58 protein-coding genes, 1 tRNA gene and 1 other RNA gene (1 of these 60 only partly in view) are annotated in these 54787 nt (G+C 66.0%); 39 read left to right on the forward strand and 21 right to left on the reverse strand.

The window, feature by feature from the left end:
- The 7 genes from C4S71_RS02945 to C4S71_RS02975 all read right to left on the reverse strand — a co-directional run.
- Positions 1 to 1228, reverse strand: partial view of an RNA polymerase factor sigma-54 gene (locus C4S71_RS02945; RefSeq protein ID WP_086509852.1) — the 5' portion only. It extends 194 nt beyond the left edge of the window; 1228 of the gene's 1422 nt are visible here — the first part of the coding sequence; it begins with the start codon at positions 1226 to 1228; its stop codon lies beyond the left edge, outside the window.
- 177 nt (positions 1229 to 1405) lie between these two features.
- A complete protein-coding gene (lptB, locus tag C4S71_RS02950; protein ID WP_086509913.1) occupies positions 1406 to 2131 on the reverse strand; it encodes an LPS export ABC transporter ATP-binding protein in 726 nt (241 codons plus the stop codon).
- 7 nt (positions 2132 to 2138) lie between these two features.
- Positions 2139 to 2666 (reverse strand): lipopolysaccharide transport periplasmic protein LptA, encoded by a 528-nt coding sequence (gene lptA, locus C4S71_RS02955; RefSeq protein WP_086509851.1) that lies wholly within the window; start codon positions 2664 to 2666, stop codon positions 2139 to 2141.
- Positions 2663 to 3283, reverse strand: coding sequence for an LPS export ABC transporter periplasmic protein LptC (gene lptC, locus C4S71_RS02960; RefSeq protein WP_103968159.1), 621 nt, complete (start codon positions 3281 to 3283; stop codon positions 2663 to 2665). The genes lptA and lptC overlap by 4 nt, the downstream gene beginning before the upstream one ends.
- Positions 3284 to 3296: 13 nt before the next feature.
- Positions 3297 to 3854 carry a KdsC family phosphatase gene (locus C4S71_RS02965; RefSeq protein ID WP_103968160.1) on the reverse strand — a complete coding sequence of 186 codons (558 nt, stop codon included), beginning with the start codon at positions 3852 to 3854 and terminating at the stop codon, positions 3297 to 3299.
- Between the two features lie 23 nt (positions 3855 to 3877).
- On the reverse strand, positions 3878 to 4834 hold the full coding sequence (locus C4S71_RS02970; RefSeq protein WP_176342838.1) for a KpsF/GutQ family sugar-phosphate isomerase: 957 nt from the start codon (positions 4832 to 4834) through the stop codon (positions 3878 to 3880).
- A gap of 91 nt (positions 4835 to 4925) precedes the next feature.
- Positions 4926 to 5873 carry a calcium/sodium antiporter gene (locus tag C4S71_RS02975; protein ID WP_103968161.1) on the reverse strand — a complete coding sequence of 316 codons (948 nt, stop codon included), beginning with the start codon at positions 5871 to 5873 and terminating at the stop codon, positions 4926 to 4928.
- A gap of 141 nt (positions 5874 to 6014) precedes the next feature.
- Between C4S71_RS02975 and C4S71_RS02980 the strand changes: the two genes are divergently transcribed.
- The 9 genes from C4S71_RS02980 to hisD all read left to right on the forward strand — a co-directional run bounded on the left by C4S71_RS02980 (position 6015) and on the right by hisD (position 12874).
- Positions 6015 to 6827 (forward strand): ABC transporter ATP-binding protein, encoded by an 813-nt coding sequence (locus C4S71_RS02980; protein ID WP_086509846.1) that lies wholly within the window; start codon positions 6015 to 6017, stop codon positions 6825 to 6827.
- The gene (gene mlaE / locus C4S71_RS02985; protein WP_103968162.1) at positions 6824 to 7606 is read left to right on the forward strand and encodes a lipid asymmetry maintenance ABC transporter permease subunit MlaE; all 783 of its coding nucleotides are present in this window, start codon (positions 6824 to 6826) and stop codon (positions 7604 to 7606) included. Before C4S71_RS02980 ends, mlaE begins: the two co-directional genes overlap by 4 nt.
- 37 nt (positions 7607 to 7643) lie before the next feature.
- Entirely contained in the window at positions 7644 to 8108 is a 465-nt protein-coding gene (mlaD, locus tag C4S71_RS02990; protein ID WP_086509845.1) for an outer membrane lipid asymmetry maintenance protein MlaD, read from the forward strand.
- A gap of 22 nt (positions 8109 to 8130) precedes the next feature.
- Complete coding sequence (locus C4S71_RS02995; protein WP_103968163.1) at positions 8131 to 8793, forward strand: MlaC/ttg2D family ABC transporter substrate-binding protein; 663 nt, start codon at positions 8131 to 8133, stop codon at positions 8791 to 8793.
- Positions 8790 to 9122: an STAS domain-containing protein gene (locus C4S71_RS03000; protein ID WP_086509843.1), complete on the forward strand. Its 333-nt coding sequence runs from the start codon at positions 8790 to 8792 to the stop codon at positions 9120 to 9122. Before C4S71_RS02995 ends, C4S71_RS03000 begins: the two co-directional genes overlap by 4 nt.
- Before the next feature lie 134 nt (positions 9123 to 9256).
- Positions 9257 to 9526, forward strand: a complete 270-nt coding sequence (locus C4S71_RS03005; RefSeq protein ID WP_086509842.1) for a BolA family protein — start codon at positions 9257 to 9259, stop codon at positions 9524 to 9526.
- Between the two features lie 12 nt (positions 9527 to 9538).
- The gene (gene murA / locus C4S71_RS03010) at positions 9539 to 10801 is read left to right on the forward strand and encodes a UDP-N-acetylglucosamine 1-carboxyvinyltransferase (protein ID WP_103968164.1); all 1263 of its coding nucleotides are present in this window, start codon (positions 9539 to 9541) and stop codon (positions 10799 to 10801) included.
- 41 nt (positions 10802 to 10842) lie between these two features.
- On the forward strand, positions 10843 to 11505 hold the full coding sequence (gene hisG, locus C4S71_RS03015) for an ATP phosphoribosyltransferase (RefSeq protein ID WP_010629168.1): 663 nt from the start codon (positions 10843 to 10845) through the stop codon (positions 11503 to 11505).
- Between the two features lie 43 nt (positions 11506 to 11548).
- On the forward strand, positions 11549 to 12874 hold the full coding sequence (gene hisD / locus C4S71_RS03020; RefSeq protein WP_086509840.1) for a histidinol dehydrogenase: 1326 nt from the start codon (positions 11549 to 11551) through the stop codon (positions 12872 to 12874).
- A gap of 102 nt (positions 12875 to 12976) precedes the next feature.
- On the opposite strand, the gene C4S71_RS03025 is transcribed toward hisD, so the two are convergent.
- A complete protein-coding gene (locus tag C4S71_RS03025) occupies positions 12977 to 14185 on the reverse strand; it encodes a Do family serine endopeptidase (protein WP_086509839.1) in 1209 nt (402 codons plus the stop codon).
- 98 nt (positions 14186 to 14283) lie between these two features.
- Between C4S71_RS03025 and C4S71_RS03030 the strand changes: the two genes are divergently transcribed.
- A complete protein-coding gene (locus C4S71_RS03030) occupies positions 14284 to 15045 on the forward strand; it encodes a Nif3-like dinuclear metal center hexameric protein (protein ID WP_103968165.1) in 762 nt (253 codons plus the stop codon).
- A 29-nt stretch (positions 15046 to 15074) separates the two neighbouring features.
- Here the strand turns inward: C4S71_RS03030 and C4S71_RS03035 are convergent, their stop codons facing one another.
- Positions 15075 to 15527 (reverse strand): Z-ring associated ZapG family protein, encoded by a 453-nt coding sequence (locus tag C4S71_RS03035; protein ID WP_086509837.1) that lies wholly within the window; start codon positions 15525 to 15527, stop codon positions 15075 to 15077.
- Positions 15528 to 15741: 214 nt separating this feature from the next.
- On the opposite strand from C4S71_RS03035, the gene zapE reads away from it, so the two are divergent.
- The 8 genes from zapE (at position 15742) to C4S71_RS03075 (ending at position 22111) form a co-directional block, all read left to right on the forward strand.
- Positions 15742 to 16926, forward strand: coding sequence for a cell division protein ZapE (gene zapE / locus C4S71_RS03040; protein WP_103968166.1), 1185 nt, complete (start codon positions 15742 to 15744; stop codon positions 16924 to 16926).
- 215 nt (positions 16927 to 17141) lie between these two features.
- A complete protein-coding gene (gene rplM, locus C4S71_RS03045; protein WP_103968167.1) occupies positions 17142 to 17570 on the forward strand; it encodes a 50S ribosomal protein L13 in 429 nt (142 codons plus the stop codon).
- 13 nt (positions 17571 to 17583) lie between these two features.
- Entirely contained in the window at positions 17584 to 17973 is a 390-nt protein-coding gene (gene rpsI, locus C4S71_RS03050) for a 30S ribosomal protein S9 (RefSeq protein ID WP_086509835.1), read from the forward strand.
- Between the two features lie 217 nt (positions 17974 to 18190).
- Positions 18191 to 18784: a ubiquinol-cytochrome c reductase iron-sulfur subunit gene (gene petA, locus C4S71_RS03055; protein WP_103968168.1), complete on the forward strand. Its 594-nt coding sequence runs from the start codon at positions 18191 to 18193 to the stop codon at positions 18782 to 18784.
- Positions 18784 to 20043: a cytochrome b gene (locus C4S71_RS03060; protein WP_086509833.1), complete on the forward strand. Its 1260-nt coding sequence runs from the start codon at positions 18784 to 18786 to the stop codon at positions 20041 to 20043. Before petA ends, C4S71_RS03060 begins: the two co-directional genes overlap by 1 nt.
- Positions 20043 to 20810: a cytochrome c1 gene (locus C4S71_RS03065; protein ID WP_086509832.1), complete on the forward strand. Its 768-nt coding sequence runs from the start codon at positions 20043 to 20045 to the stop codon at positions 20808 to 20810. The genes C4S71_RS03060 and C4S71_RS03065 overlap by 1 nt, the downstream gene beginning before the upstream one ends.
- A gap of 153 nt (positions 20811 to 20963) precedes the next feature.
- Positions 20964 to 21590: a stringent starvation protein SspA gene (gene sspA / locus C4S71_RS03070; protein ID WP_010629157.1), complete on the forward strand. Its 627-nt coding sequence runs from the start codon at positions 20964 to 20966 to the stop codon at positions 21588 to 21590.
- A 50-nt stretch (positions 21591 to 21640) separates the two neighbouring features.
- A complete protein-coding gene (locus C4S71_RS03075; protein WP_086509831.1) occupies positions 21641 to 22111 on the forward strand; it encodes a ClpXP protease specificity-enhancing factor in 471 nt (156 codons plus the stop codon).
- A 100-nt stretch (positions 22112 to 22211) separates the two neighbouring features.
- On the opposite strand, the gene C4S71_RS03080 is transcribed toward C4S71_RS03075, so the two are convergent.
- The 4 genes from C4S71_RS03080 to C4S71_RS03095 are packed head-to-tail and all read right to left on the reverse strand — an operon-like array spanning position 22212 to position 25553.
- Positions 22212 to 22790 carry a BON domain-containing protein gene (locus C4S71_RS03080; protein WP_103968169.1) on the reverse strand — a complete coding sequence of 193 codons (579 nt, stop codon included), beginning with the start codon at positions 22788 to 22790 and terminating at the stop codon, positions 22212 to 22214.
- A gap of 5 nt (positions 22791 to 22795) precedes the next feature.
- Positions 22796 to 23389: a phosphoheptose isomerase gene (locus C4S71_RS03085; protein ID WP_010629154.1), complete on the reverse strand. Its 594-nt coding sequence runs from the start codon at positions 23387 to 23389 to the stop codon at positions 22796 to 22798.
- Between the two features lie 42 nt (positions 23390 to 23431).
- On the reverse strand, positions 23432 to 23800 hold the full coding sequence (locus tag C4S71_RS03090) for a YraN family protein (protein WP_103968170.1): 369 nt from the start codon (positions 23798 to 23800) through the stop codon (positions 23432 to 23434).
- Positions 23784 to 25553 (reverse strand): penicillin-binding protein activator, encoded by a 1770-nt coding sequence (locus tag C4S71_RS03095; RefSeq protein WP_103968171.1) that lies wholly within the window; start codon positions 25551 to 25553, stop codon positions 23784 to 23786. Before C4S71_RS03095 ends, C4S71_RS03090 begins: the two co-directional genes overlap by 17 nt.
- A 102-nt stretch (positions 25554 to 25655) precedes the next feature.
- Between C4S71_RS03095 and rsmI the strand changes: the two genes are divergently transcribed.
- From rsmI to lpxC, 17 genes are all read left to right on the forward strand, one after another.
- On the forward strand, positions 25656 to 26513 hold the full coding sequence (gene rsmI, locus C4S71_RS03100) for a 16S rRNA (cytidine(1402)-2'-O)-methyltransferase (RefSeq protein ID WP_103968172.1): 858 nt from the start codon (positions 25656 to 25658) through the stop codon (positions 26511 to 26513).
- A gap of 53 nt (positions 26514 to 26566) precedes the next feature.
- An RNA gene (gene rnpB, locus C4S71_RS03105) (RNase P RNA component class A) lies at positions 26567 to 26929 on the forward strand.
- A gap of 65 nt (positions 26930 to 26994) precedes the next feature.
- The gene (gene rsmH / locus C4S71_RS03110) at positions 26995 to 27951 is read left to right on the forward strand and encodes a 16S rRNA (cytosine(1402)-N(4))-methyltransferase RsmH (RefSeq protein WP_103968173.1); all 957 of its coding nucleotides are present in this window, start codon (positions 26995 to 26997) and stop codon (positions 27949 to 27951) included.
- A gap of 11 nt (positions 27952 to 27962) precedes the next feature.
- A complete protein-coding gene (gene ftsL, locus C4S71_RS03115; protein ID WP_103968271.1) occupies positions 27963 to 28289 on the forward strand; it encodes a cell division protein FtsL in 327 nt (108 codons plus the stop codon).
- A complete protein-coding gene (locus C4S71_RS03120) occupies positions 28286 to 29995 on the forward strand; it encodes a peptidoglycan D,D-transpeptidase FtsI family protein (protein WP_103968174.1) in 1710 nt (569 codons plus the stop codon). Before ftsL ends, C4S71_RS03120 begins: the two co-directional genes overlap by 4 nt.
- A 31-nt stretch (positions 29996 to 30026) precedes the next feature.
- Entirely contained in the window at positions 30027 to 31535 is a 1509-nt protein-coding gene (locus C4S71_RS03125; RefSeq protein ID WP_103968175.1) for a UDP-N-acetylmuramoyl-L-alanyl-D-glutamate--2,6-diaminopimelate ligase, read from the forward strand.
- Positions 31532 to 32899: a UDP-N-acetylmuramoyl-tripeptide--D-alanyl-D-alanine ligase gene (locus tag C4S71_RS03130; RefSeq protein WP_103968176.1), complete on the forward strand. Its 1368-nt coding sequence runs from the start codon at positions 31532 to 31534 to the stop codon at positions 32897 to 32899. The genes C4S71_RS03125 and C4S71_RS03130 overlap by 4 nt, the downstream gene beginning before the upstream one ends.
- A gap of 9 nt (positions 32900 to 32908) precedes the next feature.
- A complete protein-coding gene (gene mraY / locus C4S71_RS03135) occupies positions 32909 to 33991 on the forward strand; it encodes a phospho-N-acetylmuramoyl-pentapeptide-transferase (RefSeq protein ID WP_010629145.1) in 1083 nt (360 codons plus the stop codon).
- Between the two features lie 37 nt (positions 33992 to 34028).
- Positions 34029 to 35408 (forward strand): UDP-N-acetylmuramoyl-L-alanine--D-glutamate ligase, encoded by a 1380-nt coding sequence (gene murD / locus C4S71_RS03140; RefSeq protein ID WP_103968177.1) that lies wholly within the window; start codon positions 34029 to 34031, stop codon positions 35406 to 35408.
- Entirely contained in the window at positions 35398 to 36657 is a 1260-nt protein-coding gene (ftsW, locus tag C4S71_RS03145) for a putative lipid II flippase FtsW (protein ID WP_103968178.1), read from the forward strand. The genes murD and ftsW overlap by 11 nt, the downstream gene beginning before the upstream one ends.
- The gene (gene murG, locus C4S71_RS03150; RefSeq protein ID WP_103968179.1) at positions 36654 to 37742 is read left to right on the forward strand and encodes an undecaprenyldiphospho-muramoylpentapeptide beta-N-acetylglucosaminyltransferase; all 1089 of its coding nucleotides are present in this window, start codon (positions 36654 to 36656) and stop codon (positions 37740 to 37742) included. Before ftsW ends, murG begins: the two co-directional genes overlap by 4 nt.
- Before the next feature lie 58 nt (positions 37743 to 37800).
- Positions 37801 to 39213 (forward strand): UDP-N-acetylmuramate--L-alanine ligase, encoded by a 1413-nt coding sequence (gene murC, locus C4S71_RS03155; RefSeq protein ID WP_103968272.1) that lies wholly within the window; start codon positions 37801 to 37803, stop codon positions 39211 to 39213.
- A complete protein-coding gene (locus C4S71_RS03160; protein WP_086509817.1) occupies positions 39210 to 40139 on the forward strand; it encodes a D-alanine--D-alanine ligase in 930 nt (309 codons plus the stop codon). Before murC ends, C4S71_RS03160 begins: the two co-directional genes overlap by 4 nt.
- Positions 40136 to 40858 carry a cell division protein FtsQ/DivIB gene (locus tag C4S71_RS03165; protein WP_086509816.1) on the forward strand — a complete coding sequence of 241 codons (723 nt, stop codon included), beginning with the start codon at positions 40136 to 40138 and terminating at the stop codon, positions 40856 to 40858. The genes C4S71_RS03160 and C4S71_RS03165 overlap by 4 nt, the downstream gene beginning before the upstream one ends.
- Positions 40859 to 41053: 195 nt before the next feature.
- On the forward strand, positions 41054 to 42337 hold the full coding sequence (ftsA, locus tag C4S71_RS03170; RefSeq protein WP_086509815.1) for a cell division protein FtsA: 1284 nt from the start codon (positions 41054 to 41056) through the stop codon (positions 42335 to 42337).
- A gap of 33 nt (positions 42338 to 42370) precedes the next feature.
- A complete protein-coding gene (ftsZ, locus tag C4S71_RS03175; protein ID WP_086509814.1) occupies positions 42371 to 43534 on the forward strand; it encodes a cell division protein FtsZ in 1164 nt (387 codons plus the stop codon).
- Between the two features lie 112 nt (positions 43535 to 43646).
- The gene (gene lpxC, locus C4S71_RS03180) at positions 43647 to 44558 is read left to right on the forward strand and encodes a UDP-3-O-acyl-N-acetylglucosamine deacetylase (protein WP_086509813.1); all 912 of its coding nucleotides are present in this window, start codon (positions 43647 to 43649) and stop codon (positions 44556 to 44558) included.
- Between the two features lie 86 nt (positions 44559 to 44644).
- On the opposite strand, the gene bioA is transcribed toward lpxC, so the two are convergent.
- From bioA to bioB, 7 genes are all read right to left on the reverse strand, one after another.
- Positions 44645 to 45913, reverse strand: coding sequence for an adenosylmethionine--8-amino-7-oxononanoate transaminase (gene bioA, locus C4S71_RS03185; protein ID WP_103968180.1), 1269 nt, complete (start codon positions 45911 to 45913; stop codon positions 44645 to 44647).
- A 207-nt stretch (positions 45914 to 46120) separates the two neighbouring features.
- Positions 46121 to 46205: transfer RNA gene (locus C4S71_RS03190), tRNA-Leu, on the reverse strand.
- A gap of 44 nt (positions 46206 to 46249) precedes the next feature.
- On the reverse strand, positions 46250 to 46951 hold the full coding sequence (gene bioD / locus C4S71_RS03195) for a dethiobiotin synthase (protein ID WP_103968181.1): 702 nt from the start codon (positions 46949 to 46951) through the stop codon (positions 46250 to 46252).
- Positions 46933 to 47763 (reverse strand): methyltransferase domain-containing protein, encoded by an 831-nt coding sequence (locus tag C4S71_RS03200; RefSeq protein WP_103968182.1) that lies wholly within the window; start codon positions 47761 to 47763, stop codon positions 46933 to 46935. Before C4S71_RS03200 ends, bioD begins: the two co-directional genes overlap by 19 nt.
- The gene (locus tag C4S71_RS03205; RefSeq protein WP_103968183.1) at positions 47760 to 48491 is read right to left on the reverse strand and encodes an alpha/beta fold hydrolase; all 732 of its coding nucleotides are present in this window, start codon (positions 48489 to 48491) and stop codon (positions 47760 to 47762) included. Before C4S71_RS03205 ends, C4S71_RS03200 begins: the two co-directional genes overlap by 4 nt.
- Positions 48488 to 49642, reverse strand: a complete 1155-nt coding sequence (bioF, locus tag C4S71_RS03210) for an 8-amino-7-oxononanoate synthase (protein WP_103968184.1) — start codon at positions 49640 to 49642, stop codon at positions 48488 to 48490. Before bioF ends, C4S71_RS03205 begins: the two co-directional genes overlap by 4 nt.
- A 4-nt stretch (positions 49643 to 49646) precedes the next feature.
- The gene (gene bioB / locus C4S71_RS03215) at positions 49647 to 50756 is read right to left on the reverse strand and encodes a biotin synthase BioB (protein WP_103968185.1); all 1110 of its coding nucleotides are present in this window, start codon (positions 50754 to 50756) and stop codon (positions 49647 to 49649) included.
- Positions 50757 to 51051: 295 nt separating this feature from the next.
- On the opposite strand from bioB, the gene C4S71_RS03220 reads away from it, so the two are divergent.
- Both C4S71_RS03220 and C4S71_RS03225 read left to right on the forward strand, forming a co-directional pair.
- Positions 51052 to 51789, forward strand: coding sequence for a ComF family protein (locus C4S71_RS03220; RefSeq protein WP_103968186.1), 738 nt, complete (start codon positions 51052 to 51054; stop codon positions 51787 to 51789).
- Positions 51790 to 51858: 69 nt separating this feature from the next.
- Positions 51859 to 52845: a serine/threonine protein kinase gene (locus C4S71_RS03225; RefSeq protein WP_103968187.1), complete on the forward strand. Its 987-nt coding sequence runs from the start codon at positions 51859 to 51861 to the stop codon at positions 52843 to 52845.
- Between the two features lie 81 nt (positions 52846 to 52926).
- On the opposite strand, the gene C4S71_RS03230 is transcribed toward C4S71_RS03225, so the two are convergent.
- Positions 52927 to 53490, reverse strand: a complete 564-nt coding sequence (locus C4S71_RS03230; RefSeq protein WP_103968188.1) for a hypothetical protein — start codon at positions 53488 to 53490, stop codon at positions 52927 to 52929.
- Positions 53491 to 53762: 272 nt separating this feature from the next.
- Between C4S71_RS03230 and folE the strand changes: the two genes are divergently transcribed.
- Positions 53763 to 54320, forward strand: coding sequence for a GTP cyclohydrolase I FolE (gene folE / locus C4S71_RS03235; RefSeq protein WP_086509803.1), 558 nt, complete (start codon positions 53763 to 53765; stop codon positions 54318 to 54320).
- Positions 54321 to 54365: 45 nt separating this feature from the next.
- The gene (gene folX / locus C4S71_RS03240; protein WP_103968189.1) at positions 54366 to 54776 is read left to right on the forward strand and encodes a dihydroneopterin triphosphate 2'-epimerase; all 411 of its coding nucleotides are present in this window, start codon (positions 54366 to 54368) and stop codon (positions 54774 to 54776) included.
- Positions 54777 to 54787: the final 11 nt, after the last annotated feature.

The following is a 54787-nucleotide window of genomic DNA, read 5'->3' on the forward strand; positions in this document are numbered from 1 at the left end:
CATCCCCCTCGCCGTTGCCGCCAACGTGGCTGGAGAAGAAATACTTCAGCTCGAACACGCCGCGCGGCGTGTGGATGAACTTCTGCGTCGTGACCCGCGAGATGGTCGATTCGTGCATCTCCACGGCCTGGGCGATGTCGGCCAGTACCAGCGGCTTCATCGCCTCCTCGCCCTGCTCCAGGAAGTCGATCTGGCGGGCCATGATCTCGCGCCCCACTCGCAGCAGGGTGTCGTTACGGCTGGCCAGGCTCTTCATCAACCAGCGGGCTTCCTGCAGGTGATCCTTGAGGAACTGGTTGTCCTGACTCTTGTCGGCGCGGCGCACCAGGGCGACGTAGTCGGGCTGGATGCGCAGGCGTGGCAGCGCTTCGGCATTGAGCTCCACGCGCCAGCCGGACTCGTCGTGATAGGCGACCAGGTCGGGGGTGATGTAGTTGCTGCCGACCTCGGCATAGGCGCTGCCAGGGCGCGGGTTCAGCGAGCGCACCAGGGCAATGGCGTCGTCGAGGGCCTCGTCGTCCAGGCTCAGGCGCCGCTTGAGCAGGCGACGGTCGTCGGCGGCCAGGGCTTCGAGGAACTGGCGCACCAGGCGGCGTGCCTGGGGCAGCAGGGGCGTATCGTCGGGCAGGGTGGCGAGCTGCAGCATCAGGCATTCGCGCAGGTCCCTGGCGAACACGCCGGTGGGTTCGAACTGCTGCAGGCGCAGCAGCACCTGCTCGACCTCACGGGTAGGCAGCCCCTCGAGGCCCTGGCGACGCAGGCCGTCGCGGATCTCTTCCAGCGGCTGGGTCAGGTAGCCGGTGCCGTCGACGGCATCGATCAGGCTTTCGGCGATCTGCCGCTGACGCTCGTTCACATCGATCATCGCCAGTTGCCACATCAGGTGGCCGGCCAGCGTCTGTCCCGCGGCCTGGCGTTCGAAATCGGGGCCTTCGCCGGTGGCGCCGCCGGCGCCGCTGCCATGATCCGGATAGGTATCCGTCCAGTCGCTGTCGGTGGAGAGCTCGCCGGGAATTTCGCTGGCCCAGTCGTCGCTCTGGGGCTCGCTGACGGCTTGTTCGCCGAAGCCGTCGTCGAGCTCGAGCATGGGATTGGACTCGAGGGCCTGCTGGATCTCCTGGCGCAGGTCCAGGGTGGAGAGCTGCAGCAGCGCGATGGCCTGCTGCAGCTGTGGGGTCATGGTCAGCTGAGTGCCGACTCGCAGTTGCAAGGATGCTTTCATGGCCATGAGAATAATGGGCTCATCTGCCGGAAAGACTCTACCCTAGACTGGCCGACGATCACTTGCAAGAGCGCAGAGCTGCAATAAGCATGCCATCGGCAATATTCATGCCCGTTAGGGAATTTTAATGTAAGATCATGCTCTTGTTTGTTGGGTCGGAATGCGCTATGGGCAGGGGCGCTGCTATAGACGGAAGTCTTCGCCGAGATAGACTTCCCTTACCCGACGGTTGGCCAGAATGGCCTCGGCATCGCCTTCCGCGATGATCTGACCGTCGCCGACGATATAGGCCGAATCGCAGATATCCAGCGTCTCGCGGACGTTGTGATCGGTGATCAGCACGCCGATGTCGCGGGCCTTGAGTTGGCGGATGATGCCTTTGATCTCGCCCACCGAGATCGGATCGACGCCGGCAAAGGGCTCGTCCAGCAGAATGAAGGCCGGCTCGGTGGCCAGCGCGCGGGCGATCTCCACGCGCCGCCGCTCACCGCCCGACAGGCTCATGCCGAGGTTGTCGCGGATGTGCGTGACGTGAAAGTCCTGCAGCAGCTGCTCCAGGCGCTGATGACGCCCTTGTCGATCCAGATCCTTGCGGGTCTCCAGGATGGCCATGATGTTGTCGGCCACCGAGAGCTTGCGGAAGATCGAAGCCTCCTGCGGCAGGTAGCCGATGCCCGCCTTGGCCCGCTCGTGCATGGCGCTCTTCGAGAGGTCGAGGTCGTCGATGCAGACGTTGCCGGCATCGGCCTTGACCAGGCCCACGATCATGTAGAACGAGGTGGTCTTGCCGGCTCCGTTGGGGCCGAGCAGCCCCACCACGCAGCCCTGCTCGATGGAGAGGCTGATGTCGTGCACCACGCGCCGGCGTTTGTAGCTCTTCGCCAGGTGGCGGGCGTGCAGGGTCTTCATCGCCATCTCAGCGCTCCGGTTGCAGGGTCATGCGGATACGCTGGCGTCCTTCGACGCCTTCGCTCTCGGCGCGGGCCTGGACCACGCGACGGTCGAGGAAGTACTCGAGATAGCCGCCATCGAAGGTATCTCCGCCCTGGTGCAGCTCGGCACGGTCGATCAGCTCGACGCGGCGTTCGGCGGCGTGATAGATGACGGTGCGTCCCCAGCCGCGTACCACGGGTTGGTCGGGATCGGGCTGCTGCTCGAGGTAGGCGCGCTCGCCGCGGGCCGTGGCGCGGGAAAGCTCACCGGCCGCATTGCGCCGGAGTTCGACGCGGTCGCCGGTGATGCGCATGGTGCCCTGGCGAATGTCCACGTCGCCGGTGTAGACCGCCGTGCCGGCAACGTCGTCGAGATCGAGCCGGTCGGCTTCGATATGAATGGGCTGATCGGCGTCGCGCTGCTGGGCCATGCTCGCGGCAGGGCTCCATGCCAGGCCGATCAATGCCAGGGTGAGCAGCGTGCGAGGCGTCGACGGCTTGCATCGCTTCATGGCGTGAGTTCCTCCAGGGTGACGGGGTCGGCCTGTCCCGGCTGAGCGCCTTCCGGGGGGTGATAGCCGCGCACATTGTCGGTCAATCGTGCCCGGTTGTCATGGATCCAGGCGTCGAAACGTTCGCCGCGCATGTGCTGCGGCGGCTGCTGCAGCAGCGCCGGCGTATCGCTCCAGGCGTGTCCGACGTTGGCGTCGTAGTGCAGCACCTCGGTGTCGAGCTGCCAGCGCTCCTCGGGGGCGAAGAGACGGGCGTCGCCGGTAAGCGTCAGCGGGTTGCCACCCGGGCCGAGCCGCCCCTCCTGGCCGCTGGCCACCCACAGCCGGCCCTCGCGGTCGATCAGGTGCGCCAGCGGCGTGACGGCGCGTGTCACGTCGTCGTGGGGAGTGTGTACCAGGCGCGGGCTCTCCAGCCGCTGGTGAGCGCGGCCTTCGATATCGAAGCGCGTCAGGCGGGCCTGCTCAAGGAAGTAGTCGGGCTCGCCGGCTTCGTCGGTGGGTACCGGGCCGGGGGGTGGGGGCTGCCATGGGTCCAGCCAGGTGATCAGGCCGCCCAGCGCCAGCAGCAGCAGAAACAGCCAGAGACGGAACGAGGGGCGCGGCAGACGACGCAGCATCGGCGGGGCGACCTCAGCGCTTGCCGTGCAGGTAAGTGTCGATCAGGGCGTCGCGATGCCCCTGCGCCTCGAGCAGCAGATCGCAGATCTCGCGCACTGCGCCATGGCCGCCGCTGCGCTCGGTCACGTGATCGGCCAGGGCACGGATGTAGGGCGGGGCGCCGGGCACGGTGATGCCGACACCGGTGCGTTGAATGGGCGCCAGATCGGGCAGGTCGTCACCGCAGAAGGCGACCTGCTCGAGTTCGAAGCCCTTGCGATTGCACAGCTCGCGCAGCGTGGCGAGCTTGTCCTCGCAGCCCTGAAAGACGTGGTCGACGCCCAGGGCGGCAGCGCGATGGCTGACCATGGGCGACTCCCTGCCGGTGATGAAGGCAACCTGCAGTCCGGCGCGGCGCAATAGCTTGATGCCCAGGCCGTCCTGGGTATGGAACGCCTTGATCTCGACGCCGTCGGCCTGGAAGTAAAGCCGCCCGTCGGTGAGCACGCCATCCACGTCCAGGGCGAGCAGGCGAATCTTGCGCAAGCGGTCGAGCAGACGCGGGTCGAGGGTCGAGGTGGCGAGCGCCATGGGCTCTCCTTGTCAGAGTGAAGTCAGATCACGCCGCTTCGCAGCAGGTCGTGCATGTGCAGGGCACCGATCGGGTGGCCTTCGTCATCGACCACGGCCAGCGCCGTGATCAGGTTGTCTTCCATCACGCGCACCGCTTCGGCGGCCAGCACGTCGGCGCTGATGCGCTTGCCGGGACGGGTCATGACGTCGTCTACCGTCAGCCGGCTCAGATCCTGGTGCTGATCGAGCGTGCGACGCAGATCGCCGTCGGTATAGACACCGATCAATTGATTCTGCTCATCGACGACGCAGGTGAAGCCGAGGCCCTGGCGGGTAATCTCGAGCAGGGCGTCGCGCAGGGGGCTGCCCAGCGGTACGCGGGGCAGCCGGTCGCCCTGGTGCATCAGGTCGCCGACGCGCAGCAGCAGGCGCTTGCCCAGGCTGCCGCCCGGGTGCGACATGGCGAAGTCCTCGGCGGTGAAGCCGCGTGCCTCGAGCAGTGCCACCGCCAGCGCATCGCCCAGCGCCAGGGCAGCGGTGGTGGAGGCCGTCGGCGCCAGATCGAGCGGGCAGGCCTCGCGTTCGACGCCGGCATCGAGATGGGCATCGGCGTGACGAGCCAGGGTCGAGTCGGGGCGTCCCGTCATGCTCACCAGCGGCGTGCCGATGCGCTTGAGCAGCGGCAGCAGGGCGGTGACTTCTGCCGTCTCGCCGGAGTTCGACAGGGCCAGTACCACGTCGCCGGGGGTGATCATGCCCAGGTCGCCGTGGCTGGCCTCGCCTGGATGCACGAAGAAGGCAGGGGTGCCGGTGCTGGCCAGGGTAGCGGCGATCTTGCCGGCGACATGGCCCGACTTGCCCATGCCGGTCACCACCACCCGCCCCTGGCAGGCGAGTATCAGCTCGCAGGCACGGTCGAAGTGGCTGTCGAGGCGTCCGGCCAGCGCGGCGACGGCCTGCTCCTCGATGTGCAGGGTGCGGCGGGCGCTGGCCCGCATGGGCGAGTCCTCTGCCGCTGGGGCGTTCTGATCTGTCGGCGTTGCAGTGTCGTTGGTCATGCGCTGATTGTTGTCCTTTGCGAGGAATCGCTCAAGTGGCACCGCCGGCGGCCGCGGCCAGCCAGGTCAGATAGACCAGGTAGATGCCCAGGAAGAGCGCGCCGGGCAGGCGCCCGAGCCGGCCGTGGCGGAACCACAGCAGGAGCATGCCCATGCCGAGAGTCAGCAGCAGCATGATCGGAAAGTCGCGGCTGGCGGCGGCGGGGTCGATCGGGCCGGGCGCCAGCAGGCCGGGAATCGGCAGCACGGCCAGTAGGTTGAACAGGTTCGAGCCGATCACGTTGCCGATGGCCAGGTCGTGGTGGCGCTTGATGGCGCTGGCAATGCAGGCGGCGAGCTCGGGCAGGCTGGTGCCCACTGCCACGATGGTGAGGCCGATGATCAGTTCGCTGACCCCCAGGCCGCGGGCCAGCTCGCTGGCGCCCCATACCAGCGTGCGCGAGCTGAGCGCCAGCAGGACGAGCGTGAAGGCCAGCCAGGCGAGAGCCTTCTGGAGCGTCATCGCGGGTATGGCGTCGTCCGCCGGAGCGTCGGGAGTGTCGGCACGCAGCAGCCACCACAGGCTGAAGACCAGTAGCAGGCCCAGGAACAGTGCGTCGAAGCGTCCCAGGATGCCGTTGGCCAAGGCATAGCCGGCCAGGCCGGTGGCGCCCAGCAGCAGGGGCAATTCACGCCGGACCATCGAGAAGCGTATCGGGATCGGGCGAATCAGGGCGGTCATGCCCAGTACCAGGCCGATGTTGGCGATGTTGGAGCCCAGGGCGTTGCCCGTGGCCAGGTCGGGCAGGCCATCGAGAGCGGCAAATACCGCTACCACCATCTCGGGGGCCGAGGTACCCAGCGCCACCACGGTCATGCCGACCAGCATGGCGCTAAGCCCGGTGCGACTCGCCGTGGCGGCAGCGGCATTGACGAAGCGGTCGGCGCTCCACACGAGTACGGCAAGGCCCAGGGCGATCGCGATGGCAGGCAGCAGCATGATGAAGGGTCGCAGCTAGGATACGAGGTGGCACATTAGACGTCTTCGGTGGCTCCGGTGCAAGCGACAGGGCGTGCAGGCTGGCGCCGGGCGGCATGATTAGGATACGATGTTCGATAATTCTTTCTTGGACCTTGCAGCATGATCGAATCCCCCCTCGTGGAGGTGAAGGGCCTGCACTTCTCACGCGGTGAAAAGACCATTTTCAGCGGCGTAGAACTGCAGATCCCTCGTGGCAGGATTACCGCCATCATGGGGCCCAGCGGCACCGGCAAGACGACGCTGCTCAAGCTGATCGGCGGCCAGCTCACTCCCGATGTCGGTCGCGTCCTGATCGACGGCCATGACGTGCATGAGCTGTCGCGCAAGGCGCTGTTCACCCTGCGCCGCCGCATGGGCATGCTGTTCCAGAGCGGGGCGCTGTTCTCCGACCTCAGCGTGTTCGAGAACGTGGCGTTTCCGCTGCGCGTGCACACCGAGCTGCCGGAAGCGATGATCCGCGACCTGGTGCTGATGAAGCTGCAGGCCGTCGGGCTGCGCGGGGCGCGCGAACTGATGCCCGCCGAACTGTCAGGGGGCATGGCGCGTCGTGTCGCCCTGGCCCGCGCCATTGCGCTGGACCCCGACCTGGTACTTTACGACGAGCCCTTCGTCGGGCAGGACCCGATCTCCAAAGGCGTGCTGGTACAGTTGATCAAGACCCTCAACGACGCTCTGGGACTGACCTCGGTGGTGGTGTCCCACGACATCCCCGAGGCACTTTCCATCGCCGACTATGTCTATGTCATCGCCGACGGCCAGGTGATGGCGCAGGGTACTCCCGCCAGCCTGGACGTGGACGAGGACCGACGGGTCAGCCAGTTCGTGCACGGCGAGCCGGACGGCCCCGTGCCCTTCCACTACCCGGCACCCGAGTTCTTCCGCGACATCCTCGACCTGGAGGGGCGGCCGTGATCGCACACATCCTGAATCTGGGGCGCCGCGGCTGCGACGTGCTCGAGGCGCTGGGTCGCTCGGGCCTGTTCCTGGCCCAGTCGGCGGTCGGCGTGCCGTCGCGGGAAGGGTGGTACCTGTGGCTGCGCCAGATGCACTTCGTCGGCGTCCTGTCGATCGCCATCGTGCTGGTTTCCGGCCTGTTCATCGGCATGGTGCTGGCGCTGCAGGGCTACACCATCCTGGTCGACTTCGGTGCCGAGCAGGCACTGGGCCAGATGGTGGCGCTATCGCTGCTGCGCGAGCTGTCGCCGGTGGTGGCGGCACTGCTGTTCGCCGGGCGCGCCGGCTCGGCGCTGACCGCCGAGATCGGCCTAATGAAAGCCACCGAGCAGCTCACCAGCATGGAAATGATCGGCGTCGACCCGCTGCGCCGGGTGGTAGCGCCCCGGCTGTGGGCCGGCTTCGTGGCCCTGCCGCTGCTGACCATCGGCTTCAGCGTGGTCGGCATCTACGGCGGCTATCTGGTCGGTGTCGAGTGGCTGGGCGTGTTCGAGGGCTCCTACTGGGGCGGCATGCAGTCCAGCGTCGCCTTCATCGGCGATGTCGGCAACGGCATGATCAAGAGCATGGTGTTCGCCCTGGTGGTGACCTGGATTGCGGTGTTCCAGGGCTACGACCTGGTGCCGACCGCAGAGGGCATCTCCCGCGCCACCACGCGCACGGTGGTCTACTCGTCCCTGGCCGTACTGGGCCTCGATTTCGTTCTAACGGCGGTGATGTTCGGAGGGTTTTCCTGATGGTTGAGCGGCGCCTATCGCGCGATGGAGAGGCAGGATGAAGCGCAGCAAGACAATGGAGCTGGGGGTCGGCCTGTTCATGCTGGCCGGTATCCTGGGGTTGCTGTTCCTGGGGTTGAGGGTCAGCGGGCTGACCTTCAACATGCCGGGCGACACCTTCCGGCTGGAGGCCAACTTCGCCAACATCGGCAGCCTCAAGCCGCGCGCACGGGTCACCATGTCGGGGGTGACGGTAGGGCGGGTCACCGCCATCGAGCTCGATCGCGACTGGTACGATGCCCGCGTCATTCTCGAGCTCGATGCCGAGCTTGAAGGAAAACTGGCGCGGGATACCACGGCAGCCATCCTGACGGCGGGCCTGCTCGGTGAGCAGTACATCGGTCTCACCGTCGGCGGCGATCCCGAGATGCTCGTCAATGGCGACACCATCCGCGATACGCAATCGGCTCTGGTGCTGGAGGAACTGATTCAGCAGTTTGTGTCCAATATGGTCAGCGATTGATTTTATTTGATGAGGTCCAGCCATGACTCAGATGACATCCCCCATCACTCTGCTTAACCGCGTATTGCTGGGCCTGTGCCTGATGCTCACCAGCCTGGCCGCAGCGGCAGCGCCTGAGCGCAGTCCCGAGCAGGTCATCCGCTACAGCGTCGACGAGCTGATGGGCCAGATCGAAGGGCGCAGGGATTACTATGCCGACAACATGGACGAGCTGAAGGCGCTGGTGAACGAGAATCTCGACGACATCGCCGATTTCCGTTACATCGGCGCCAGCGTGATGGGGCGTTACTTCCAGAATGCCACCCACCAGCAGCGCTCGCGCTTCGCCCAGGTCTTTCGTCAGACCCTGATCGATACCTACAGCAAGGGTCTGGTGACCTTCGACTATCGTGAGCTGCGCGTGCTCGACAGCCAGCGTCCGCCGCGCCACGAGGACCAGGCGTCGGTGGCCATGGAGGTGGTGGCGATGGATGGCAGCGTCTATCCGGTCAGCTACACGCTGCGCCTGACCGACGGCCAGTGGAAAGTGGTCAACGTCATCGTCAACGGCATCAATCTGGGCCTGACCTTCCGCAATCAGTTCGACCAGGCCATGCGCGACCACGGTCGCGATTACGATGCGGTGATCGCCACCTGGTCCCCGGAAATCGCCACCGAGGAGCTGGAGCAGGGTGGTGATGCATGAGTCGCCTGCTCGAGCGCGGTGGCATTGAGCTCGAGGCCGGCCCGGAAGGGCTGGCCGTCAGCGGTGACGTCGATTTCGATATCGCTGCACCGCTGGCAGAAGCCGGTACCGCCTGGATTGCCGGGCAGCCCGCCGGAACCCGCATCGTGCTCGACCTGAGCGGCGTCGAGCGGGTGAGCAGCGCGGCCGTGAGCGTGTTGCTCGAGTGGACGCGGCAGTCTCGCCGGGCCGGCGTCAAGATTCGCGAAGTTCGACTTTCCGCTCCGCTGGCCCGGCTCACCCGGGTGGCGGGGCTCGACGAACTCCTGCCGTTGCCCGCCGGAGGTTGAACCCGGCCTGCTGAGCCAGTACCGGCATCGCCAAGCGCGATGCTTTTCTTTACCATATAGGAATTCTTGTTCCTGGCCGTGGCCCCGCGAGGGGTCGCGTGCCGCTCCATCGTCCCACAGGAGTTCCGTTTTTCATGCAACCCAGTGACATCAAGGCGCTGCTCGAGGCGCGCCTCGAGGATTGCGACTTTTACATCCAGGGCGAAGGCTGCAATTTCCAGGTCATCGCCGTGGGCGAAGTCTTCGGTGGTCTGTCCCCGGTCAAGCGCCAGCAACTGATCTATGGAGCGCTCTCCGAGGAGATCGCCTCCGGTGCCGTACATGCCGTGAGCATCAAGACCTATACGCCGGCGCAGTGGGCTAGCGCGCCTGAGAACGTGGCTTCACCCAGCCAGGGTGCCTGACGGTCGAGATACATGGACAAGCTGATCATTACCGGCAACGGGCCCGTCGACGGCGAGGTCTGGGCCAGCGGTGCCAAGAACGCGGCGCTGCCAATCCTTTGCGCTACCCTGCTGGCCGACGAGCCGGTGACCATCGGCAACCTGCCGCATCTTCAGGACATCACCACCACCCTCGAGCTGCTCGGTCGCATGGGCGTCGAACCGGTGATGGGCGAGAAGATGACCATTCAGCTCGACGGCTCACAGGTGCGCGATTGCCATGCTCCCTATGAGCTGGTCAAGAAGATGCGCGCTTCCATCCTGGTGCTCGGGCCCCTGCTGGCTCACTTCGGTCACGCCGATGTCTCGCTTCCGGGCGGCTGTGCCATCGGCTCGCGCCCGGTGGACCTGCACATCCGCGGTCTCGAGGCGATGGGCGCGGAGATTCGCGTCGAGGGCGGCTACGTGCGCGCCCGCGTCGATGGCCGGCTCAAGGGCGCCACCATCTTCTTCGATACCGTTACCGTTACCGGCACCGAGAACCTGCTGATGGCCGCAACGCTGGCCGAGGGCACCACGGTACTGGAGAACGCGGCACGCGAGCCCGAGGTGGTCGATCTGGCCGAGTGCCTGATCAAGATGGGTGCCAAGATCAGCGGCCACGGCAGCAACAACATCATCATCGAAGGCGTGGAGCGGCTGCATGGCGCCTACCATGATGTCATGCCCGACCGCATCGAGACCGGCACCTTCCTGGTCGCCGCCGCCCTGTCGCGGGGGCGAGTGCGGGTGCGCAACACCCGCGCCGACATACTCGAATCGGTGCTGGCCAAACTGGAAGAGGCCGGGGCGAAGATCGCCCACGGCGACGGCTGGATCGAACTCGACATGGAGGGGCGTCGCCCGCGGCCGGTCAACATTCGCACCGCGCCCTATCCAGGCTTCCCAACCGACATGCAGGCTCAGTTCGTGGCACTCAATGCCGTGGCGGACGGTACCTCGCGAGTGGTCGAAACCATCTTCGAGAACCGCTTCATGCACGTTCAGGAGCTGAACCGCATGGGGGCGAAGATCGCGCTCGAGGGCAATACGGCGATGATCACCGGGGTCGAGCATCTCTCCGGCGCGCCAGTGATGGCGACCGACCTGCGGGCGTCGGCCTCGCTGGTGATCGCGGCGATGATGGCCGAGGGCGAGACCCTGGTCGACCGCATCTACCACATCGATCGCGGCTACGAGTGCATCGAAGAGAAGCTGCAACTGCTGGGCGCCCGGATTCGCCGTATCCCCGGCTGAACGGGGCGGCGATTCGACCAGCGTTGACCATAGGCGAGAGCATGAGCAAGCAACTGATCCTGGCCCTGTCGAAGGGCCGTATTCTCGACGAGACCCTGCCGCTGCTGGCGGATGCCGGCATCGTGCCGGCCGAGGACCTGAGCAAGAGCCGCAAGCTGCTGTTCGACACCAACCTCGACGACGTCAAGCTGGTGATCATCCGCGCCACCGACGTGCCGACCTACGTGCAGATGGGGGCCGCCGACCTCGGTGTGGCGGGCAAGGACGTGCTGCTCGAGCACGGCGCCGAAGGCTTGTACGAACCGCTCGATCTGGAAATCGCCAAGTGCAAGCTGATGACCGCCGGCATCGACGGTGCCAAGCCGGCCCGGGCGCGGCGGCGGGTGGCGACCAAGTTCGTCAACGTGGCGCGTCGCTACTACGCCGAGCAGGGCATTCAGGCGGAGGTCATCAAGCTCTACGGGGCGATGGAGCTGGCGCCGTTGATGAATCTGGCCGACGAGATCGTCGACATCGTCGACACCGGCAATACCCTGCGCGCCAACGGCATGTCGCCACGCGAGCTGATCGCGCCGATCAGCACGCGACTGGTGGTCAACAAGGCCGCCATGACCATGAAGCACGAACGCCTCAAGCCGTTGCTTGCACGCCTCTCCCAAGCGGTGGAGCGGCGCCGTCCGGCGGCAGAGCTTCCCGCTGGCTGAGCCGCGCACAAGACCACATCTCTTCTAGGAGGCGAATGCGAACATGAGCGAAACCCTGGCAGAATCCGTCGACCTGGCCCGCCTTTCCACCGGCGACGGCGATTTCGATGCCCGTCTCGACGCGCTGCTGGCCTGGGAGGGCGTGTCCGATGCCGAGGTTCAGGAGCGGGTGGCAGAGATCATCGCTGCGGTGAAGGTGCGCGGCGATGCGGCGCTGGTGGAGTACACCCAGCGCTTCGACCGCCTGGCGGTGGGCAGCATGGCTGAGCTTACCTTGGGTGCCGACAGGCTGGAGCAGGCCTATCGCGGTCTGCCCGAGCAGCAGCGTGACGCCCTGGCCCAGGCTGCCGAACGCATTCGCCTCTATCACGAACGTCAGAAGCCTGAATCATGGTCATATACCGAGGCCGACGGCAGCGTGCTGGGTCAGCAGGTGACGCCCCTCGACCGGGCCGGCATCTATGTGCCCGGCGGCAAGGCGGCCTATCCCTCTTCGGTATTGATGAACGCCATCCCGGCCCATGTGGCGGGTGTGCGCGAGATCGTCATGGTGGTGCCGACCCCCGATGGCGTGCTCAACGAGCTGGTGCTGGCGGCGGCCCACCTGGCCGGCGTCGATCATGTCTTCACCATCGGCGGCGCCCAGGCGGTGGCGGCGCTGGCCTACGGCACCGAGAGCGTGCCGCGGGTCGACAAGATCGTGGGGCCGGGCAACATCTACGTGGCCACCGCCAAGCGGGCGGTGTTCGGCCAGGTAGGCATCGACATGATTGCCGGGCCCTCGGAGATCCTGGTGGTCTCCGACGGCGGCACCGATCCCGACTGGCTGGCCATGGACCTGTTCTCCCAGGCCGAGCACGACGAGGACGCCCAGGCGCTGCTGGTGAGCTGGGACGAATCCCACCTGGATCGGGTCGAGGCGTCCATTGCACGCCTGCTGCCTACCCTGGAGCGCGAGGCGATCGTGCGCGAGTCGCTGGCCCGCCGCGGGGCCTTGATTCACTGCCGCGACCGCGACGAGGCGGTGCAGCTGATCAATCGCATCGCCCCGGAGCACCTGGAGCTCTCCCTGGCCGAGCCCGAGGCAATGCTGCCACAGGTGCGCCACGCCGGTGCCATCTTCATGGGGCGCTACACGGCCGAGGCGCTGGGCGACTACTGCGCCGGCCCCAATCACGTGCTGCCGACCTCCGGTACGGCACGTTTCTCCTCGCCGCTGGGGGTCTACGATTTCCAGAAGCGCTCTTCGATCATCCACTGCTCGGAGGCGGGGGCGTCGACGCTGGGCCGCGTGGCGTCGGTGCTGGCGCGGGGCGAGTCGCTGACGGCCCACGCCCGCTCCGCCGAGTACCGCATCAAGGGCGACTAGGCTTCGCTCGCCGCCGACTTTTCGGATACAGCCTGACGCGTCTCGGTCCGAGGGCTGTCCCAAGGGCGTCTCGAGAGCGCGGGGGCATCAGGAGCGGCCCCCTCAGCGCTCGGGGCGCCGGCTCGGCGGCAGCGGGCGCTCGCCCACCTCCAGGTCGACGGTGAAGGTCTCGCCGCTGCGCACCAGCGTCAGCGGCAGGGTGGCGCCTGGCTGTATGGCGGCGATGTCGCTCATGGCGGCGCGCGCATCGAGGATGGGGCGCCCATCGACCTCGAGCAGGACGTCGCCCGGCCGCAGGCCGGCCACCGCCGCGGGACCCTCGGGAACGACGCCGGAGATGACCACGCCGCGCGGTGCCTGTAAGCCGAAGGAAGCGGCCAGGTCCTGAGTCATCTCCTGGGCTTCGACGCCGAGCCAGCCGCGAATGACCCGCCCTTGCGTCACCAGATCGTCCAGGATGGTGCTCGCCAGCCGCATGGGAATGGCGAAGCCGACCCCTTGGGAGCCACCCGTGCGCGAGAAGATGGCGGTGTTGATACCGACCAGCGCGCCTTCGGCATTGACCAGCGCACCGCCCGAGTTGCCTGGGTTGATGGCGGCATCGGTCTGGATGAAGTCCTCGTAGGCGCTCAGGCCGAGGTGGCTGCGCCCCGTGGCGCTGATGATGCCCATGGTCACCGTCTGGCCCACCCCGAAGGGGTTGCCGATGGCCATCGCGATATCGCCCACCGCCACGTCGTTGGTATCCGAGATCTCGATCACCGGCAGGTTGTCCAGCTCGATACGCAGCACGGCCAGGTCGCTCTCGGGGTCGGTGCCGATCACCTCCGCCAGGATTTCCCTGCCGTCGCGCAGGGCCACCTGAATCTCGTCGGCGCCGTCGATGACATGATGGTTGGTCAGCACGTAGCCGTCCTCGCTGACGATGACGCCCGAACCGAGGCTCGACAGCAGGCGCTGTTGGGTGGGCAGGTCGTCGCCGAAGAACTGACGGAAGAACGGGTCCGACATCAGCGGATGCTCCTCGCGCGCCACCACCCGCGTAGAGTAGATGTTGACCACCGCCGGGGCCGCCTTCTCCACGGCCTCCGAATAGCTCACCGGGCCCTGCTGGCGCGAGAGTGGGGCGGCCTGCTGCAGTTCGGGGGCAGGGCGTGTCTGGGGTTGCACTACCGCGGGCTGGCTCTGCTGGGCAGGCGTTTGCGGTGCCGAGGGGCCTTGGAGCAGCTGGGGAAAGGTATTCAGCAGCACGATGGCCAGCAGCACACCGATGAGAACGGGTAGGGCGTAGGCAATGAGAGAACGTCGCATGCGGCGTTTCCTGGTCGGCGGCGGTCGATGGTACCCCGCTCAGTCGTTACAATGACGCAATTGTAACATCGACTTCGAAGCGCTGTCCGGGAGGCACGATGATTTTGCGTAATGACCTGGTGCGGGCCTGCGATACCGTGCTCGCTGCGTCCGCCTTCAAGGATTACACCGTCAACGGGCTCCAGGTGGCGGGGCGTGACGAGGTGCGGCGTGTGATGAGTGGCGTCACGGCCTGTCAGGCGCTGCTCGACGAGGCGGTGGCGTGGGGTGCCGATCTGCTGCTCGTGCATCATGGCTATTTCTGGAAAAACGAGCCGGTGCCGATCACCGGTATCAAGCAGCAGCGCATCCGCACGTTGCTGCTCAACGACATCAATCTGCTGGCTTACCACCTGCCGCTCGATGCCCATGCCGAACTGGGTAACAACGCCGAGCTGGGCCGACTGCTCGACTTTCAGGTGGACGGCTGCGCCGACGGTGAGCTGGGGCAGGGACTGGTGTGGCTTGGCGGTTTGCCGCAAGCCGCGACGCCGGCTGCGCTGGCGCGCCAGGTCGGCGAGCGGTTGGGGCGCGAGCCGCTGCTCATCGAGGCGCCCGGGGGGCATGCGATTCGGCGTGTGGCCTGGTGCACCGGCGGAGCGCAGGACATGATCACCCTGGCCTGGGAAGCCGGGGCCGACGCCTTCATCTCCGGCGAGATCTCCGAGCGCACCACGCATCTCGCGCGCGAGCTCGGGATTCACTATCTGGCGGCCGGCCATCACGCCACCGAGCGCTATGGCGTCCAGGCGCTGGGTGCCTGGATCGCACGGGAGTTCGGGGTCGAGCATCGCTTCGTCGACATCGACAACCCCGCCTGACGGGATCTCGACAACCCCGCCAGCGGCAGTCAGTAGCGGGGTGGCTGAGGCAGCTCGTTCTTGTCCTGGTTGGATTTCAGGCCGAAATCTTCCGACAGGGTGCCACCGGAGCCGTCGGCGTAATCGCGGGGTGCCGGTATCTCGTCGCTCTCGGCACCGGTCAGGGCCGGCTGGTCGGCAGCCTTGAGCTGACGGTTCTTTACCGGCTCGCAGTTCAGCGTGCTGGCATCTTCGGTCAGGCGGTGTTCGAGGGTGCGCATCTCGCGCTGGATGTTGCTCACCATCATGCTGACCTGGCTGAAGTGCTCGTCCAGGCCTTCACGCACCACGCCAAGCTCGCGCTCCCGCTCGGCCAGTTGGCGGCGCAGCTCCTGCAGCTGGGTCGATGACGTGCCGAGCATGCGATAGCCAATGGCGCCGATGCCGAGGCCGGCCAGCAGGCTGACGATAGCCACGATCCAGTTCACATTGCCGTAATCCACGAAATTCTCCTGATGGTGATACACGCCGGAGCCAGAGGCCTGACCGGTTCGGCGTACGAGACTTGTCTGGCTGGCCCATTATAGAAGCGTTGCCAGTTGGCGGGTCAACGATCATCGGTCCGCTGTGGGTGGGCGTTTTTGCTTCGCAGGCTGGCGGCGATGCGTATAATGCGTTCCCTGAAACGCCATGAGCAGAGATCACAAGGAAACTTCCATGTGCGCGACCGTGCCCCAAACGGAGACCCGCTCGGCTGCTGCCGGCACGCCGCTGACGCGTTACCGGGCCGATCTCGAGCGCGATGACTTTCACTACGACCCGGCTCAGGAGCAGGCGGTCGAGCACCTGCAGCGTCTCTATGACCAACTGGTGGCATCGCCCAGAACCGAGCCGCTCTCGGTGACCACCGGCCGCGGGTTGAAGTCCAGGATGGCCGGGCTGTTCGGCAAGCGCGACAAGGCGTCTGCCCAGCCGGCGCTGCCGGCCATCCAGGGGCTCTACTTCTGGGGCGGGGTGGGGCGCGGCAAGACCTATCTGGTCGATACGTTTCATGCCTCCCTGCCGTTTCCCGACAAGATGCGCACGCACTTCCACCGCTTCATGCAGCGGGTGCACAACGAACTCGAGCACTACAAGGGAGAGAAGAACCCGCTGACCCTGATCGCCGCCAAGTTCGCTGCGGAAGCCAGGGTGATCTGCTTCGACGAATTCTTCGTCAAGGACATCACCGATGCCATGATCCTGGCCAATCTGCTCGAGGCGCTGTTCGAGCGCGGCGTGGTGCTGGTGGCAACTTCCAACATCGTGCCCGACGAGCTGTACAAGGATGGACTGCAGCGCGCGCGCTTCCTGCCGGCCATCGACCTGATCAAGCGCCATTGTCAGGTGGTCAACGTCGATTCGGGGATCGATTATCGTCTGCGCGCGCTGAAGCGCGCCGAGATTTTCCATGCGCCCCTGGACGAGGCGGCAGAGCGAGAGCTCGCGCGCAGCTTTCGCGAGATCGCGGGGCAGGCCGGCGAGGCCGACGTGCCGATCGAGGTCAACCATCGCATCCTGCGCGCGCGACAGCTGCATGACGATGTGGTCTGGTTCGAGTTCCGCGAGCTGTGCGACGGGCCGCGTAGCCAGAACGACTACATCGAGCTGGCTCGCGAGTTCCATACCGTGCTGGTTTCCAACGTGACGCGCATGGGGGCGGCCACCGACGATCAGGCGCGTCGCTTCATCAACATGGTGGATGAGTTCTACGACCGTGGGGTCAAGCTGCTGATGTCGGCCGAGGTGCCCGCCGAGGCGCTGTACGCCGACGGGCGCCTGGAATTCGAGTTCCAGCGTACCCTGTCGCGGCTGCAGGAGATGCAGTCCCACGAGTACCTGGCCCAGGCGCACAAGCCGTGAGGCTGTCCCGTGAGGCTGTCGAGTCGTAGCCGCCAGGCTGCGAGCTCATGGTGGCGATAGTGCTTTAAACCGGGGGTGCAGTTCATGTAGAATACGCGCTCCTCGACCGTTGTCGCTTCCTGGCGAGGCGACAACCAAGAAAAATAGGGATGATCCTGCCCGCACATCGTTGCGCTGGGTCCAATACACTTGTTTGATTTTGTGGTGATTTCTCCATGAAAACGTTCACTGCTAAGCCGCAGTCCGTGCAGCGCGACTGGTACGTCGTCGACGCGGCGGACAAGACGCTCGGCCGTCTGGCTACCGAAATCGCTCGTCGCCTGCGCGGCAAGCACAAGCCCGAGTTCACCCCTCATGTGGATACCGGCGACTACATCGTCGTCGTCAATGCCGAGAAGGTGAAGGTCACCGGCAACAAGGCCAAGGCCAAGACTTACTACCGTCACACCGGTTATCCGGGTGGCCTGCGCTCCATGAACTTCGAGAAGATGATTGCGCACGCTCCCGAGCGCGTGATCGAGTCTGCTGTCAAGGGCATGCTGCCGAAGGGCCCGCTGGGGCGCGCCATGTACACCAAGCTCAAGGTCTACGCCGGCGCCGAGCACCCGCACGCCGCCCAGCAGCCGCAAGAACTGAACATCTGAGGGGATCATCACCATGGCACAGCAGTATTACGGTACCGGGCGCCGCAAGACTTCCACAGCCCGTGTTTTCCTCAAGCCGGGCACCGGCAAGATCACCGTCAACAACCGTGAGCTGGATCAGTACTTCGGCCGCGTTACCGGCCGTATGGTGGTGCGCCAGCCGCTCGAGCTGACCGAGACCACCGGCCAGTTCGACGTCTTCGTCACCGTCAAGGGTGGCGGCGGTTCCGCTCAGGCGGGCGCCATTCGTCACGGCATCACCCGTGCTCTGATGGAGTACAACGAGGACTTCCGTCCGGCTCTGCGTGCCGCCGGCTACGTCACTCGTGACGCTCGTCAGGTGGAGCGTAAGAAGGTCGGTCTGCGCAAGGCGCGCCGTCGTCCGCAGTTCTCCAAGCGCTGATTTTCACTCAGTCGCTGGCGAAAAAGCCCGGGCCAATGCCCGGGTTTTTTTATTTTTTAATTCAAGAGATTGCAAAAAGAATTCCACCTTGGTCAGGGCCGCTTCGTCTTGTGCGAAGCGGCCCGATTCCTTAATATGTATCGGATTTTTAGTATCCGTGGTAGCGGAATTCCATCCGTGCGGTATCAACGGGTAAGCTGATGGGAGAAACCAGAAGATGGCAGACAACGGCGTGAACAAAGGGCGGCGCCGACTGCTCCTGGGGGCCACCACCGTCGTAGGGGCGGTGGGTGCCGTGGGAGTGGCGGTTCCCTTTGTGGCATCCTGGCAGCCGAGTGCCAGGGCAAGGGCGGCCGGTGCGCCGGTTCAAGCGGACATTTCCAGGCTCGAGCCTGGGCAGCGCATGACCGTGGAGTGGCGTGGACGTCCGGTGTGGATCGTCATGCGCACCCCCGACATGATCGAGCGCACCGAGAACTTCGATCCTGCACGCCTGGCCGACCCCGATTCTCAAGTGCAGCAGCAGCCTGCCTACGTCACGGGTCCGCTGCGCTCCATCAGGCCCGAGATTTCCGTGCTGATCGGCATCTGTACCCATCTGGGTTGCTCGCCGCTGTTCCGCCCCAGTCCGGACGATGTCGACATGACGGCTTGGCCGGGCGGTTACTTCTGCCCCTGCCACGGCTCCTACTTCGACCTCGCGGGCCGGGTATTCCGCAACGTGCCGGCGCCGGCCAATCTCGAGGTGCCGCCATACCGCTTTGAATCCGACGATATCATTATCATCGGCGAAGATCAGGAGACTGCGTGATGGGTAATCCGAATCGGGTCAAGGCGGAAAGCGGCTTCATGCGCTGGGTGGACGATCGCTTTCCCGCCACGCAAATGTGGCAAGACCACCTGAGCCAATATTACGCGCCCAGGAATTTCAATTTCTGGTACTTCTTCGGCTCGCTGGCGCTGCTGGTGCTGGTCAACCAGATTCTCACCGGTGTCTGGCTCACCATGAGCTACAACCCCTCCGGTGAGGGTGCCTTCGCTTCCGTCGAGTACATCATGCGCGACGTGGAGTACGGCTGGCTGATCCGCTACATGCACTCCACCGGGGCTTCGGCCTTCTTCGTGGTGATCTACCTGCACATGTTCCGCGCCCTGCTGTACGGGTCCTACAAGGCGCCGCGCGAGCTGGTGTGGATCTTCGGCATGGCCATCTACCTGCTGCTGATGGCGGAAGCCTTCATGGGCTACCTGCTGCCCTGGGGTCAGATGTCCTACTGGGGTGCTCAGGTTATCATCTCGCTGTTTGCCACCATTCCCTTCGTCGGTCCCGATCTGGCCCAGTGGATCCGTGGCGACTACCTGATCTCCGGCATCACGCTCAACCGCTTCTTCGCCCTGCACGTGGTGGCGCTGCCCATCGTGATTCTGGCGCTGGTGGTGCTGCACCTGATCGCGCTGCACGAAGTGGGTTCCAACAACCCCGACGGCATCGACATCAAGGCCAAGAAGGATGAGAGCGGCAAGCCGCTGGACGGCATTCCGTTCCATCCGTACTACACCGTCAAGGACGTGTTCGGCGTGGCCGTGTTCCTGTTCGTCTTCGCCGCGGTGATCTTCTACTTCCCCGAGGGTGGCGGTTACTTCCTCGAGCGGCCGAACTTCGAGCCGGCCAACCCGATGGTGACGCCAGACCATATCGCGCCGGTGTGGTACTTCACGCCGTTCTACGCGATCCTGCGCGCCATCACCTTCGACATTGGTCCCCTGCAGGCCGAGTTCCTCGGCGTGGTCTTCATGGGTGGCGCCATCGCCGTGCTGTTCGTCCTGCCGTGGCTCGATCGCAGCCCGGTGAACTCCATGCGCTACAAGGGCTGGCTGTCGCGCATCGCGCTGACGCTGTTCGCCATCAGCTTCGTGGTGCTGGGCGTTCTCGGCGCGCTGCCGGCCACGCAGCTGCGTACCGTGGTGGCGCAGCTGTGCACGGTGATCTACTTCGCCTTCTTCCTGCTGATGCCGTTCTACACCAGGATGGAGAAGACCAAACCCGTTCCGGAGAGGGTGACTGGCTAATGAAAAAGCAACTGTTCGCACTGCTCTTCGCGCTGGTGCCCATTGCTGCCATGGCGGCGCCTGCGCCGGATGTGCCGTATTCGATGACGCCGGACCTGCGTAACGAGGCGTCGCTGCAGCGTGGCATGCAGCTCTACGTCAACTACTGCATGGGCTGTCACTCGCTGGAGCATCAGCGCTTCGCGCGTGCCGCCGAGGACTTCGGCATGCCGCAGGACCTGGTCGAGGAGAATCTGATCTTCTCCTCCGATCTGGCCTACAACGACCAGATGCTCACGGCCATGACCCGCGGCGACGGCGACAGCTGGTTCGGCGCGGCAGCGCCGGACCTGACGCTGCACGGTCGTCTGCGCGGCGCCGACTGGATCTACTCCTACCTGCTGACCTTCTATCGTGACCCCAGTCGTCCCAACGGGGTCAACAACGAGGTCTTCGACATGGTGGCCATGCCCAACGTGCTCGAGCCGCTGCAGGGCGTTCAGGAGAAGGTCTGCGCTCAGACCGATCGTCCCATCGAGGGCGCCGAGCTCGATCCGCTGACCGGCAAGTACCAGTCCTGCGACGTGCTCCAGGTGACACGTCCTGGCAGCATGGAGCCGGACGAGTTCAGAGAGGCGGTCTACGACCTGACCAACTTCCTGGCTTACGTGGGCGAGCCCTCCAAGCTGCAGGCACAGGTGCTGGGTCCGAAGGTGTTGATCTTCATCTTCATCTTCGGTGTGCTGGCGTACCTGCTCAAGCGTGAGTACTGGCGCGACATTCACTGATTCGATTGAATCGGCAGGTTGTGCCGCAGGGGGCGTATGGCAATCGGGTCATGCGCCCCCTGTGTGTTCTTCTGGGTCCGGAGCGCATGGCACACCCCCGAGCTTGGGGTGTCGTGCTATCATGCGGGTTCGAATTGATGCGAGGATTGTTACATGGGTGTAGTGGCCAAGCGGTCATCGATGATCTTCTATTCCGGAAGCGATGATCACTTCAGTCATCGCGTGCGCATTGTGCTCGCCGAGAAGGGCGTGGCGGTCGATATTCTCGAGGTCAGCGGCGATCAGCGCCCCGAGGAGCTCGCCGACATGAATCCCTACAATAGCGTGCCGACCCTGGTCGATCGCGATCTGGTGCTCTACGAATCCAAGGTCATGATGGAATACCTTGACGAGCGCTTTCCCCATCCGCCGTTGCTGCCGGTCTATCCCGTCGCGCGGGCGCAAAGCCGTCTCTGGATGCATCGCATCGAGCGTGAATGGTGCCCGCTCGTCGAGCAGATCGAGAGCGGTGCCAAGAAAGACGTGGAAAAGGCGCGCAAGGAGCTGCGCGAAAGCCTGGTCGGTATTTCGCCGATCTTCGAAGACGTGCCGTTCTTCATGAGCGAGGAGTTCTCGCTGGTGGATTGCTGTATTGCACCGATCCTCTGGCGTCTCCCCGTACTCGGTATCGAGCTGCCGGAAAAGCAGGTGAAGCCGCTCGTCACCTATATGGAGCGCCTGTTCGAGCGTGACTCCTTCGTATCGTCATTGAGCGAGAACGAGCGCGAAATGCGCACCTGAACCAGGCGTCGGCCTGGCCGACGCCGCCACAATGGAGGAGGGCAGACCCCATGTTGTCGAGCCGCCCCTATCTTGCCAGAGGGCTCTACGAGTGGCTTCTGGACAATGAGCAAACGCCTTACATCGTGGTGGATGCCGAGCAGCCGGGCGTCAGCGTGCCGCGTCAGTTCGTGCAGAACGGTCAGATCGTGCTGAACGTAGGACCCACCGCGGTGCGGGATCTGCAGATCGAGAACGATGCCATCTACTTCGGTGCCCGCTTCGGTGGGCAGCCGATGCAGGTGGTGGTCCCGATGCCGGCACTGGTGGCGATCTACGCCAAGGAGAATGGAGTGGGGATGGTATTCGGTCACGAGCCGGCCATGCCGATGCCGCAGGGGGAGGAGTCGACTGCCGATGCCAAGCCCGAGCTCAGCAGCATCGACTCACCCGAAAGGGAAGGCGAAGGCTCTGCCTCGGAGTCTGGCCGTGAAGGCAAGACCCCTTCTCGCAAGCGTCCGTCGCTGCGCGTGATCAAATGATTGCTCCATGTGCGTCACATCGTTGATGTGACGCGAATAGTCTGAAAAGCAGAACGGCAGGCCATGGCCTGCCGTTCTGCGTTGCGAGGAGCGTATGGTCTCAGTCGAGGTAGTCGAAGACCTTGACGATGCGCTGGATGCCGCCGACATCGGCAACGGCGTTGACGATACGGTCCGCTTCGGCTCTTCTGACGATGCCCATGATGTAGACCGTGGCGTTCTCGGTCACGAAGCGCAGTCGGCTGGTGTCGATACTCTGGTCGGCGGCCAGGGTGGTGCGGATACGCGTGTTGATCCAGGTGTCGGAGAGGCGCTGGCTGGCCGGCAGGTTGGCAGACACCGACAGCTCGTTGTGCACGTCGCGCACGTTGCGCACCTCGAGAGCCACTTCGCTGGCTCGCTGCTTCAGCTCTTCACTGGGCACCTGGCCGGTGAGCAGGACGATGCCGTTGTAGCTGTCCACATTGATGCGCGCATCGCCGAGTCGTGCATCGGTACGGCGCAGGTTATGCGCGATCTTGGTCTCGATGCTCTCGTCTTCCACCTGGGCGCCCAGGGTGCGCTTGCCGTAGTTCTCGTCGATGGTGCCGGGGTTGGCGACGCCGGTGACGGTGGTGCAGCCGGCGAGGACAATGGCCAGTGCGGTCAGAAGGGTGGCGATCAGTCTTGTCGAGGTCATGGGAGTTACTCGCTGGTACCGAAGAGTTGTTCATCGATGAGGTCGCACAGGCAGTGTATCACCAAGAGATGAACTTCCTGGATGCGTGCCGTCGAAGTGGCGGGAACGCGAATTTCACAGTCGTCCTGCCCGAGCAGGGAAGCCATGTCGCCGCCGTCGCGCCCGGTCAGGGCGACCACGGCCATGTCGCGGTCGTGGGCGGCCTGGATGGCCTGGATGACGTTGCCCGAGTTGCCGCTGGTGGAGATGGCGAGCAGGATGTCGCCGGGCTGCCCCAGGGCTCTCACCTGCTTGGAGAAGACCTCGCTGTAGCTGTAATCGTTGGCGATGGAGGTCAGCGTCGAGGTGTCGGTGGTCAATGCCAGAGCCGGCAGGCTGGGGCGCTCGCGCTCGAAGCGGTTGAGCAGCTCGGACGAGAAATGCTGGCTGTCGCCGGCGCTGCCGCCGTTGCCGCAGGCCAGGATCTTGCCCTCGTTGACCAGGCACTGCACCATCATCTGGCTGGCTACCTCGATGAAGGGGGGGAGCACCTCGCTGGCATAGGTCTTGGTGTCGATGCTGGCGTTGAAGTGGCCGAGTATGCGTTGCTGATAGTCCATTCTGTCTAAGTCCTGGTCGCGGGACATGGTACGAGCCGGTGGTCAGAACGCTTCGAAAGCGCCCTGCACCCATTCGAAATCAAGCAAGGGCGGGGTGCCGGTCACTGCCAGCACGTCGAAACGGCAGGGACATGATAGCCGGTTGCGGGCCAGATAAAAACGCGCGGCATGGACCAGCCGGCGCTGCTTGGCCCGGGTGACGGTCTCGAGGGGGTGGCCGTGGCGTGCGTCGGCGCGATGGCGCACTTCCACGAACACCAGCGTCTCGCCGTCGCTCATCACCAGGTCGAGCTCACCGCCCTTGAACTGCTGGTTGCTGGCGATGAGCCTGAGCCCCCTGTCCACTAGCCATTCGGCGCCCAGGCGCTCGACACGAGCGCCGCGGGCGCGGGCATCAGTTGAGCTGACCATTGTCGAGCAGGTCGCCGTCGAGCAGTTCGAAGGTCAGGATGGGGCGCGGCACGCCACGCTCGAAGCGTGCCCATGGCAGCCGGCGCTCGATGCGACCGTCGCGCCCCGGCAGCAGCAGGCCAGTGGCGCCGAACAGCTCGCTCTCGGGCAGTAGCTGGAACTGCGGCAGTCGGCGCGCCAGCTCATAGGCGTCGACACCCATCGCCATCAGCCGGAAGGTGGCTGGGTCGGAGTCTTCGCGCAGGTCCTGGAAGCTGGCCAGGTAGGGCAGCGCCTCGACGCCGCCGACCGCCGCATCGGGGATCTGCCAGGGAATGTCGACGAAGAAGACGTCATCCAGGTCATGGTCGAGCAGCGGCTGCGGGCGCCCCTCGTACAGGTGAGAGGTGGCGTAGATAGGCAGGTTGGCGGCGTCGAAATAGTCGAGATTCGGCGGCACCTGACGGGCGTAGCTGGGCAGGGCCAGCAGGAACAGCATGTCCGGGCGGCCACCGGCGAGCACCCGGCGAGTGCTTTCGGTGGCGGAGCCGCGGGGGTCGTAGGTGACGGCGTTGGTGACGATGCCGTCGAGCCGGCTCCACTCCTGCTGGAAGGCGCGGCCTACCCGGGTGCCCCATTCGTTGTCGGGCACCATCATGGCGGCGCGGCGGTGGCCGTCCTCACGGGCGCGGCGGGCTACCTGGCGCGCCTCGTCCTCTGCCGACAGGCCGTACTGGAACAGCCCCTGCGCCTGGTTGCTGTCGCCGTGGCCGTAGTTGAGCGCCAGTGTCGGCAGCGGTACGCGGTCGCGATTTTCGAGTTCGGTGACTTCGTCCTTGTCGAGGGGGCCGATGACCACCTGGGCACCGATGTTGCGCGCTTCGGCGTAGAGTGCATCGAGGTTGCCGTGGCTGGCGTCGATGAACGAGAGGCGCAGGCCGCCGTTGCGCTCGGCGCTGTGCATGTGGTGCAGGCGCATGCCGGCGCGGATCGATTCGGCGACGCTGCTCAGCGGGCCCGATTCGGGAAGGAAGACGGCGATGTGGCGGACTTCCCTGCCGCGCAGCTCACGCAGGGCGAGCAGCTCCGAGGGCACCTCACGGGCTGCCGGGTGTCGGGCATTGCGCTCGCGCCAGGCTTCCAGATTCGACAGCAGGCGCTCGATGTCGCCATCGCTTTCGCGTACCAGGCCGGCAAGACTCAGCCAGCCCAGGGCCAGCTCGTCGGCGCCCTCGCGCAGGCTGGCCAGTTCGCTGGCGTCGAGGCGTGAGAGCGAGTTCCAGATGGGATCGTTGAGCGCTTCACGCTCGGTGCGTGCCTGTACGTACATCAGCATGTCGGCGGCGGCACGATGCTCGTCGACCTGGCCAAGCGCCAGCCCTAGGCGCTCGCGCAGGATCAGGCCGGCATCGCGGGGAAAGTCGATCTCGTCGAGTAGCTGTCCGGCCTGGATCACTGCCCAGGGCTCGCCCAGTTCGTTGCCGAGCTCCGACAGCAGCATGGCCCAGTGCAGGCGGTATTCGGCGGGCAGCCGGCTGTCGTCGATCTCGCTGGAAATCTGCAGTGCCTGGGTACGCTGTCCTTGGCGTGCTAGGATGTCGGCCGCTTCGAGCCGGCTCAGCGCGGCCTCTTCGGGGGCCTGCTGCTGTGCCTGCCGCAGGAGCTGGTCGGGGTCGTCGACGGGAGCTCGCTCGACGATGCCGGGAGGTGCGCAGCCTGCCACCATGAGGGCGAGGAGCACGGTGGCCAGCAGGCCGCGGGGCATCTTTAGCATGAATCCTTCCTTGTCTCGGGCTCGGAGCGGCGTTCGCCTGCCTCGGGAGTCGACCCTTCATCTCGCACGGGCCAAGGCCGAAAATCCCCCTGAGGAGCCGCCATGTCGGATATACATCTTGGTACATTGTACGTGGTCGCCACGCCGATTGGGAATCTGGAGGACCTGAGCCCCAGGGCGGCGCGGGTGCTGGGGGAGGTGGCGCTGGTCGCCGCCGAGGATACCCGCCACACGTCGCGGCTGTTGCGCCACCTGGGGCTGTCGGTGCCGATGCTCTCGCTGCACGAGCACAACGAGGCGGCCCGAGTCGAGCAGCTCGACCGACGCCTGCTGGGCGGCGAGAGCATTGCCCTGGTGAGCGATGCGGGAACGCCGCTGATCAGCGATCCGGGGTTCGTGCTGGTTCGCGAGCTGCGGGCACGGGGGCGCCGCATCGTGCCGGTACCCGGCGCCTGTGCGCTGGTGGCGGCGCTGTGTGCGTCCGGCTTGCCCACCGACCGCTTCCTGTTCCAGGGATTCCTGCCGGCCAAGGGCGGGGCTCGCCGCCAGCGCCTGAAGGACCTGGCGTTGCGCGAAGAGACGCTGGTCTTCTACGAGTCGCCGCACCGGATACGCGACGCGCTGGCCGATATTGGCGCCGAGCTCGGTGCGCGCCGGCTGGTGCTGGCGCGGGAGCTGACGAAATCCTTCGAGACCTTTCTGGAAGGCGACGCCGAGAGGCTGCTGGCCTGCATGCAGGCCGACCCGGATCAGGCGCGGGGCGAGTTCGTGATCATGGTGGCGGGAGCCGAGCCGAAGGAGGGCGGCGATACGGCCAGCGTGGAGGCGCATGCCTTGCTTGCGGCGCTGCTGGACGAGGGCGTGGGGGTGAAGCAGGCCGCGGCCGTGGCGGCAAGGCTTCTGGGCGGGGCGAAGAAAACCTGGTACGGCCAGGCCCAGGCGCTGAAGGAGGCCCGCTGAGACGGGGCGGAAAGACATTGAGAGGCCACCGGCACGCTGGTATTCTTGCGCTCGGAGTCGGCCAGACGGTCGCCGCCGCATCGGCCTTGGTCGGTGTGGGGGAGGAAAGTCCGGGCTCCACAGGGCAGGGTGCCAGGTAACGCCTGGGCGGCGCGAGCCGACGGAAAGTGCAGCAGAGAGCAGACCGCCTACGTCTCCTTCGGGAGGCCGGCAAGGGTGAAAGGGTGCGGTAAGAGCGCACCGCGCGCCTGGTAACAGTGCGTGGCACGGTAAACCCCACCCGGAGCAAGACCAAATAGGAACCCTATGACGTGGCCCGCGTCGGGTTCGGGTAGGTTGCTGGAGGGTCGCGGTGACGCGGCTCCTAGATGAATGACTGTCCACGACAGAACCCGGCTTATCGGCCGACTCCCCCGATTCACAGCTAGCGCATCCGGGCTGCCGGATGCGTCCCTACGAGTCCGAGACATCAGGAAAGCGCATGCCGCCATCCGCAGCTGAACCGAGCCGTCATGGCTTTCGTCATGCCAGCGTGCTACTGGATGGGGCCGTGGATGCTCTCGTTCATGACTCCGGTGGTGCCTATCTGGACGGCACCTTCGGACGCGGCGGACATTCCCGCGCCATTCTCGAACGTTTGGGCCCACAGGGCCGCCTGCTGGCCATCGACCGCGACCCTCAGGCCATTGCCGAAGCGCGGACGCTGACGGATTCGCGCTTCGTCATCGAGCAGGGCGAGTTCGCCAATCTGGCCGAGATTGCACGCCGCCACGACCTCTTCGGCAAGCTGGACGGCGTGCTGCTGGACGTTGGCGTGTCATCGCCGCAGTTGGACGATCCCGAGCGGGGGTTCAGCTTTCTGCGTGACGGCCCCCTCGACATGCGCATGGACCCGACCCGAGGCGAAAGTGCCGCCGACTGGCTGGCGCGGGCCAGCGAGGCCGAGATCGCCCAGGTGTTCAAGACCTACGGCGAGGAGCGGTTCGCCAAACGCCTGGCTCGGGCCGTCGTGACGCGCCGTCTTGACAAGCCCTTTCTGCGTACCGGTGACCTGGCCGAGGTGCTCAAAACGGCCCACCCCGCCTGGGAGAAAGGTAAGCATCCTGCCACGCGGGCCTTCCAGGCGCTGCGCATTCACATCAATGCTGAGCTCGAGCAGCTGGATGCCGCGCTGGCTGCGGCGCTGGAGGCGCTGGCTCCCGGCGGGCACCTGGTGGTGATCAGCTTTCACTCGCTGGAGGATCGCCGGGTCAAGCGCTTCATCCGTGAGCACGTGCGTGGCGACAGCGACCTGCCGCGGGGCGTGCCGGTACGTGAGGATCAGCTCGCCAGACGCCTGGAGATGCTGGGCAAGGCGCAGCGCCCCTCGGCGGCTGAAGTCGACGCCAATCCGCGCGCGCGCAGCGCTGTGATGCGCGCTGCACGCAAGCTGGCCTGAGGAGCGGCATGATGCAAGGACGCCTCTCACCACGCATGCTGCGAGCCGCCTGGCCAGCGAACCGGCGCCCCAGTTGGCGGCTGCTGCTGGTGACCGCTCTGGTGCTGGCATGCCTGATCACCGCCATTGCGGTGGTCGGCACCAGCCATCAGACGCGTGCCCAGTATGCGCGCCTGCAGCAGCTCGAGCGCGAGCGCGACCAGTTGCAGACGGAGTGGGGTCAACTGCTGCTGGAGGAGAGCGCCTGGTCGTCGCCGGCGCGCATCGAGCGTCTGGCCGTCGAGCGGCTCGAGATGCGACTGCCCCACGTCAATGAAGTCGAGGTCATCCGGCCATGAGTACGGATGTGCGCAACGGAGTGACACCGCGCCGGCGCCCGCCCATGGCGCCCATGGGCGGGCTGCGATATGGCGTCGTGCTGGGCGTGGTGTTCATCGGCCTGCTGCTGCTGGCCGGGCGTATCGTGACCCTGCACGTCTTCGATCGGCCGTTCCTGCAGGGGCAGGGCGATGCACGGATTCTGCGCACCGAGTCGCTCACCGCCCACCGCGGCATGATCACCGATCGCAACGGCGAGCCGCTGGCCATCTCCACCCCGGTGGTGACGCTGTGGGCCAACCCCCAGGAGGTTCCCGAAGATCGCATCCAGCGGCTGATGCTCTCACAGGCGCTGGGCATGACACCCGACGATCTCGACGCCAGGCTCGAGCGTTTCGCCTCGCGAGAGTTCATGTTCCTGCGTCGCCAGCTCACCCCGGTAGCCGCACAGCGGGTCCTGGATCTGCGCGTTCCCGGCGTCTATGCCCAGCATGAATACAAACGCTACTACCCGGCCGGCGAGGTGGTCGCCCAACTGCTGGGCGTGACCAACGTGGACGACATGGGCCAGGAGGGGGTGGAGCTCGCCTACCAACCCTATCTGGCCGGCACCCCCGGACAGCGCCGGGTGATCAAGGACCGCCGTGGCCGCCTGGTGCGGGATCTGGCGGTACTGCGCGAGGCTCAGCCGGGTGGGGAACTGACCCTTTCCATCGATCAGCGGCTGCAGTACATGGCCTACCGCGAGCTCAAGGCGGCGGTGGCCGAGCACGATGCCGATGGCGGCGTGGTGGTGATGATGGATGCGCGCACCGGTGAAGTGCTGGCCATGGCCAATCAGCCCTCCTACAACCCCAACAACCGTGCCGGGCTGGACCCGCGCGGACTGCGCAACCAGGCCATCGTCGACGTCTTCGAACCCGGCTCGGTGGTGAAGCCGCTGGCCATGGCGGCCATCATGGAGAGCGGGCGCTTCGACAGCGACATCGTGGTCGATACCTCGCCGGGCTGGATGCGCATCGACCGCTTCACCATTCGCGACATACGCAACTACGGCAGGCTCGATCTGGCGGGTATTCTCGAAAAGTCGTCGAACATCGGCATGTCGAAGCTGGTACTCGAACTGGACGACCCGTTGGTGCCCGATCTCTATCGCCGGTTGGGCTTCGGTCAGAGCACCGAGACCGGTTTTCCCGGCGAGGCGGTGGGCCATATGCCGGCGCCTGTGCGCTGGTCGCGCAGTCAGTGGGCGGCGCTCTCCTACGGTTATGGTCTGTCGGTCTCCGCCCTGCAGCTGGCCAGCGCCTATACCGCCTTGGCCAACGGCGGCGTACGCATGCCGCCCTCGCTGCTCAAGCTGAACGAGGCACCGATAGGGGAGCCCGCCATCGACCCCCAGGTGGCCCATGAGCTGCTGCGCATCATGGAGCAGTCGGTCCAGCCCACCACCGGAGGGCGCCGTGCCGCCGTGCCGGGCTACCGGGTGGCGGGCAAGACCGGTACGGTACGCAAGACTTCGGTGGCAGGCTACGAAGAGAACGCCTATCGCAGCCTGTTTGCCGGGGTCGCCCCGGTTTCCGATCCGCGTATCGTCACCATCGTCATGATCGACCATCCCCGGGGTGGAGATTTCTTCGGCGGTGCCGTGGCGGCGCCGGTCTTCTCGCGTGTCACGGGCAGCGCCCTGCGTCTGCTGGACGTGCCGCCGGATCAACGAACACAATGACTGCTGCCTTTCCTACGACAGAGGTGCGTCGATGCAGGTGAGTGCTTCCCGTCTACAGTCGGCGCTGTGCCGCTGCTGGCCCAATCTGACGATACCGGCGTCGACCGGTGACGCTTCGCTGCGCCTGGTGCTCGACAGCCGCCTGGTCGAGCCGGGCGATGTCTTCGTGGCCGTACCCGGTGTGAGCGGAGACGGCCGCAGGTATCTGGGTCAGGCGCTTCAGGCGGGCGCCGTGCAGGTGCTCTACCACCTCGAACCGGGCGAATCGCTCCCCACCTCGGCCGAGGGGCAGCCGGTGCTGGGGCTGCCGTTCCTGCGCCAGCGCCTGGGCGAGCTGGGGCAGTGGCTGTACGAAGTGCCGAAGGCGCTGGAGCTGATCGGTGTTACCGGGACCAATGGCAAGAGCTCCGTGACCCACTACCTGGCCGAACTGAGTGCGGCCCTTGGACGGGAAGCCGGGCTCATCGGCACGCTGGGTGTCGGGCGCCCCGGACAGCTCACGGATACCGGGCTGACGACGCCGGGGCCGCTGATGCTGCAGGCGGCTCTCGGTGAGATGGCCGCAGGCGGTATCGGGCGGGTGGCCATGGAGGTCTCTTCCCATGCGCTTGAGCAGGACCGCCTCGACGGCTGTCGGGTCAAGGCCGCAGTATTCACCAATCTCACTCGAGATCACCTGGATTATCACGGCAGCATGGCGGCCTATGCCGCGGCCAAGGCACGCCTGTTTCGTCGCTCCGAGCTGGAGTTGGCGGTGGTCAACGCCGACGACTCCCTCGCCGGTCTGATGCTGGCGGGGCTGGCGGACGGGGTGCGCGTGCTGGCCGTCGGCGACGACCCGGCGGCGACGCTGCGCGTGGTCGACTGGCGGCCCGAGACCTCCGGCCAGTTGGCGCTGGTCGCGACCCCGGAGGGAGAGCGTAGCCTCGAGCTGCCGCTGATGGGGCGCTTCAATCTCGACAACGTGCTGCTTGCCATTGCCACGCTCTACGGCCTCGGGGAAAGCCTGGAGGCGCTGTTTGCCGCGGCTTCCGGGCTGACCCCCGTACCCGGGCGCATGCAGCGCTTCGGCAGCGACGGCATGCCGACCGTGATCGTCGACTACGCCCATACTCCCGGCGCATTGGAGAATGCACTGGGTGCGCTGCGCCAGCATCTTCCCGGCAACGGTAAACTGTGGTGCCTGTTCGGCTGCGGTGGCGATCGCGACAGTGGCAAGCGCCCGCTGATGGGAGCGACGGCGGAGCGTCATGCCGACCGGCTGGTGATCACCGACGACAATCCCCGCAGCGAAGACCCCGCCGAGATACGCCAGCAGATACTTGCCGGCGTGTCGGCCGAGGCCAGGCAGCGCAGCGAGGTCGTGGCGGGGCGCAGCGAAGCCATCGCCCGCACCATCGCGCAGGCCGACGTCAACGATGTGGTGCTGATCGCCGGCAAGGGCCACGAAGCCTATCAGGAGGTCGCCGGCGTGCGTCATCCCTTCAGCGATGTCGCCGAGACCGAATCGGCATTGGCCAGTCGCGAGGCGGGACAATGAGCGGATCAGGTCTAAATACGCTTGCCGAAGTGGCCGTCGCGCTGGGCGTGGATGCGCCTGCGCGCGACGTGGCGCTCGGCGATATCGTCAGCGATACGCGCAGCCTGTCACCGGGTAGTCTCTTCGTAGCACTGCGCGGCGAGCGCTTCGATGCCCACGATTTCATTGCCCAGGCCCGCGAAGCCGGTGCGGCGGCGGCCCTGGTCGAGCGGCCCGTCGAGGACCCGCTGCCACAGTTGGTGGTCTCCGATACCCGCCTGGCACTCGGTCTGCTCGGGCGTGCCCGGCGCCGGGCCTGGGGTGGCCCGCTGGTGGCGGTAACGGGCAACAGCGGCAAGACCAGCGTCAAGGAGCTGCTGGCTCAGTTGCTTGGTCTGGGCGGCATGACCCTGGCCACGCGGGGCAATCTCAACAACGACATCGGCGCACCGTTGACCCTGCTGGGGCTGACCGACGCCCATCGTCGCGCCGTGATCGAGCTGGGTGCCAACCACCTTGGCGAGATCGCCTGGACCACCAGTCTCGCCGAGCCGCAGGTGGCCATCATCACCAACGTCACCGGAGCGCATGTCGGCGAGTTCGGCGGCATGGGCCAGATCGCCCAGGCCAAGGGCGAGATACTGGCCGGGCTCGGGGCCGATGGCGTGGCGGTGCTCAACCGCGACGATGTCTATTACCCTTTCTGGGCGCAGTTGGCCGCACCGCGGCAAGTACTGGATTTCGGATTCGCCGAAGGCAGTCGGGTGCGGGCCGACGAGCTGGCCTGCGACGCCCTGGGGCGCTATGCTTTCACGCTTGTCATGGATGGCCGCAGGATTGGCCGGGTGCAGCTTGCCCTGTTGGGGCGGCACAGCGTCGCCAACGCGCTGGCGGCGGCGGCGGGAGCGCTGGCGCTGGGTGTCGACGACGAGCAGGTGCTGGCAGGGCTGGCGGCTTGCATACCGATGCCGGGACGCCTGAGTCCGCTGGGCGGTATACGGCAGAGCCGCCTATTGGACGACAGCTATAACGCCAACCCGGGAGCGGTCAAGGCGGCGCTGGCGCTGCTGACCGAGCTGCCCGGCCCCAGGTGGTGCCTGCTTGGCGCCATGGGAGAACTGGGGAAGGATTCGGACCGACTGCATGCAGAGGTCGGCCATTACGCACGCAAACTGGGGATCGACGTGCTGATGACCTGCGGCGAGCCGGCACAGGCCGCAAGCCAGGCTTTCGGCGACGGCGGAATTCATTTCAACGACCACGAGGCGCTGACGCGTCATGTCCTGGACCATCTGCCCACCGGTGCCAGCGTTCTGATCAAGGGATCGCGCAGCGCTGGCATGGAACGGGTCGTGGCGGCGCTACGAGCTGACGCATCAAGGTGAACGCAACACATGCTGCTTTTTCTGGCTGATTTTCTGGCGCAGTACCAGAGCGCCTTCAATGTTTTCAATTATCTGACCCTGCGCATGATCCTGGGCACCATGACGGCTCTGCTGCTCTGCCTGTGGCTGGGGCCGTGGATGATTCGGCGTCTGGTCGAGCGCCAGATCGGTCAGGCGGTACGCGACGACGGCCCTCAGTCGCATCTGTCCAAGGCGGGCACGCCGACCATGGGCGGGGCCATGATCCTGATGGCGATCGCCGTCAGCACCCTGCTGTGGGCCGATCTCACCAATCGTTTCGTGTGGATCGTGCTGGTGGTGACGCTGGGCTTCGGTGCGATCGGCTGGGTCGACGACTACCGCAAGGTGGTGGAGAAGAATCCCCGCGGGCTGCCGGCGCGCTGGAAATATTTCTGGCAATCGGTGATCGGCCTGGCGACGGCGCTGGTGCTATATCTGACCGCCACCAGTGCGGTGGAAACCAGCCTCATCGTGCCGCTGTTCAAGGACATCGTCATCCCGCTGGGAGTGTTCTACATCGTGCTCACCTATCTGGTGATCGTGGGCAGCTCCAACGCCGTCAACCTCACCGACGGCCTGGATGGCCTGGCCATCATGCCCACTGTCATGGTGGCCATGGGCCTGGCGATCTTCGCCTATGCCAGCGGCAACGCGGTATTCGCCAACTATCTGCAGATCCCGAGCATTGCCGGTGCCGGCGAGCTGGCCGTCTTCTGTGCCACCATTGCCGGTGCCGGACTGGGCTTCCTGTGGTTCAACACCTATCCGGCCCAGGTGTTCATGGGCGATGTCGGGGCGCTGGCGCTGGGTGCGGCGCTCGGCGTGGTGGCGGTCATCGTGCGCCAGGAGATCGTGCTGTTCATCATGGGCGGCATCTTCGTGCTCGAGACCATCTCGGTGATCCTGCAGGTGGGCTCCTACAAGCTGACCGGGCGCCGCATCTTCCGCATGGCACCGCTACACCACCATTATGAGCTCAAGGGCTGGCCGGAGCCGCGGGTCATCGTGCGCTTCTGGATCATCACCGTGGTGCTGGTTCTGGTCGGTCTGGCGACGCTCAAGATTCGCTGATTCGCGTGCGCCCATCCTGTCGGGCGAGGAGAGTGGAATGCGCAAGGTGCCGAAGGGAGTGACGCTGGTGGTCGGGCTGGGAATTTCCGGCCGGGCCATCTGCCGGCACCTGGCCAGAGCGGGCGTGCCTTTCATGGTCGCCGATACCCGCGAAGCGCCGCCCGGACTCGAAGATTTTCGCCGCGCGCACCCTCAGGTGGAGCTTCACTGCGGAGCGCTCACGGCGCTCGACATGAGTGCAGCGGAGGAGATCGTGGTGAGCCCCGGCGTCGACCTGCGTACGCCGGGCCTGGCCGAGTGGGTGGGGCGTCGTCGCGATTCTGGGGAGCCGCTGGTGGTGGGCGAGATCGCCCTGTTCGTACGCGCCGCGCGCGCACCCATTGCCGCCATTACCGGCTCCAACGCCAAGTCCACCGTGACCACGCTGCTGGGTGAGATGGCCCAGGCCGCCGGTCGGCGGGTGGCGGTAGGCGGCAACCTGGGCACGCCGGCGCTGGATCTGCTGGCCGAAGCCCCCGAGGCGGAGCTCTACGTGCTGGAACTGTCGAGCTTTCAGCTCGAGACGACTCCCCGGCTGGGCGCCGAGACGGCCGCTTTCCTCAATCTCTCTGAAGATCATCTGGATCGCCACGACGATATGGCGGGGTATCGCGCTGCCAAGCTTGGCATCTTCCGCGGCGCTCGCCATGCCGTGGTCAACGCCGAAGACCCCATGACCTGGCCCCTCGACCCGCTCCCCATGGCGTGCTTCACCACCCAGCCGCCGCAAGCGGACGAGTGGGGTATCGCCCAGCTGGACGGTCGCGACTGGCTGATGCATGGTGGCACGGCGCTGATGGCAACCGACGAGCTGGGAGTGGCGGGGCGTCACAACCAGGCCAATGCGCTGGCGGCACTGGCCATGGGCACGCATCTCGGCTTTTCGCTGGAGGCCATGTGTGGCGTGCTGCGCCAGTTCAAGGGCCTGCCTCATCGCAGCGAGCTGGTGGCCGAAGTGGACGGCGTGCGCTGGGTCAACGACTCCAAGGGAACCAACGTCGGCGCCACCCTGGCGGCCATCGCCGGGCTGGGTCCCACCCTGCTGGGACGCCTCGTGCTGCTGGCCGGGGGGCTGGGCAAGGGGGCGGATTTTACGCCGCTGGCCGAGCCGCTGGCCCGCTACGCTCGCGAGGCGATCCTGTTCGGTAGCGATGCCGAGCGGATCGCTGCGGCGCTGCAGGGCCGCGTGACCGTGACCCGGGTCGACGATCTGGCGGGAGCGATGACCAGAGCGCGTGAAATTGCCGAGCCGGGCGACTGTGTATTGCTCTCGCCGGCCTGTGCCAGCCTCGATCAGTTTTCCGGTTATCCGGCACGCGGAGAGGCGTTTCGCCGAGGCGTCGAGCGGTTCGTGAAGGAGGCGGGACATGTCGACTAAGACCAAGCAGGCGACCAAGGTGAGGTTCGCGCGGCTGCGGCGCCTGCGTGAGCGGCTTTCGACCCGCGATCAACCGTTCGACGGCTGGTTGCTGTTTGCCGCCCTGGCCTTGATCCTGACCGGTTGGGTCATGGTCACCTCGGCGTCGACCGAAGTGGCGGCCAGTCTTACCGGTAACCCCTGGTACTTCAGCCAGCGCCATGCGCTGTTCGTGCTCATGGCGCTGGGAGTGGCCGTCGTGACGCTGCGCTCCCCGCTGGCCTGGTGGCGCGCCAACGGGCCGCTGCTGCTGCTGATCAGCATTGCCTTGCTGTTCCTGGTGCTGCTGATCGGACGTGAGGTCAACGGCAGCCGGCGCTGGCTGTCGATACCGTTGCTGCCTTTCAATCTGCAGGTGTCCGAGGTGGCCAAGCTGTGCCTGATCGTCTATCTGGCCGGTTACCTCGAGCGCTTCCTGCCGGAGGTCCGCCGTAGCTGGGGCGCCTTTCTGCGCCCGCTGCTGGTGATGGGCGTGATCGCCGTCCTGCTGATTCTCGAGCCCGATTACGGTGCGGTGGTGGTGATGACCGGCTGCGTGATGGGCATGCTGCTGCTGGCAGGCGCGCCCTGGGGCCGCTTCGTCTTCATCCTGATCGGCGTCGGGGTGCTCGGTTTCTACGTGGCCATTGCCGAGCCATACCGCCTGGCGCGACTGACCAGTTTTTCCGACCCCTGGGCCGATCAGTTCGCCAGCGGCTACCAGCTCACCCAGGCGCTGATCGCCTTCGGACGCGGCCACTGGCTGGGCATGGGGCTCGGTAACAGCGTGCAGAAGCTGTTCTACCTGCCCGAAGCCCACACCGACTTCGTCTTTGCCGTGATTGCCGAGGAGCTGGGTCTGTTCGGTGCCATCGCCGTGGTCGGGCTGTTCGCCCTGCTGATCTGGCGGTCGCTGGCGGTAGGGCGGCGTGCCGAGCTGGCCGGGATGGCCTTTGCCGCCTATGTCAGCTATGGCATCGCCCTGGTGATCGGCGCCCAGGCCTTCATCAACATCGCCGTCAGCACCGGCATGCTGCCGACCAAGGGCTTGACCCTGCCGCTGCTCAGCTACGGCGGCTCCAGCCTGCTGGTCAGCGCCGCCATGATGGCGCTGCTGCTGCGGGTCGACATCGACACCCGCCAGGCGCTGCGGCGGGCCAGCCCGACCGCACCGCGGGAAGCGACAGGACGGCGGGAGCCGCTGATCGATCGACAAGGAGTCATGAAGTGACCCAGGCCAGGACGCGACGAGTGCTGATCATGGCGGGCGGCACCGGCGGTCATGTGATACCGGCGCTATCGCTGGCTCGCGGGCTGCAGGCCCAGGGGCTGGAGGTGCACTGGCTGGGCAGTCCGCGAGGTATCGAGAATCGGCTGGTGCCGGCGGCCGAACTGCCGCTGCATCGCATTGCGGTGGCCGGTTTGCGCGGTAACGGTCTGGCCGGCTGGCTCAAGGCGCCTTTCAATCTGGTGCGCAGCGTGTGGCAGGCGGCAAGCGTCATCCGCCGGCTCGAGCCGGCGCTGGTGGTGGGCCTCGGCGGTTTCGCCAGCGGGCCCGGCGGGCTTGCGGCCTGGCTGCTGCGTCGCCCGTTGGTGATCCATGAGCAGAACGCCGTGGCCGGGTTGACCAACCGTGCTCTGGCGCGACTGGCCCGCCGTGTCTATGCCGCCTTTCCCCAGGCCTTCGGCTCGCGGGGAGAGGTGGTCGGCAACCCGGTACGCGAAGAGATCGCCGCCCTGGGTGAGTCGCCCCGCGAGGCGCAGACGATGCGCGGCCGGCGCCTTCGGCTGTTGGTCGTCGGCGGCTCGCTGGGGGCGCTGCCGCTCAACCAGCGTCTGCCCGAGGCGCTTGCCGCACTGCCTGAAGGGAGCCGTCCTGAAGTGCGCCACCAGGCCGGCCGCGACAAGGATGCGGCGACCCGAGACGCCTATCTGGCGCAGGGGGTCGAGGCGGAGGTGAGTGCTTTCATCGACGACATGGCGGCGGCCTACGACTGGGCCGATCTGGTTGTCTGTCGGGCTGGGGCGCTGACCGTGTCCGAGGTGGCGGCCGCGGCCAAGCCGGCCCTGTTCGTGCCGCTGCCCCATGCGGTGGACGACCACCAGACGGCCAATGCCCGCGCCCTGGTGGCGGCGGGTGCGGCACAGTTGATGCCGCAGCACGAGATGACGACGGCGGCGCTGGCCAAGAGCCTGGCGACGCTGCTCGACCCCGACACTCTCGCCACCATGGCTCGGCAGGCGCGCCGCTGCGCGCACCTCGATGCCGTAGACCGCCTGGTGGCCGGTTGCATGGAGACAGCGCTTGAGCGATAGCACCTTGAGGCCGGTTCCCGGTCAGGCAACGCTGCCCCGCCACGGGCGTGGCCTGGGCATGCGCCGTATTCGGCACATCCATTTCGTCGGCATCGGCGGCGCCGGCATGTGCGGCATCGCCGAAGTGCTGGCCAACCAGGGCTATCAGGTCAGCGGCAGCGACCTGAAGGCCTCGGCGGTGGTGGCCCGGCTGCGTGAGCGCGGCATTCGCGTGGCCATCGGCCACGCCGAGGACAACGTGGCGGGCGCCGACGTGGTCGTCGTCTCCACCGCCGTGGATGCTGCGAACCCGGAGATTCGCTGGGCTCAGGAGCACCGCGTGCCGGTGGTGCGCCGGGCCGAGATGCTCGCCGAGCTGATGCGCTTTCGCCACGGTATCGCCGTGGCCGGCACTCACGGCAAGACCACCACCACCAGCCTGACGGCCACGCTGCTGGCCGAAGGCGGCCTCGATCCGACCTTCGTCATCGGCGGCAAGCTGACCAGCGCCGGCACCAACGCGCGCCTGGGCGAAGGCGATTACCTGGTGGCCGAGGCCGACGAATCCGATGCCTCGTTCCTGCACCTGCAGCCGATGGTCTCCATCGTGACCAATATCGACGCCGATCACATGAGCACCTACGGCGGCGACTTCGAGCGGCTCAAGGGCACCTTCGTCGAGTTCCTGCACAACCTGCCGTTCTACGGGATGGCCATCCTGTGCATCGACGACGAGCACGTACGCGGCTTGCTCGACCGCGTTCATCGCCAGTTTGTCACCTATGGCTTCAGCGAGGACGCCGACTACCGGGTCGTCGACTTCGTGCAACAGGGTGGCGAGATCCGCTTCACCGCGCTGCGCCCCGATGGGTTTGCCCCTCTCGAGGTGCGCCTGGGTATGCCGGGCCGGCACAATGCGCTGAACGCCCTGGCCGCGATCGCCGTGGCGACCGATGCCGGCGTCGACGATGCCGCCATCCTGCGCGGCCTGGCCGGCTTTGCCGGCGTGGGTCGACGCTTCCAGGTTCACGGCCACTTTCCGCCTCCTTCCGGCAGCGGCGAGGTGATGCTGGTGGACGACTACGGCCACCATCCCCGCGAAGTGGAGATGGTGATCAAGGCGGTGCGGGCCGGTTGGCCTCAGCGTCGGCTGGTGATGGTCTATCAGCCCCATCGCTACACTCGTACCCGCGACCTCTATGAGGATTTCGTCAGGGTGCTGGCGGGCGTCGACGTGCTGCTGCTGCTGGATGTCTACAGCGCCGGCGAAGCGCCCATTCCCGGCGCCGATGGCAAGACGCTGGCAGGCTCCATCCGCCAGCGCGGTCCGCTCGATCCGATCTTCGTGCAGCACAAGTCCGAGCTGCCGGCTCTGCTGGCCAGGGTATTGCGCGACGACGACATTCTGATCACCCAGGGCGCGGGTGACGTGGGCGGCATTGCGCTTGGGTTGGCCGAGAGCCGACTGAATCTCGACGAGGTGACGCTATGATGCAGACGCAAGGACTCGGGCGGGTGGTGGTGCTGTTCGGCGGAAATTCCGCCGAACGCGAGGTATCGCTCAGGAGCGGAGCGGCGGTCTTGGCGGCGCTCGAGCGCAGCGGTGTCGACGTCATCGGCTACGACCCCGCCGACGGCGGCCTGGTCGGTCTCGAGGCACTGGCCCCCGACCGCGTGTTCATCGCCCTGCACGGGCGTGGCGGCGAAGACGGAACGCTTCAGGGCGCGCTCGAGCTGCTGGGTATCCCCTACACCGGCAGCGGTGTGCTGGCCTCGGCGCTGGGTATGGACAAGCAGCGTACCAAGCTCGTCTGGCAGGCCCTGGGGCTACCGACGCCGGAATCGTTGATGTTGGCGGCCGACAGCAACTGGGACGAGATCGTCGCCACCCTGGGGCTGCCGCTGATCGTCAAGCCGGTGCACGAGGGGTCGACCCTCGGCATCACCATCGTCGACAGCCGGGAGACGCTCGAGGCAGCTTACCGCGAAGCGGCCCGCTACGATGCCCGGGTCATGGCCGAGCGTTTCATCAGCGGTGAGGAGTACACGGTATCGCTGCTGGACGATTGCGTGTTGCCCGCCATTCGCGTCGAGGTTCCCAGCGGCTTCTACGACTACGAAGCCAAGTACAACTCGAATGACACCCGCTACCACCTTCCCTGCGGTCTCGATGCCGAGCAGGAAGCGGCGCTGGGAGCGCTGTGCCGGCAGGCCTTCGAGGCGGTTGGCGGCGAAGGCTGGGGCCGTGTCGACGTGATGCGCGATGCTCAGGGCCGCTTCTGGCTGATCGAGGTCAACACCTCTCCGGGGATGACCGATCACAGCCTGGTGCCCCAAGCGGCCGCCCATGCGGGCATCGGCTTCGACGAACTGGTACTGCGTATTCTGCGCACCACACTGGAGCCGCATCAGGCATGAGCAGTCGTGGCTCGACGCTGGGAGTATTGCTGCTGCTGATCCTGCTGGGAGCCGGCGGGCGCGCCCTGTGGACCTGGCTCGACCGCCCCATCGAGCGGGTGGCGATCCGCGGCGAGCTGCAGCACGTCAGCGCCGACTATCTGCGCTCGCAGTTGGCGCCGCTGCTGCAGGGCCAGACCTGGCTCTCGGCCGACCTGCCGGCGCTGCGTCGTGCGGCACGCAACATCGATTGGCTGGCCGAAGTGCGGTTGTCGCGCGAGTGGCCCTATACGCTGGCGTTCGAACTGGTCGAGCAGGTGCCGGTGGCGCGCTGGAACGACGTTTATCTGCTCAATCCCGATGGCGAACCCTTCGCCTTCGAGCCGATAGAGCCGCCCGAAGGGCTGCCCGATCTGGCTGGACCGGTGGGCAGTGGCGCCGAGGTGCTGGCCTACCACAATCGCTTGAGTTCGCGGTTCGACCCGATGGGAATCACCATCTCGCAGCTGCGCCTGGAGCCGCGCGGCGCCTGGCGGCTGCAGCTCGACGACGGGGTCTGGGTCATGCTGGGGCGCAGCGATCGGGACGCGCGTCTGGCCAGATTGGCTGCGGCATGGGAGCGCCAGTTGGGGCCGCATGCAGCGCATATTCGTTATATCGATTTGCGTTATCCAAACGGGGTCGCCGTGGCCTGGCATGGTGAAACCGACCTCCAGGACGACGACGACGGGGCCGGCTGATACCTTTTTTCACCTTCCAGACTCGTCTTGCAGCCGATGCGGTGTTTTCTTTGTCGTCAATAACCCGTATCGTGAACCAGGTTTTTTGCAATGGACTGGTGGTTTAACGCCAGTTGTTTCTATAATGGGCGCAATGGCCATTTATCAGAATAATGGGATACCCAGCGAGTCAAGTTTCAGGAGACACTCCGGCACATGGCAGTCACTTCCAATTCATCCAACATGGTAGTCGGGCTGGATATCGGAACATCCAAGGTAGTGGCCATCGTCGGACAGCCTACCGATGACGGCGGCATCGAGATCGCCGGCATCGGGTCGCACCCTTCGCGCGGCATGAAGAAGGGTGTGGTGATCAACATCGAGTCGACGGTTCAATCGATCCAGCGCGCCGTGGAAGAGGCCGAGTTGATGGCCGGGTGCGATATCCATTCGGTGTATGTCGGTGTGGCAGGCAGCCATATCAGCTCGATGAATTCCGACGGTGTGGTGGCGATTAAAGAGCGCGAAGTCATGCCCACCGACATCGAGCGCGTGATCGATTCGGCGCGAGCGCGGGCCATCTCCGAGGGGCAGCGCGTGCTGCACGTGCTGCCGCAGGAGTTCGCCATCGACACCCAGGGTGGCATTCGTGAGCCGCTGGGTATGTCCGGTGTACGCCTCGAAGCTCGCGTGCATCTGGTTACGGCGGCGCTCAATGCGGTACAGAACATCGATAAATGCGTGCGGCGCTGTGGCCTCGAAGTCGATGCCATCATCCTCGAGCAGCTCGCTTCGAGCATGGCCGTGCTGACCGAGGACGAACGTGAACTCGGCGTCTGCATGGTCGATATCGGCGGAGGTACCACCGATATTGCCGTTTTCACCGAAGGGGCCATTCGTCACACGGCGGTGATCCCCATTGCCGGCGATCAGGTCACCAACGACATTGCCATGGCACTGCGTACGCCGACCCAATATGCCGAAGAAATCAAGGTCAAGTACGCCTGCGCACTCACCCAGCTTGCCGCCAGCGACGAAATGATCAAGGTGCCGAGCGTGGGCGATCGTCCTTCCCGCGATCTGTCGCGCCAGGCTCTGGCCGAAGTCGTGGAGCCGCGCTACGAAGAGCTGTTCACGCTGATCCGCGATGAACTGCGGCGCAGCGGCTACGAGGACCTGGTGGCGGCGGGCGTGGTGCTCACCGGTGGCACGTCGCGAATGGAGGGGGTCGTCGAGCTGGCCGAGGAGATTTTCCACATGCCGGTTCGCATCGCCTGCCCGCACAATGTGCGCGGTCTCTCCGATGTCGTGCGCAATCCGATTTATTCCACCGGTGTTGGTTTGCTACATTACGCCCTTCAGGAGGCTAGGCACGGGCATGGCCGCGAGGGCAGGGTGGTGGCAGCACCCCCCAGGCGTGATGACGTCTCTCAGCGTGGAGGATGGGAAGGGATTCCGGCGCTGGCAAAACTCAAGGGCTGGTTGAAAGGAAATTTCTGACAGGGCCGCGGCGCGGTCCAGGAGACGGGGCTTATGTTCGAACTGGTAGATAGCGCACCCTCGAGCAGTGCGGTCATCAAGGTCGTCGGCGTGGGCGGTGGCGGTGGTAACGCCGTCAATCACATGGTCGAGAGCAACATCGAAGGCGTCGAGTTCATCTGCGCCAATACGGACGCTCAGGCGCTCAAGCGGGTAGCCGCCAAGACCGTGCTCCAGCTCGGCAACGAGATCACCAAGGGGCTGGGTGCCGGTGCCAATCCGGACGTCGGTCGTCAGGCGGCGATGGAGGATCGCGAGCGTATCGCCGAACTTCTCAACGGCGCCGACATGGTCTTCATCACCGCCGGCATGGGTGGCGGTACCGGTACCGGCGGCGCGCCGGTGGTGGCTCAGGTGGCCAAGGAGCTGGGTATCCTCACCGTGGCCGTGGTCACCCGCCCGTTCCCCTTCGAGGGGCCGAAGCGCATGCGCGTGGCGGAAGAGGGCATGAAGGAGCTCTCCGAGCACGTCGACTCGCTGATCACCATCCCCAACGAGAAGCTGCTCTCCGTGCTGGGCAAGAACGCCAGCCTGCTGACTGCCTTCAGCGCCGCCAACGACGTGCTGCTGGGTGCCGTGCAGGGGATCGCCGAACTGATCACCAGCCCCGGCATCATCAACGTCGACTTTGCCGACGTGCGTACCGTGATGTCGGAAATGGGCATGGCGATGATGGGTACCGGTGGCGCCACCGGCGAGAACCGTGCCCGTGAGGCCGCCGAGAAGGCCATCCGCAGCCCGCTGCTGGAGGACATCGATCTCCACGGCGCCCGCGGTATCCTGGTCAACATCACTGCCGGCCCGGATCTGTCGATTGGCGAGTTCAACGATGTCGGTGCCACGGTGCAGGAGTTCGCCTCTCAAGACGCCACCATCGTCGTGGGCACTTCCATCGACATGGACATGACCGACGAGCTGCGGGTCACCGTGGTGGCTGCCGGGCTCGAAGGCCGTCAGGTCAAGGCGGCGGCACAGGCTACCAAGCGCAACGAGGGTAGCGAGTATCGGCAGCGGGCTCAGCCGGCCATGCGCCAAAGTGCCGTGGCCAAGGCCGAGCCTCAGGAAGCCGCCAAGCCGCAACCCGAGAAGCGGCGCTCTCCTCAGGAGCTGGACGATTACCTGGACATTCCGGCCTTCCTGCGTCGACAGGCCGATTGAGAAAAGCTATTGCAGGCTTAGGCAGGGCCAGGAGATGTTTTTTTGTTGAAACAGTCGTTCGGTGTTATAGTGAACGGTGTTTGATAACCTAACAACGGCCTGGCTACTGCCCATGATCAGACAACGCACCCTGCAGAACACCATCCGCGCCACCGGCGTCGGTCTCCATTCAGGCAAGAAGGTCTACCTGACCCTGCGCCCTGCACCGGTAAACACGGGTATCGTGTTCGTGCGTACGGACCTGGATCCCGAAGTCCAGGTGCCGGCCAGTGCCACTCTGGTTACCGACACTACCCTGTGCACCGCGCTCTCGCGCGGCGAGGTCAAGGTCGCTACCGTGGAGCATCTCATGTCCGCGCTGGCCGGCCTGGGCATCGACAACGCCTATGTCGACATCAGCGCTCCTGAAGTGCCGATCATGGACGGCAGCGCCGGTCCTTTCGTGTTCCTGATCCAGTCGGCCGGTATCGCCGAGCAGGAGGCGCCCAAGAAGTTCATCCGCATCAAGCGTGAGGTGGTGGTCCAGGAGGACGGCAAGGAAGCACGCTTCCTGCCGCATCAGGGCTTCAAGGTCTCCTTCGCCATCGAGTTCGATCATCCGGTCTTCGAGGATCAGAAGCAGACCGCGGTGGTGGACTTCTCGACGACCTCTTTCGTCAAGGAGGTCTCCCGGGCCAGGACCTTCGGCTTCATGCGCGATCTCGAATACCTGCGCTCCAACAACCTCGCCCTGGGCGGCAGCCTCGACAACGCCATCGTGGTCGACGACTACCGCATCGTGAACGAGGGTGGGCTGCGCTACGAGGACGAGTTCGTCAAGCACAAGGTACTAGACGCCATCGGCGACCTCTACCTGCTGGGCTACAGCCTGATCGGTGAGTTCCGTGGCGTGAAGTCGGGCCACGCGTTGAACAACCAGCTGTGTCGCGCTCTGCTGGCCCAGCCCGATGCCTACGAGATCGTCACCTTCGAGAAGGAGCGCGAGCTGGCGCCCATCTCCTATGCGCAGCCGGCCATGGCCTGATCCTCGGCCTTGCCGCGACCGCTCATGCCAACGGCGCCGCCTTCGGGCGGCGCCGTCGTTTTCGGGCCTTCAGCCCAGCGTGGCTGTCACTTCAGAAACCAGTCCTTCATCGTGCCCGTGATCTGGCGCATGTCCGCCTCGGACGTGACATAGGCGGGCATGGTGTAGAGCCAGCGTCCGAACGGGCGCAGCCAGACCCCTTGGCGGCGGGCGAATGCTGCAACGCCCTGCAGCCGGCTGGCTTCCTTTACCTCGATAACGGCGGTGGCGCCGAGCACGCGCACGTCGTCGACCTCGGGATGCCGGCGCAGTGCTTCGTCCTCCAGCAGCTCTTCTCGCAGCACGCCGTTGAGCTTAGCGATCTTGTCCAGGTAGCGCTCCTCCTCGAACACGGCGAGGCTCTCCAGGGCGACGCGACAGGCCAGCGGGTTGCCCATGAAGGTGGGGCCGTGCATGAAGGCATGCAGCGGCGACTCGCCGACGAAGGCGTCGTGTACCCGGTCGGTGGCCAGGGTGGCCGCATGGCCCAGGTAACCGCCGGTCAGGCCCTTTGAGAGCACCATGATGTCCGGCGTCACGCCAGCATGGTCGGCGGCAAACAGCTTCCCGGTGCGACCGAAGCCGGTGGCCACCTCGTCGAACACCAGCAACACGTCGAACTCGTCGCACAGCTGCCGCGCGCCGCTCAAATAGAGCGGCGAGGTCATGTTGAGGCCGCCGGCGGCCTGCAGCAGCGGCTCCATCAGCAGCGCGGCGATCTCGCCGTGGTGGCGTTCGAGCACGCTGCGCAGGGCGGCCAGGTCCCTCGCCACCTCGTCGGGTCCGGCGTCGTAAGGGGCTCGCGGTGCGGGCGCGAAGTGGTGGCGGGGCAGATACCCGGAAAACAGACTGTGCATGCCCTCTTCGGGATCGCATACCGCCATGCAGCCGCTGGTATCGCCGTGATAGGCCTTCATCAGCGACAGCATGCGGTGCTTTGCGGGCTTGCCGCGCAGGTGGTAATACTGCACGGCCATCTTCATCGCCACTTCCATGCCCACCGAGCCGCTGTCGGAGAAGAACACGTGTTCGAGCCCGGGCGGCGTGATCCTCACCAGCTCGCGGGCCAGCCTGTCGGCGGGCTCATGGGTGAGCCCGCCCAGCATCACGTGGCACAGGGTGTCCGCCTGTTCCTTGATGGCGGCCACCAGGCGTGGATGCGAGTAGCCATGGATCATGCACCACCAGGAACAGGTGGCGTCGAGCAGCGTCTCGCCGCCTTCGAGGAAGAAGCGCGGCCCTTCACCGCCGACGACCTTGGGCGCGGCAGCCTGGGTGAGCAGATGGGCATAGGGATGCCAGACGGGGGAAGCCATCAGCGCCTCCGTGAAGGTTGAGCGGTAAGTTGAGCAGTGAGTTGATGCCTGGGCGTGGAGCGGGCACAGCGAGTCGGCAGCGTCATGCGCGCCGTAACGGCAGCCACGTAGGTTGCGGCACACCTTGCAAGGGCAAAAACGGCCAGGGCAAAAACGGCCAGGGCAAAAACGGGAAGTGTCACACGGCTCGAAGTGGATGAGCCGAGATGGTGCGGATGGGGAGACTTGAACTCCCACGCCCGAAGGCACCAGAACCTAAATCTGGCGTGTCTACCAATTCCACCACATCCGCACGGTTGGGCAGGCGTCCACATTGTACGGACCCCGGGGGGCAAGTCAATTGCCATGGGGCAGCTCGAGGTGCGTCAGGGCGGCTTCGGGGCGTCTGGCCGGGGCCACACGGCTCAAGCGCGGCACCACGCCCAGGCAGGGAGCGTCGAGGGTGCGTTGCAGGGTCGCCAGGTTGTCGGCATAGAGCGATTCGTCGCGGGCGAAGTCGGCATCCAGCAGGTTGCCCACCCAGCCGACCAGGCGAGCGCCGTCGGCACGTATCGCCTCCGCCGTCAGGCGGGCATGGTTGAGGCAGCCGAGCTTGAGGCCGACCACCAGGATGACCGGCAGATCGAGGCGCGTTGCCAGCCCGGCCAGGTCTTCGCTGTCGTTGAGCGGCACCCGCCAGCCCCCGGCGCCCTCCACCAGGGTGAAATCGCGAGGAGCCTGCAACCGGGCGGCAACCTCCTCGCTCAGCCCGGCGAGATCGAGCTGGACGCCGGCGCGCCGGGCGGCCAGATGCGGTGCGATGGCGGGCTCGAAGGCGAAGGGGTTGATCGTGTCGTAGCTCACCGCCGGCACGCTGCGGGCCAGCAGGGCCAGGGCATCGTCGTTGCGCAGGCCGTCGGGGGTGTTGGCACAACCCGAAGCGACGGGTTTGAGCCCCAGCGTGGTGAGGCCCCTGGCGCGTGCCAGGGCCAGCAGGCCGGCGGCGACTAGGGTCTTGCCGGCGTCGGTATCGGTGCCGGTCACGAAGTAGGCGGACATGATGCCGGCTCCTTGTCGAGAACGAGGGTGAGACGCTGATAGCTCAGCGGCAGGCCCGCGGGCTCGCGCAGCGCTTCGTAGCGCCGCTCGGCGCGGCGCAGATCGTGGCGGGTACGGCGCGCGGCAGAGCGGGTGGCCTGGGCGCCGACTCCCCTGATTGAGGCCATGACGGCCGTCAGGTCGGGATAGAAGAAGCGCTCGGCGGTCTCGCTGCAGTGGACACGGGTAAAACCCGCCAGTCGGGCGCTGGCCAGATGCTCCAGCCTGGAGCGAAAGGCGAGCAGGCTATCCGGCGTGGACCAGGCATGAGCCACCTCGCGCAGCGTACCGGGTCCCAGGGTATTGATCACGGCCCGTCCACCGGGGCGTAGTACGCGAAACAGCTCGGCCATCAGCGCATCGAGATCGGTACACCATTGAATCGCCAGGTTGGAGAACACCAGATCCAGCTGGCGGGGGGCCAGGGGCAGCTCGGCGGCATCGGCACAGAGCCAGGCGATGCCTTCGCCCTCGGTCTCGCGTGCCACTTGCAGCATGCCCGGGGCAAGATCGAGCCCCAGTACCTGGCAGTGCGGGCCGAAATACGCCGCCAGGCGTCGGCTCCAGTGTCCGGGGCCGCAGCCCAGGTCCAGCACGACCTCGGCCTGGGCCGGCAGATGCTCCCACAGCGCCGCGCCCATCTGCTGCTGGGCCTGTGCCAACTGCGTATAGCGACCCGAGGCCCGGGAAAAGGCCTGGGCGACCTGCCGGCGCCAGACGCTCGGATCGTCCGGTGTTGGCCGGGCATCGGCGTGACCAAGGCTCCCGCTCATGTCGCTGCCTCGTGCTTGTCGTCGGCTGCTACCTCTGCCCTCAGCTGCGCCAGGTAGGCGGTGAGCGCTGCCGGACATGACAACATGGGGCAGTGGCCGGTATCGGCCAATACCAGATCGGCCGAGCGGCGCGCCGCCTCGCTCAGCAGACCGTCCTGGGTTCCTGCGACGCGTCGGATCGGACAGGGCGGCGCGGCGAGCCAGGGCGTCAAATCGATCTCGGCCAACTGGTGAAGGCCGGTTTCCAGGGTGAGCGTCGAGGCGCTGGGGCGGCTCCCGATCAGGTCCAGCAGCCGCCGATGTGCCGTGCGCGGAGTGGGCTCGCCCTGCAGCTGCCAGCGTAGAAAATGCTGCCAGGTAGCCTGGGGCTCGCGCTCGAAGGCGCGGCGGAAGGTGTCGAGTTCCGCGGCCGAGACTCCGCCTGCGTGGCAGAAGCGCGCCGCGGTGCCGATCAATACCAGCGCCCGGGGCGGTGGCAGATGGGCCAGCAGCGCGCCGGCGAGCAGTCCGCCGAGTGACCAGCCGACCCAGACGGCATCGGCGGGCAGCGCATCGCGCATCAGCGACGCAAGCTCGGGCAGTGAAGCAGGGTGGGTCTCTCCACGGCGTTCGCCGTAACCGGGCCAGTCGGGAGTGCGTATCTCCATACCGGCCGGCCAGCAGGGGGCGAGGGGCTGCCAGATGCGTGCATCGATGCCCCAGCCCGAGAGCAGCACCATGGCCGTCATGCCGCGGCCTCCTCGTGCAGACGGGCCAACGCTTCGAGCAGCCGGTCTAGGCTTTCCCGCGAGTGGCTGGCGCGCAGGGTGATGCGCAGCCGGGCTTCTCCGTTGGGTACGGTAGGCGGGCGAATGGCGCCGACCAGCAGGTCTGCCTCGCGCAGGCGGGCCGCCCAGTGCATGACCTGCCGGCCCTCGCCCAGAATCAGGGGTTGAATGGGAGTGAAGGAGTCGCCCAGGGGCAGGTCGAGCAGCGCCGCTTCGCGGCGGAAATAGTGGATGTTGTCGCGCAGCTGCTGGCGACGCTCCGGCTCGGCGGCCAGAACGTCGAGTGCCGCCAGGCTGGCGGCGGCCACGCCTGGCGGCTGGGCGGTGGTGTAGACGTAGGCACGGGCGAACTGGATGAGATGTTCGATCAGCGCATCGCTGCCGGCGACGAAGGCACCGCCGGTGCCCAGCGCCTTGCCCAGTGTGCCGACCAGCACCGGCACGTGCTCGACCCCGTGGGCGTGCCCCACGCAGCCGTCGCCGTGGGCGCCGAGAACGCCGATGCCGTGGGCATCGTCGATCATCAGCCAGGCGTCGTGGCGGGCGCTGACCGCGGCCAGGCCGCCGACATCCGCCACGTCGCCGTCCATGCTGAACACACCGTCGCTGACCACCAGTTTGGCGGCCCCTGCCGATGCCCGGCCGAGCAGGCGTTCTAGATCATCGAGGTCGCGATGATGAAAGCGCCGCGAGCGCGCCCCGGCGAGGGCGGCGCCGTCGAGCAGGGAGGCGTGGTTGAGGCGATCCTGGAAGATCAGGGTGTTGCTGTCGCAAAGGGCGTGCAGGGTACCCAGGTTGGCCATGTAGCCGGTGGAGAAGAGCAGCGCCCGGGGCCGCCCGACGAGCTCCGCCAGGCGCCGTTCGAGCGCTTCATGGACCTCTAGATGGCCGCTGACCAGGTGCGAGGCACCGGCGCCGGCACCGAATCGTTCTGCTGCAGCCGCTTGGGCCTCGGCCAGGCGCGGGTCGTCCTTCAGGCCGAGGTAGTCGTTGCCGGCAAAATCGACCAGCCCCGGCTGTAGCGTGTCGCGCTCACGCCAGAGCCCCTGGGTGCGGCGCCAGGCTGCGGCCGCTTCGAGTCGCTCGGTCCAGACGGCGGAACCCGACGGCATGATCTCAGACCTGCGTGGCGTCGTAGGCCAGTGCGGCGCTGGCCGCCTGGGTGGTCTGACGGGCCAGGGCGCCTTCCAGCGTGGCCTGCTGGCGAGCGTCGTCCTGGCAGGTTTCGCGCCGTTCGGGATGTAGACCGAGCTTGGCGAACAGGGCGCGGTCGCGCTCCGCCTGGGGATTGCCGGTGGTCAGCAGCCTGTCGCCGTAGAAGATGGAGTTGGCTCCGGCCAGGAAAGCCAGCGCCTGGGTCGACTCGTCCATCTGCTCACGGCCGGCCGAAAGGCGCACGTGGCTGGTCGGCATCAGGATACGGGCCACGGCGATGGCACGTATGAACTCGATGGGGTCGAGATCTTCCACCTGCTCCAGCGGCGTACCAGGCACCTTGACCAGCATGTTGATCGGCACCGACTCGGGGTGCGGCTCGAGGCGGGCCAGCTGCTGCAGCAGCGCGGCACGGTCGCGAGGCGCCTCGCCCATGCCGAGAATGCCACCGGAGCACACCTTCATGCCCGCATCGCGCACGTTGGCCAGGGTTTCCAGGCGGTCGGCGTAGGTGCGGGTGGTGATGATCTCGCCGTAGAACTCCGGCGAGGTATCCAGGTTGTGGTTATAGTAGTCGAGGCCGGCCTCGGCCAGGCGGCGGGCCTGATCGCCATCCACCATGCCCAGAGTCATGCAGGTCTCGAGCCCCAGCGCCTTGACCCGGCTGACCATCTCCAGCACCACAGCGAGATCCTTTTCGCGCGGGCTGCGCCAGGCCGCGCCCATGCAGAAGCGGCTGGCACCGGCCTCCTGGGCGGCCTTGGCCTGGGCCACCACCTTCTCGATCTCCAGCAGCTTCTCCTTGTCCAGCCCGGTGGTGTAGTGACCCGACTGGGGGCAGTACTTGCAGTCTTCCGGACAGGCCCCGGTCTTGATCGAGAGCAGGGTGGAGACCTGCACGGCATTGGGATCGAAGTGGGCGCGATGCACCTGCTGGGCGCGGAACAGCAGATCGTTGAAGGGCAGGGCGAAGAGCGCCTCGATTTCGGCCAGCGACCAGTCGTGGCGCGGCTGCGCATTGGCATGGGAATCGGACAGGCCGCCGAGGCTGGTGGGCAGGGCATCGGTCATGGGGACTCGCCTTGGTCAACTTTGAAAAGACATGATGTTGACCATGAAGCGTACGTGAAACTGACACGCTGTCAACCCATCCTTGGGGAAGGGTTGACAGTCGTCTGGCTGCGTACGGCTTGGCCTGTTTCGGCACCGTTAAATGATAAGCTTGGCGCCTGTCCGCCATGGCACAAGGACCCAGGCCGTGCAGGAAAACATTGAGCCCCGATGCGCACCGGAAGCGTCGCCGGAAACAGCAGTCGCGGACCAAGCCTCAGGCCTGGTCTCAGATAAGGCGGCGAGTGAAGAGGCAGTGGCCGGTGGGAAGACGACGATCGGCTGGCTGCGTTCGCTCTGGCACGGCCTCGATCTCGGCCTGCGCCGTGCACTGCCGGGCCGCTGCGGCTTCTGTCTGGCAACGGCGGAGCGGGACCGCCCCTGGTGTGCGGCCTGCTTCGAGGCGCTGCCGTGGAACCTGCCGGCCTGTCCCAGCTGTGCCGAACCGCAGCCCTCGGGGTCGCTGGCTGAAAAACGTTGCGGCCACTGCCTGAGCCGACCGCCGGCCTTCGTCCGTTCGCGGGTGCCGTTGCGCTATCAGGACGAAGTGGCCCAGTTGATGCAGCGCTTCAAGTTTCATGCTTCGCCGCGGGCCGGCACCGTGCTGCTCGAGCTCTTCGAGTTAGGGCTGGAACAACGCATGCTGACCTGGCCCGAGGCGCTGATCCCGGTGCCGCTGCACCCCAAGCGCGCCCGGGAGCGCGGCTTCGACCAGGCCGACTGGCTGGCCAGGCGTCTGGCGGCGCGCCACGGCTTGCGGCTCTACAGGGCGCAGCGTCGCCATCACACCCCCTCGCAGCGCGGCCTGGACCGTACCGAGCGCTTCGGCAATCTGCGCGATGCGTTCGTGATTACCGCAGCGCTCCCCGAGCGGGTGGCGCTGCTCGACGATGTCATGACCACCGGCGCCACCCTGGATGCACTGGCCCGGGCCTGCCTGGCCGCCGGCGCCCGCGAGGTGGAGGCCTGGGCGCTGGCGCGCACGCCGTTATAAGCAGTAGGCCGGCTCACAGGGTCGGCTCCGACTGATAAGATAGGGGGTTCTTTTCCACCGGTGACGATCATGCAGAGCACGCCGCACCCTTTTGCCAGCCTTTCTCCCGCCCGTGTGGTGGCCGCCGTCGAGTCGCTCGGCTTCTGGCTGCCCGGCGAGCCCTTCGCGCTCAACAGCTACGAGAACCGGGTGTATCTGCTGCATGACGACGAGGGGCAGCGCTGGGTGGCCAAGTTCTATCGCCCCGAGCGCTGGCAGGACGCCCAGATCCAGGAAGAGCACGATTTCCTGGATGAGCTGGTGGCAGAGGGCGTGGCCGTGGCGGCGCCCTGGCGCAACGCAGAGGGGCAGAGTCTGCATCATGCCGAGGGCTTTCGGCTGGCGCTGTTCCCGCAGCTGTCGGGGCAGGCGCCGGAGCTGGAGAATCCGTCCCACCTGTATGCGTTGGGTGAACTGATCGGCGCCGTGCACGCCATTGGCGAGCGCTCTGCCTTCCGCCATCGCGTAAGTCTCGATCTGGATGGCATGGTGCGCGAGGCCCAGCAGCGGGTGCTCGGCGCCCCTTGGCTCGATCGCCGCCAGCGCCAGGCTTACGAGCGAATCAGCAACGCACTGTATGCCGAGCTGCAGGCCTACGCCTGGAAGCCGGAGATGACGATACGGGTACAGGGTGACTGCCATATCGGCAACATGCTGGGCCGCGACGACCACTTCGCGCTGGTGGACTTCGACGACTGCCTGATGGCGCCGGCCATTCAGGATCTCTGGATGCTGTTCACCGCCGAGCATGAGGTGGAGTGGCAGATGCAACTCTCTGAGGTGCTGGAGGGCTACGAGCAGCAGCGCGAGTTCGACCGCAGTGAATTGAAGCTGATCGAGCCGCTGCGAACCTTGCGTCTGATGCGTCACAGTGCCTGGCTGGTCGCCCGCTGGGACGATCCGGCCTTCCCGCCGGCGTTCCCGTGGGTACCCGATGCCGGCTACTGGGATGCGCACATTCGTCAGTTGGAGCAGCAGCGGCTGGCGTTGGCACAGGCACCGCGCTGGCTGGCCTGACGATTGGCTCGAAAGCGGGGGCTGGGTACTGGCGCTGCGAGGGGAAGCCCGGCGCACTCGACTGGAGTGCGCCGGCAGGAATCACATGTCGTCGGGGTCGGGGCGCTCGGCGGGAATCGGGTTGGCGATACCCGCGCCGTTGGCCTGGCGGCGCTGCTCGTTGATACGGGCGGAAGGGTTGTCCTGCTCCTCGATCTCCAGTGCGCTGGCCAGCTTGAGATGGAATACGTGATCGGCGTCCAGCTCACAGCGCTCACCGTCACACGCCACGATCCCGTAGCTGCCATCCAGCTCGTAGCCGGCGGCAGAGAGGCTGCCGCTGTAGATATCGCTGTCGCCGCCATCCGTCTCGATGCAGGTCAACGACTTGGTGGTGATGCGTAGACGGTCGCCGTCCTGACGGGCATCGCCGACGAGAACGCAGTATTCCGGCAGCTCATGGCTGGCTTCGACAGCGCCGCCGGCGGGGCGCAGCAGAATGTCGTCCAGACGCGTCTCTCCGCCTGCCAGGGTCAGGCTGTCGACCGCCTGTACCGCGACGGTGGCATCCTTGGGTAGAGAGAGTGTGCCTGCCGCGGCATGCAGAGGCATCAGAAGTAGGGCCATTCCGCTGGCCGCCAGTATCGCATCCGAAATCTTGATCATATCGTGCTCTCGCGGGGACAAGGCTGCGCGTTTCGGCAGTTTCTATACGTGGCATTTTACCATAGCCGGCGGTACGCAGCAGTGGCACGAATGTCGCAGCGGAGCAATTTCAGACGACCTGCCTGCGAGATACTGTGGGTTACGGTAGAATGACGGCAGGATTGGATAAAGTTGTACAAAGTATAATTTTTGTATATTTTTTGATTGGTAGCGACGATGGCCGGGCCATCGCGAAATTGAGCGGTACCATCCAGTAGTCGCAGGGCCTGACCATGAACGAAGAGCTTGCCAACTTCTATCGCCAGATCATTCTCGAATTGGGGGAGGACCCCGAGCGTGAGGGGCTGCGCGATACGCCCAAGCGTGCCGCCAAGGCGATGCAGTTTCTCACCCGCGGTTACTCACAGACCCTCGAGGAGCTGGTCAACGGCGCCGTATTCGAAAGCGAGACCGACGAGATGGTGCTGATCAAGGACATCGAGCTCTATTCGATGTGCGAACACCATCTGCTGCCGTTCATCGGCAAGTGCCACATCGCCTACCTGCCCAGCGGCAAGGTGTTGGGGTTGTCCAAGTTCGCACGTATCGTCGACATGTATGCTCGACGCATGCAGATTCAGGAAAACCTGACACGACAGGTGGCCGAGGCCGTGCAACAGGTCACCGGTGCCCGAGGCGTGGCCGTGGTGATCGAGGCGCGCCATCTGTGCATGATGATGCGCGGCGTGGAGAAGCAGAATTCCAGCATGTCCTCTTCGGTGATGCTGGGCGCCTTTCGCGACAACCCGACGACACGCCAGGAGTTTCTCATGCTGGTCGCTGGGCGCTGAACGCGCCGCGCCGGCCTAGCGCTCTTCCTTACAGGAGCCAATGCCATGCCCCTGCACGCTCTGGACGATCAGCACCTCGACCATGACCTGGCGACCATTCGCATCAAGAACCTGCGCCTGCGTACTTTCATCGGCATCAAGGACGAGGAGATCCTCAATCGGCAGGACGTGGTGATCAATGCCGTGATCCGCTACCGGGCCGACAAGGCGGTGGCGTTCAATCGCATCGAGCAGGCGTTGAACTATCGCACCATCACCAAGGAGGTCATCGCCATGGTGGAGGATGGCCGATTCCAACTGCTGGAGCGCATGACCCGCGAAGTGCTGGATCTGATCATGTCTCACGAGCAGGTGCTCACCGCTCAGGTAGAGATCGACAAGCCCCATGCGCTGCGCTTTGCCGACTCCGTCTCCATTACGCTCTCCGCCAGCCGGGAGCCGCGTCGCCAGCCCTGACCGATACCTCT

The sequence above is a fragment of the Billgrantia desiderata genome, from assembly GCF_900108215.1.
Lineage (GTDB): Bacteria > Pseudomonadota > Gammaproteobacteria > Pseudomonadales > Halomonadaceae > Halomonas > Halomonas desiderata.

Bases quoted from the DNA above. Each gene is read 5' to 3' on its own strand.
- rpsI (WP_086509835.1), top strand. From the start codon at position 17,584: ATGGCACAGCAGTATTACGGTACCGGGCGCCGCAAGACTTCCACAGCC.
- C4S71_RS03225 (WP_103968187.1), top strand. From the start codon at position 51,859: ATGCAGAGCACGCCGCACCCTTTTGCCAGCCTTTCTCCCGCCCGTGTG.
- C4S71_RS03095 (WP_103968171.1), bottom strand. From the start codon at position 25,553: ATGCTAAAGATGCCCCGCGGCCTGCTGGCCACCGTGCTCCTCGCCCTC.
- hisD (WP_086509840.1), top strand. From the start codon at position 11,549: ATGAGCGAAACCCTGGCAGAATCCGTCGACCTGGCCCGCCTTTCCACC.
- ftsW (WP_103968178.1), top strand. From the start codon at position 35,398: ATGTCGACTAAGACCAAGCAGGCGACCAAGGTGAGGTTCGCGCGGCTG.
- murA (WP_103968164.1), top strand. From the start codon at position 9,539: ATGGACAAGCTGATCATTACCGGCAACGGGCCCGTCGACGGCGAGGTC.
- C4S71_RS03085 (WP_010629154.1), bottom strand. From the start codon at position 23,389: ATGGACTATCAGCAACGCATACTCGGCCACTTCAACGCCAGCATCGAC.
- C4S71_RS03230 (WP_103968188.1), bottom strand. From the start codon at position 53,490: ATGATCAAGATTTCGGATGCGATACTGGCGGCCAGCGGAATGGCCCTA.
- lptA (WP_086509851.1), bottom strand. From the start codon at position 2,666: ATGAAGCGATGCAAGCCGTCGACGCCTCGCACGCTGCTCACCCTGGCA.
- rsmH (WP_103968173.1), top strand. From the start codon at position 26,995: ATGCCGCCATCCGCAGCTGAACCGAGCCGTCATGGCTTTCGTCATGCC.
- mraY (WP_010629145.1), top strand. From the start codon at position 32,909: ATGCTGCTTTTTCTGGCTGATTTTCTGGCGCAGTACCAGAGCGCCTTC.
- sspA (WP_010629157.1), top strand. From the start codon at position 20,964: ATGGGTGTAGTGGCCAAGCGGTCATCGATGATCTTCTATTCCGGAAGC.
- hisG (WP_010629168.1), top strand. From the start codon at position 10,843: ATGAGCAAGCAACTGATCCTGGCCCTGTCGAAGGGCCGTATTCTCGAC.
- bioA (WP_103968180.1), bottom strand. From the start codon at position 45,913: ATGGCTTCCCCCGTCTGGCATCCCTATGCCCATCTGCTCACCCAGGCT.
- bioF (WP_103968184.1), bottom strand. From the start codon at position 49,642: ATGCCGTCGGGTTCCGCCGTCTGGACCGAGCGACTCGAAGCGGCCGCA.
- murD (WP_103968177.1), top strand. From the start codon at position 34,029: ATGCGCAAGGTGCCGAAGGGAGTGACGCTGGTGGTCGGGCTGGGAATT.
- lptC (WP_103968159.1), bottom strand. From the start codon at position 3,283: ATGCTGCGTCGTCTGCCGCGCCCCTCGTTCCGTCTCTGGCTGTTTCTG.
- C4S71_RS03205 (WP_103968183.1), bottom strand. From the start codon at position 48,491: ATGACGGCCATGGTGCTGCTCTCGGGCTGGGGCATCGATGCACGCATC.
- C4S71_RS02980 (WP_086509846.1), top strand. From the start codon at position 6,015: ATGATCGAATCCCCCCTCGTGGAGGTGAAGGGCCTGCACTTCTCACGC.
- folE (WP_086509803.1), top strand. From the start codon at position 53,763: ATGAACGAAGAGCTTGCCAACTTCTATCGCCAGATCATTCTCGAATTG.
- rplM (WP_103968167.1), top strand. From the start codon at position 17,142: ATGAAAACGTTCACTGCTAAGCCGCAGTCCGTGCAGCGCGACTGGTAC.
- lptB (WP_086509913.1), bottom strand. From the start codon at position 2,131: ATGAAGACCCTGCACGCCCGCCACCTGGCGAAGAGCTACAAACGCCGG.
- C4S71_RS03165 (WP_086509816.1), top strand. From the start codon at position 40,136: ATGAGCAGTCGTGGCTCGACGCTGGGAGTATTGCTGCTGCTGATCCTG.
- C4S71_RS02975 (WP_103968161.1), bottom strand. From the start codon at position 5,873: ATGCTGCTGCCTGCCATCGCGATCGCCCTGGGCCTTGCCGTACTCGTG.
- C4S71_RS03060 (WP_086509833.1), top strand. From the start codon at position 18,784: ATGGGTAATCCGAATCGGGTCAAGGCGGAAAGCGGCTTCATGCGCTGG.
- C4S71_RS03120 (WP_103968174.1), top strand. From the start codon at position 28,286: ATGAGTACGGATGTGCGCAACGGAGTGACACCGCGCCGGCGCCCGCCC.
- bioB (WP_103968185.1), bottom strand. From the start codon at position 50,756: ATGACCGATGCCCTGCCCACCAGCCTCGGCGGCCTGTCCGATTCCCAT.
- C4S71_RS02995 (WP_103968163.1), top strand. From the start codon at position 8,131: ATGACTCAGATGACATCCCCCATCACTCTGCTTAACCGCGTATTGCTG.
- murC (WP_103968272.1), top strand. From the start codon at position 37,801: ATGCGCCGTATTCGGCACATCCATTTCGTCGGCATCGGCGGCGCCGGC.
- bioD (WP_103968181.1), bottom strand. From the start codon at position 46,951: ATGTCCGCCTACTTCGTGACCGGCACCGATACCGACGCCGGCAAGACC.
- zapE (WP_103968166.1), top strand. From the start codon at position 15,742: ATGTGCGCGACCGTGCCCCAAACGGAGACCCGCTCGGCTGCTGCCGGC.
- C4S71_RS03000 (WP_086509843.1), top strand. From the start codon at position 8,790: ATGAGTCGCCTGCTCGAGCGCGGTGGCATTGAGCTCGAGGCCGGCCCG.
- C4S71_RS02970 (WP_176342838.1), bottom strand. From the start codon at position 4,834: ATGCGGGCCAGCGCCCGCCGCACCCTGCACATCGAGGAGCAGGCCGTC.
- C4S71_RS03200 (WP_103968182.1), bottom strand. From the start codon at position 47,763: ATGAGCGGGAGCCTTGGTCACGCCGATGCCCGGCCAACACCGGACGAT.
- folX (WP_103968189.1), top strand. From the start codon at position 54,366: ATGCCCCTGCACGCTCTGGACGATCAGCACCTCGACCATGACCTGGCG.
- C4S71_RS03065 (WP_086509832.1), top strand. From the start codon at position 20,043: ATGAAAAAGCAACTGTTCGCACTGCTCTTCGCGCTGGTGCCCATTGCT.
- mlaD (WP_086509845.1), top strand. From the start codon at position 7,644: ATGAAGCGCAGCAAGACAATGGAGCTGGGGGTCGGCCTGTTCATGCTG.
- C4S71_RS02965 (WP_103968160.1), bottom strand. From the start codon at position 3,854: ATGGCGCTCGCCACCTCGACCCTCGACCCGCGTCTGCTCGACCGCTTG.
- C4S71_RS03080 (WP_103968169.1), bottom strand. From the start codon at position 22,790: ATGACCTCGACAAGACTGATCGCCACCCTTCTGACCGCACTGGCCATT.
- C4S71_RS03125 (WP_103968175.1), top strand. From the start codon at position 30,027: ATGCAGGTGAGTGCTTCCCGTCTACAGTCGGCGCTGTGCCGCTGCTGG.
- lpxC (WP_086509813.1), top strand. From the start codon at position 43,647: ATGATCAGACAACGCACCCTGCAGAACACCATCCGCGCCACCGGCGTC.
- C4S71_RS03005 (WP_086509842.1), top strand. From the start codon at position 9,257: ATGCAACCCAGTGACATCAAGGCGCTGCTCGAGGCGCGCCTCGAGGAT.
- C4S71_RS03025 (WP_086509839.1), bottom strand. From the start codon at position 14,185: ATGCGACGTTCTCTCATTGCCTACGCCCTACCCGTTCTCATCGGTGTG.
- C4S71_RS03090 (WP_103968170.1), bottom strand. From the start codon at position 23,800: ATGGTCAGCTCAACTGATGCCCGCGCCCGCGGCGCTCGTGTCGAGCGC.
- ftsL (WP_103968271.1), top strand. From the start codon at position 27,963: ATGCAAGGACGCCTCTCACCACGCATGCTGCGAGCCGCCTGGCCAGCG.
- petA (WP_103968168.1), top strand. From the start codon at position 18,191: ATGGCAGACAACGGCGTGAACAAAGGGCGGCGCCGACTGCTCCTGGGG.
- ftsA (WP_086509815.1), top strand. From the start codon at position 41,054: ATGGCAGTCACTTCCAATTCATCCAACATGGTAGTCGGGCTGGATATC.
- C4S71_RS03130 (WP_103968176.1), top strand. From the start codon at position 31,532: ATGAGCGGATCAGGTCTAAATACGCTTGCCGAAGTGGCCGTCGCGCTG.
- rsmI (WP_103968172.1), top strand. From the start codon at position 25,656: ATGTCGGATATACATCTTGGTACATTGTACGTGGTCGCCACGCCGATT.
- C4S71_RS03075 (WP_086509831.1), top strand. From the start codon at position 21,641: ATGTTGTCGAGCCGCCCCTATCTTGCCAGAGGGCTCTACGAGTGGCTT.
- ftsZ (WP_086509814.1), top strand. From the start codon at position 42,371: ATGTTCGAACTGGTAGATAGCGCACCCTCGAGCAGTGCGGTCATCAAG.
- C4S71_RS03030 (WP_103968165.1), top strand. From the start codon at position 14,284: ATGATTTTGCGTAATGACCTGGTGCGGGCCTGCGATACCGTGCTCGCT.
- C4S71_RS03160 (WP_086509817.1), top strand. From the start codon at position 39,210: ATGATGCAGACGCAAGGACTCGGGCGGGTGGTGGTGCTGTTCGGCGGA.